Origin of the sequence: Frigoribacterium sp. VKM Ac-1396, assembly GCF_015350895.1 — a bacterium.
GTDB lineage: Bacteria > Actinomycetota > Actinomycetes > Actinomycetales > Microbacteriaceae > Frigoribacterium.
The window spans coordinates 1,015,142-1,072,098 of record NZ_JADKSD010000001.1 but is presented as its reverse complement, the minus strand read 5'-3'; the positions used below and the strand labels follow the sequence as shown (position 1 = coordinate 1,072,098).

Here is a 56,957-nt window from a genome sequence, read left to right as displayed (position 1 = left end):
GAGCTGAAGAAGGGGTCGATGGGCAAGTTCTCCGTCGACGTCGAGAACGGCTTCGAGCCCTACTACGTCGTCTCGGACGCCAAGAAGAAGACCGTCTCCGACCTCAAGCGCGCGCTCAAGAACGCCGACGAGCTCTACCTCGCGACAGATGAGGACCGCGAGGGCGAGGCCATCGCGTGGCACCTCCTGCAAGAGCTGAAGCCCAAGGTCCCCGTGAAGCGCATGGTGTTCCACGAGATCACCAAGGACGCCATCCAGAAGGCACAAGAGAACACGCGCGAGCTCGACACCGCCCTCGTCGACGCCCAAGAGACCCGACGCATCCTCGACCGTCTCTACGGTTACGAGGTCTCGCCCGTCCTGTGGCGCAAGGTCGGCCCCGGGCTGTCGGCGGGCCGGGTCCAGTCCGCCGCGACCCGCCTCGTCGTCGATCGCGAGCGCGAACGTCTGGCCTTCGTCTCGGCGTCCTACTGGGACCTCACCGCCACCTTCGAGCCCGTCGCGGCCGAGGGCGACGCGAAGGTCGCCTTCGGGTCACGCCTCGTCCGCGTCAACGGCGGGCGCGTGGCCGCCGGTCGCGACTTCGACGACCGAGGCCGCCTGAAGGGTGAGGCCGTGGCGCTCGACGAGTCGTCCGCCCGGGCGCTCGCCGAGGCCCTGGGCTCGCCCGACGTCGACGTCGTGGTCGGCTCGGTCGACTCGAAGCCCTACACCCGCCGCCCCGCGGCCCCCTTCACGACGTCGACCCTGCAGCAGGAGGCCGCGCGCAAGCTGCGCTTCTCCGCCCGTCAGACCATGAGCGTGGCCCAGTCGCTCTACGAGAACGGCCACATCACCTACATGCGAACCGACTCGCCGGCGCTCTCGCAGCAGGCGATCGGTGCGGCACGCAGCCAGGCGGCCAAGCTCTACGGGGCCGAGACGGTCCCCGACAAGCCGCGCCTCTACACGGGCAAGAGCAAGAACGCCCAAGAGGCCCACGAGGCCATCCGCCCCTCGGGCGACACGTTCAAGACGCCGTCCGAGATGCAGGCCGTCCTGCGTGGCAACGACTGGAAGCTCTACGACCTCATCTGGAAGCGCACGGTCGCCTCGCAGATGGCCGACGCCAAGGGCTCGACAGCTTCGGTCGTCGTGTCGGCGACCACCCCCGGGGCGGTCGAGGGCATCACGGCCCGCGCCGCGTCGGGCACCCTCGCCGAGTTCGCGGCGTCCGGCACCGTCATCACCTTCCGGGGCTTCCTCAACGCCTACGAAGAAGGACGCGACGAAGACCGGCACGGTGCCGCCGAGCCCGCCGAGTCCAAGCTGCCGCCGCTGACCGTGGGCCAGGCCCTGGGCCTCGACGAGGTCGAGGCCAAGGGCCACGACACGTCCGCGCCGCCGCGGTACACCGAGGCGAGCCTGGTGAAGACGCTCGAAGAGCTCGGCATCGGGCGCCCCTCGACGTACGCCGCCATCATGTCGACCATCGTCGACCGCGGCTACGTGACCCCGCGGGGCACGGCCCTCGTGCCGAACTGGATCGCGTTCTCGGTCGTCCGCCTGCTCGAGGACTACTTCGCCGACCTCGTCGAGTACGACTTCACGGCCAGCATGGAGGACGACCTCGACCTCATCGCCGGCGGCGACGCCGACCGCGTCGACTGGTTGAACGGCTTCTACTTCGGCAACGAGTCGCACCGGGGCCTGCGCAAGGTCATCGACAACCTGGGCGAGATCGACGCCCGCGACATCAACTCCATCGTCCTCTCCGAGGGCGTCACGCTGCGCATCGGTCGCTACGGTCCCTACCTCGAGGCGCCGGGCGACGACCCCGAGACGCCCCGCCGGGTGAACGTGCCCGAAGACCTCGCTCCCGACGAGCTGACCGCCGAGAAGGCGCGCGAGCTGATCGACGCCCCCGTCGTCGGCGACCGGGTGCTGGGCGTCAACCCCGATTCCGGCAAAGAGGTCGTCGCGAAGGACGGCCGCTTCGGCCCGTACGTCACCGAGCGGACTCCCGAGACGGCGTCCGACGAGGCGGCCGGCGAGATCGCGGCCGACCCCGTGACCGGCGAGGTGACCGAACCCGCGGCCGCCGCGACGACGACCGCTGCGAAGAAGGCGCCGGCCAAGAAGGCTCCCGCGAAGAAGGCCGCCGCCCCGAAAGAGCGCACGGCCTCCCTCTTCAAGAGCATGAGCGTCGACACGGTCGACCTCGCGACGGCCCTGCGGCTGCTCGACCTCCCTCGCACCGTCGGCACCGACCCCGACACCGGCGACGAGATCCAGGCGCAGAACGGGCGCTACGGCCCCTACCTGAAGAAGGGGACCGACACCCGGTCGCTGACGAGCGAGGACGCGATCTTCGACATCGACCTGCCCGGCGCCCTCGAGCTCTACGCGCAGCCGAAGTACGGCGCCCGCAAGGCCAGCAGCGCCCTGAAGGAGTTCGAGGCCGATCCGGTCAGCGGCAAGCCGATCAAGGTGAAGGACGGCCGGTTCGGCCCGTACGTCACCGACGGCGAGACCAACGCGACCATCCCGCGCGGCGAGACGGTCGACGAGGTCGACTTCGACCGGGCCGTCCAACTGCTCGCCGACAAGCGGGCCAAGGGGCCGGCCAAGCCGAAGACCGTGGCGAAGAAGGCGCCCGCCAAGAAGGCACCGGCCAAGAAGGCACCGGCCAAGAAGGCGCCGGCCGCGAAGACCGGTGCGGCGAAGACGACCGCGGCGAAGACGACCGCAGCCAAGGCCCCCGCGAAGAAGGCTCCCGTGACGAAGGCGACGACGGCGAAGGCCGCGACGTCCGAGGCCACGGCCGAGTGATCGGCGCGGTCGGGGCGCGAGCCGAGAGCGCACGCTGACCATGCCCCTCTGGGAACACCTCACGGGTCAGCCCGACGCCATCGAGGCGTTGACCGCGGCGGCGTCGACGCAGCCCGGCAACGCCTCGATGACCCACTCGTGGCTGATCACCGGTCCGCCCGGCTCCGGTCGGTCGAACCTGGCGTACGCGTTCGCGGCCGCCCTGCTCTCGCGGACCCCCGCCGACGAAGAGGCCACGCTGCGTCAGGTCGCCGCGCGGTCGCACCCCGACCTCGCCGTCCTCAGCACCGAGCGCATCATCATCACGATCGACGAGGTCCGGTCGCTCGTCGCGGCCAGCCAGTTCTCGCCGTCGGTCGGTCGCTACCGGGTGGTCGTGATCGAGGACGCCGACCGCATGACCGAGCGCACCTCGAACCTGTTGCTGAAGGCCCTCGAAGAGCCGCCGCCGCGCACCGTCTGGTTGCTGTGCGCCCCGAGCGAGGCCGACCTCATCCCGACGATCCGCTCCCGGGTGCGCAGCGTGCGCCTCCGGATGCCCGCCGTGGCCGACGTGGCCGCGTTGCTCGAGCGCCGCGACGGCGTCGATCCCGAGATCGCCCTCGTGGCGGCCCGCGAGGCCCAGAGCCACATCGGCATGGCACGCCGCCTCGCGCTCGACACCTCGGCCAGGTCACGGCGGCGGCAGACGCTCGAGGCCGCACTGGGCATCCGCAGCGTCTCGGACGCGGTGATCGCCGCGGCCACCCTGCTCGCCGTCGCCGGCGACGACGCCAAGGCGATCACCGAAGAACGCGACGCCGAAGAGCGCGCGAGTGCGCTGCGCTCGTTGGGCGTCGAGCCGGGCGGCACCGTCCCCCCGGCCCTCCGCAGCCAGTTGCGCGCACTCGAGGACGACCAGAAGCGCCGGGCCACCCGCAGCCTGCGTGACGGCATCGACCGCATCATGGTCGACCTCCTCTCGCTCTACCGCGACGTCCTGCTGTTGCAGCTCGGCGTCGACGAGCAGCCCATCAACGACAGCATCAGGGCCCAGCTCGACTCGGCGGCGGCCGCGTCGACGCCGGCTGCCACCCTCGCCGTGCTGGACGCGATCGCGGTGGCTCGTCGACGCATCGAGGCGAACGTGTCGCCGGCCATGGCGCTCGAGGCCATGCTCGTCGTCGTCAGCCGGCACGCCACCCGCTGACCTGTCCGTCGACGACCCGCTGCCCGTCGGTGGCGTGGCGGCGGCGTCGTGGCCGCGGCGGCGTGACGGACCCGCCGTGACGGCCACGGTGGCAGTGCCCGTCCACCGGATTCCCGGACGCATGCGCGATGATGGCCCGATGAGCGACCCGAACGCCGCCCCCGGTCTGCGCGAGCGCAAACGTCTGGCCACCCGTCGAGCGATCCAGGTCGCCGTCCTCGACCTCATCGTCGAGCACGGCCTCGACGCCGTGACCGTCGACATGGTGAGCCGGCAGGCGGACGTCTCGCCGCGTACCTTCTTCAACTACTTCACGTCCAAAGAAGAGGCCGTCGTCGGCGACCCGCCCGCCCTGCCCGACGGTGGCGACCTCGAGCGCTTCGTGGCCGAGCGCGACGAGCCCGTCCTGTCGAGCCTCATCAAGCTGCTGACGACCTCGGTCGAGTCGGCGACGGTCGACCGCGAGCTCGTCGTGCTGCGTCGTCGCGTGCTGCGCGCGCACCCCGACCTGCTGGCCCGTCGCATCGCCTCGACGCGCGTCTTCGAGGAGCGACTGACCACCGTCGTGGCCCAGCGCATGGCGGCCGACGAGGGCGTCGCGGGCGATGCCGTCGACGCGTCGCTGGTCAGCCGGGCGCACCTCGTGTCGCTCGTCAGCATCGCCACCCTGCGCCACGCTTGGGCCGAGTGGATCGACGACGACGACGTCGACCACCTCAGCGACATGCGCTACAGCCTGCGTGCCCGCATGGAGGCCAGCTTCGACGAGCTCGGCCGCCTCGTGACGCGTGAGGTCCGCTGATCCTGTACAGTGTCTAATCGTGCCGCGAGGCACGGGCAGCCGGCCCAGGCCGGTCCCGCCGCTTTAGCTCAGTCGGTAGAGCGTCTCACTCGTAATGAGAAGGTCATCAGTTCGATTCTGATAAGCGGCTCCACCACAGCCCCGGGTCACCTCGACCCGGGGCTGTTCTCGTCCTCCCGCTCGTCCCCCGCTCGTCTCTGCGCTCGACTCGCGGGCGGTCGTGCTCGAGCGACCCGGGGTCGGCCCCGTCCGGCCTGCCGCCCCCAGTAGTGGTGAGCGCGTGGCCGAGGTGTACCCCGAACGGCACGCCGACCCCCGGCCGTCGCCGTACGGTCGGACGACGACGCCCGTGACCGACGGAAGGAGGCGCCCGCATGCCCCTCCGGCTGATCTGCACCGCGTTGCTCGCCGCCGTCCTCGCGGGAGTGCTCCTCGTCGTCTGGGCGGGGGGTGACAGCTCGGCCCTCGCCACGGCGGGCGTCGCCGACGGGCGGGCGACGGTCCTCGCCGCAGCCGGCGACCCCGCGGGCGAGGCCGCGGGCCCAGGAGGCGCGCGATGCGTCGCCGACGCCACCGGCGCCTCCTCGTCCTCGCCCACGCAACCCGTGGCCGACGCGATCGCCGCGCCCACCGGTGCCACCGACGTCGCCAGCGGGGCGACGGGCACGACGACGGCCGACCTCGACGCGTTCCGCGCGGCGTACCAGGAGCAGCGACGACAGGGCTGCCTCGGGCTGCTGCCGGCCGACAACGTGCGGTACGACGCATGCCTCGAGCGGTACCTGCTCTGGATCGCGGGTGACCCCAGCCCCGACCCGCTGAGCGCCTGGGGGCACAAGGGCGAGGTCGTCCGCAGCGACGGCGAGCCCCCGGCGGGCTGCGACGGCAACCTCGCGGGTGGGACCGGCACGACCGGAGCCGTGGCCGCGGCGAAGTGGTGGGCCTCGAGTCCGCACCGGGACGCCGTCTACCGACCGGACTTCCGGGGCGACCTCGCGCACGCCTGCCTCGGGTTCGCGTCGGTGCACGGGGGAGCGCCCGGCGACAGCCCGGACTTCGTCCGGTCGGCCAGTCGCTGGTACGCCTGCTGACCGGCGTCGTCGGCGGTGGCTGGTAGACAGTCCGCATGACACTTCGATGGGGAATCCTCGGCGCCGGCGGCATCGCCTCGACCTTCACCTCCGACCTGCAGGGCGCGGGCCTGACCGTCTCGGCCGTCGGGTCGCGCGACCTCGCCAAGGCGCGCGAGTTCGCCGACCGGGCCGGGGTGCCCGGTGCCCACGGCAGCTACGACGACCTCGTGGCCGACCCCGAGGTCGACGTGGTCTACGTGGCCACGCCGCACCCGTTCCACGCCGAGAACGCGCTGCTCGCGATCGCGGCGGGCAAGCACGTCCTCGTCGAGAAGGCGTTCACGGTGAACGCGACCGAGGCCGAGACCGTCTACGCGGCGGCACGTCGGGCCGGCGTCGTCGCGCTCGAGGCCATGTGGACGCGCTACACGCCGCAGAGTGCGCGACTGCGCGCGGTCGTGCGCTCCGGCGTGATCGGCGAGGTGCGCCTCCTGACCGCCGTGCACGTCCAGTCGCTGCCCACCGACCCCCGGCACCGCCTCAACGACCCGGCCCTGGGGGGCGGCGCCCTGCTCGACCTGGGGGTCTACCCGGTGTCGTTCGCCCACGACCTCCTGGGGGCGCCCGAGAGCGTCACGGCCACGGCGACCCTGAGCGACCAGGGCGTCGACGCCCGCGTCGGCATCCAGCTCGGCCACGGGTCGGGCGCGACGTCGCAGCTCTACGCGGCCCTCGACGCGTCCGGCCGCAACACCGCGTCGCTGCTCGGCACCGAGGGGCGCATCGACGTCGACGACACGTTCTACGCACCGGGCGGCTTCACCGTGCGCGACTCCGACGACGCCGTCGTCGAGCGGTACGACGCCGACGAGGGTGGTCTCCGGGGCATGCAGCACCAAGCGCTCGAGCTCGAACGGGTCGTCGCGGCGGGCGAACGCGAGAGCCCCCTGTTGACCGTGGCCGACGGCGTCGACGTGATGCGGACCATGGACGCGGTGCGGCAGCAGATCGGCGTGCGGTACCCGTCCGAGAGGTGACGTCGCGTCGTCGCTCCGTATGATGTCCTCGATGAGCGATCAGGGTGAGCCACGTCACGACCGAAGCGAACCGGGCCGAGATGCCGGGGGCGCCGCGGGCGATGGGGGCGCCGGTGGCGACAGGGGCGCCGGTCCCACCGACACGACCTCGACCGGGTCGCCGTCCTCCGCGTGGCGCTGGGTCTCGACCCGGCCGCGCGCCGTCCTCGTGACGGCCGGGGTGCTCGTCCTCGCCCTGCTCGGCGGTGGAGCCGTCGCGGCCGGTGCGGCCACCGCCCCCGGGGCCCCGACGGCCCGCGGCGGTTCGGCGACGCCCCAGCCCGACGTGACGGTCACGCCCAGCGCGACGCCCACGGTCGACCCCGAGCGGGCGGTGCCCGACGTGCTGCCCGGCGCCACGCGCCTCCGCACCTGCTCGGTCGCCGGTGCCGCCTCCGACCCGCGGCTCGCCCAGTTCGAGGGCAGCGTGGTCAACGCCGCGACGGGCGAGGTGCTCTTCGACCGCAACGGCTCGACCGCCGCCCGCACCGGCAGCGTGCTCAAGACCCTGACGAGCGCCGTCGCGCTGTCGGTCCTCGGCCCCGACGCGCGCCTCACGACGCGGGTCACCGGCGATGCCGGCACCGGGGCCGTGGCGTTGGTGGGCGGCGGCGACGCCACGCTGAGCGCCACGGGGTCGAGCGTGTACGCCGGGGCACCCACCGTCGCCGACCTCGCGACCCAGGTCAAGACGTCGCTCGGCGACCAACCCCTCACGCAGATCACGCTCGACGCCACGTACTGGAACCCCGCCGACAAGTGGGACCCGTCGTGGAAGCGCACCGAGCAGACGATCGGGTACCACTCCGAGGTGACCGCGCTGATGGTCGACGGCGACCGGGCGAACCCGGCGGCGCAGACGAGCCCCCGCAGCACCGACCCCGTCGCCCGGGCCGGCGACGCCTTCCGGTCGGCGCTCGTCGCGGCGGGCGTGGTCGGCGCCGACACGGCCACGATGACCCAGGGCAGCGCCACGAGCGGGACGGTGATCGCCCAGGTGTCGTCGCAGCCGGTCGCCACCCTCGTCTCGCAGCTGCTTCCGACCTCCGACAACACCCTCGCCGAGATGCTCGCGCGGGTCTCGTCGAAGGTCTCCGGCGCCGACGGCTCGGCTGCGTCGCTCACGGCCCTCTACAAGGGCGTGCTGTCGTCGACCTACGGGCTCGACACGTCGTCGCTCACCATCATCGACGGCTCGGGCCTGAGCGAGAACGACGCCGTGCCGTCGACCTTCGTCGCGCGACTGATGGTCCAGGTGCTGAACCGCGAGCACGGTCTCGGAGTCGTGTACGACGCCCTGCCCGTGTCGGGCAAGACCGGCACCCTGGCCTCACGGTTCACCGGATCGAACGCCGTCGCCCGGGGGGCCGTGCACGCGAAGACCGGGTGGATCGACACGGCCTACACGCTGGCCGGCACGATCGACGCGGCCGACGGCACGAAGCTCACCTTCGCCTTCTACGCGATCGGCTCGGTGCAGGACAACGCACGGGCCGCCCTCGACACGGTGACGACGGCGGTCTACAGCTGCGGCGACAACCTGGCCAACAGCTGACGACGCGGGTGTCGGTGCGGCGCGCGAGAATGGTCGCATGACCAGAGCACTCGTCGTCGTCGACGTCCAGAACGACTTCACCGAAGGAGGCGCGCTCGGCGTGACCGGCGGCGCCCACGTCGCGCAGGCGGTCACCGAGCACCTGCGCGCCCACCCCGATCGCTACGACCTCGTCGTCGCCAGCCGCGACTGGCACTCGCCCGACGGTGACAACGGTGGCCACTTCAGCACCGCGCCCGACTTCGTCGACTCGTGGCCGTCGCACTGCGTCCAGGGCTCGCCCGGGGCCGAGTACCACCCCGACCTCGACACCTCGGCCGTCGACCTCCACGTGCTCAAGGGCGACGGGCGCCCCGCGTACTCGTTGTTCGACGGCGTCGTCGAGGGGGGCCGGCCGTTCGGCCAGGTCCTCGCCGAGCGGGGCGTGGACGAGGTCGAGGTCGTGGGTCTCGCGACCGACCACTGCGTCCGCGCCTCGGCCCTCGACGCCGTGGCGGCAGGGCTCCGCGTGACCGTGTTGACCGATCTGGTCGCCGGCGTGGCTCCGGGCCCGAGCGAGGCCGCCCTGACCGAGCTGCGGGCGGCCGGCGTGACCTGCGCTCGGTCGGCCGAGGTCGTCGACGGGTCGACCGGGGCCACGGCGTGAGCGCCCGGGGCGTGACGGCGGCCGATCGCCGCCGGGTGCTCGAGGCGGTGCCGACCGGCCTGTTCGTCGGTGGCTCCTGGGGGCCGTCGTCCACCGGCGACTCCGTCGACGTCGTCGATCCCGCCACGGGCGAGGTCCTCGTCGCCGTGGCCGACGCCTCCCCGGCGGACGGCCTCCGCGCGCTCGACGCGGCGGTCGACGCGCAAGACGGCTGGGCCGCGACGTCGCCTCGGCACCGCAGCGAGGTCCTGCGCCGCGCCTTCGACCTGCTGATGGAGCGGCGCGACGACTTCGCCCTGTTGATGACGCTCGAGATGGGCAAGCCCCTGGCCGAATCGCTCGGCGAGGTCACCTACGGCGGCGAGTTCCTCCGGTGGTTCTCCGAAGAGGCCGTCCGCGTCTCGGGCCGCTACGGCACCAACCCCGAGGGCACCGGTCGCACGACGGTCCTGCACCGCCCGGTGGGCCCGTGCCTGCTCATCACCCCCTGGAACTTCCCCCTGGCGATGGCCACCCGCAAGATCGCTCCCGCCCTGGCCGCCGGTTGCACCGTGGTGATCAAGCCCGCCGAGCTGACCCCTCTGACGACGCTCGCCTTCGTGGCCCTGCTCGTCGAGGCCGGCGTGCCCGACGGGGTGGTCAACGTCGTGACCACCCTGTCGGCGAACGACGTGTGCGAGCCCTTGATCCGCGACCCGCGCCTCCGGAAGCTCAGCTTCACGGGGTCGACCCCGGTCGGCTCGACGTTGCTGACCCAGGCGGCCGAGCAGGTGCTGCGCACCTCGATGGAGCTCGGCGGCAACGCCCCCTTCGTGGTCTTCGACGACGCCGACCTCGACGCGGCGGTCGAGGGGGCGATGCAGGCGAAGTTCCGCAACGTCGGGCAGGCCTGCACCGCCGCCAACCGGTTCATCGTTCACGAGTCGGTCGTGGCCGAGTTCACCTCGCGGGTGGTCGAGCGCGTCCGTGGCCTGCAGGTCGGAGCGGGCACCGACGACGGGGTCACCGTCGGGCCGTTGATCGACGGGCGGGCGGTCGACAAGGCCGACCGTCTCGTGCGCGACGCGGTCGACCGGGGCGCCGTCGTCGAGACCGGTGGGGGCGTGGTCGCCGGGCCCGGCACGTTCTTCGAGCCGACCGTGCTGTCGGGCGTCGTCCCGGGCAGCGAGATCCTCACCACCGAGATCTTCGGGCCCGTGCTCGCGGTCTCGACGTTCCGCGACGAGGCCGAGGGCGTCCGCCTCGCCAACGACACCGAGTTCGGGCTCGTCGCCTACGCGTTCACCCGCGACCTCGCGAGGGGGCAGCGCCTGGCCGAGCGCCTGCAGACCGGAATGCTCGGGCTCAACGTGGGCGTCGTGTCCAACGCGTCGGCCCCCTTCGGCGGCGTCAAGTCGTCCGGCCTCGGTCGCGAGGGCGGGGTCGAAGGCATCCACGAGTACCTCGAGACCGTGTACGTGCTGACCCCCGACCCCTTCGCCGCATGAGCGCCGCACAGCCGTTGCGCGTGGGCATCGTGGGCTACGGGCTCGCCGGTCGGGTCTTCCACGGGGCCCTCCTGGCCGCCGACCCGGCCTGGCAGGTCGACGCCGTCGTGACCCGCGACCCCGACCGGTCGACGCAGGTCGCCGAGGCTCACCCGGGGGCCGACGTGGTGGCGAGCGTCGACGAGCTCTGGGGCCGCGACCTCGACCTCGTGGTCGTGGCCACGCCGAACGACACCCACGTCGAGACCGCGACCCGGGCGCTCCGGGCCGGCGTCGCCGTGGTCGTCGACAAGCCGCTGGCGACCTCGTCGGCCGACGCCCGGGCGCTGGTCGAACTCGCCGAGTCGCTCGGTCGGCCGCTGACCGTCTACCAGAACCGCCGGTGGGACGGTGACTTCCTGACCGCGTCACGGCTGGCGGCCTCGGGCGACCTGGGCGAGGTCCACACGGTCGAGTCGCGGTTCGAGCCCTGGAAGCTCGAGAACCGCGCCGGCTGGAAGCGCCGGGCGACCGCGGCGGACGGCGGCGGCATCCTGTTCGACCTGGGGCCGCACCTCGTCGACCAGGCGTCGGCGCTGCTGGGCCCCGTCCTGACGGTCCACGCCGAGATCGCGACCCGGCGCCCGGGCGGTTCGGCCGACGACGACGTGTTCGTGTCGCTCGAGCACGAGGGCGGCCGACGGTCGCGGCTGACGATGAGCCACGTCGCGGCGGTGCCGGGTCCGAGGTTCCGGGTGCTCGGGTCGTCGGGGGCGTACGAGGTGCACGGTCTCGACCCGCAAGAGGCCCAGCTGGCCTCGGGCGTCGCGCCGACCGACCCGGCGTACGGCGTCGACGAGACCTCTCGTCGTGGTGTCGTGGTCACCGACGGCTCCCGACGTGACCAACCCACCGACCCCGGACGCTATCCGGACTTCTACTCGCAGCTCGCTCGGGCCCTGCGCGGCGACGGCGAACGTCCCGTCGACCCGTGGGACGCCGTCCGCGGGCTCGAGGTGATCGAGGCCGCTCGCCGCTCGGTCGACGAGGGACGCGTCGTCCGCCCCTGACCGGTGGCCGCGGGCAGGTGACGCAGGTCGGCCGGGGGGCGAGGCTCCCGGTGGCCCGGGGCGCGCCTCCCGCGTGCTCCGTGGTCAAAGTCTCGTCGTCCAGTCGACCGTCGCCAGGGTCGACGGCACGTCGACCTCGTCCAGCGTCGCCGGCGACCAGCGGGGCCGGCGGTCCTTGTCGACCACGCGGGCACGGATGCCCTCGACGAGGTCCGGTGAGGCGGCGAGCGAGGTGACGATCCCGAGCTCTTGCCCCAGCACGGCCTCGAGGTCGGGCAGCCGGTCAGCCCGGCGCCGGGCTTCGAGTGTCAGGACGACCGACGTCGGCGAGGCGGCCTCGAGGTCGTCGGCCACGGCTCCCGCCGCGTCGAGGCCCGACGACGCGAGGTCGCGCAGCCGACGGACGATGGCGCGCGCGTCGTCGCCGCGGTAGGCCTCGTCGATCCAGTCGCCGGCAGCGGCGAGCTCGGACGGCCCCGCTGCGACGCCGAGCGCCCGCACGGCCTCCACGCCGCCCTCGGCCAGGGCCGGCAGCACGCGCACGAGCTCGGGCGAGGGGACGAGGACGTCGGCGAAACCCGTGTGCAGTGCGTCCGCCGCCGACATCGCGCGGCCCGTCAGGGCCAGGTGGGTGCCGAGCTCGCCCGGTGCCCGAGAGAGCAAGAAGCTGCCGCCGGCGTCGGGGGAGAGGCCGATGCGGGTCTCAGGCATCCCGAGCGAGCTGCGCTCGGTGACGACGCGCAGCGTGACGTGACCGCCCAGCCCGATGCCGGCACCCATCGCGATGCCGTCCAGCAGCGAGACGATCGGCTTCGACCACCGCGACAGCCGCAGCGTGCCCCGGTACTCTCGCCGCCACATGTCGACGCTGCGTCGGGGGTCGTCCGTCGCGTTGGCGTAGATCCAGGCGATGTCGCCTCCGGCGCAGAAGCCCCGTGGGCCGGCTCCCCGCAGCAGCACGGCGGTCACGGTGGAGTCGACCTCCCAGGCGTCGAGTGCCCGTTCGACGAGGCCGAGCATCTCGACCGTCACCGCGTTGATCTTCTGCGGACGGTTGAGGGTGATGACGCCCACCCCGCGGTCGACGTGGGTCAGGACGGTGGGGGCGACGTCGCTCATCGGGCTATCGTCGCACGTCACCGCCCGGGGCTCGGTCGTCTGGCGACCCGGCGACCTGGCGACCCGGCGACCGGGCGACCCGGCGACCGGGCGACCCGGCGATCGGGCGACCCGGAGACCCGGTCGGCGTCAGACGAGCAGCTGGTGCTTCGCGAGGTCGCGGTAGAGCGGTGTGGTCTGCACGAGCTCGGAGTGGGTGCCGACCCCGACGACGCGCCCCGCCTCGACGACGACGATCTGGTCGGAGTCGACCACGGTCGAGAGCCGGTGGGCGATGACGATGAGCGTGCGGTTCTCGGCCACGGCGTCGATGGCCTCGCGCAGGCGCTGCTCGTTCAGGCCGTCGAGGCTCGAGGTCGACTCGTCGAGCAGCAGGATGGGCGGCGCGTTCAGCAGCGTGCGGGCGATGGCGAGTCGTTGCCGTTCGCCACCCGAGAGCATCACGCCGTCTTCGCCGACCTGGGCGTCGAGACCCTGTTCGCCTCGCTCGAGCACGGCCGTGAGGTTGACGGCCTCGAGCACCCGGCGGCAGTCGTCGTCGGTGGCGTCGGGCGACCCCAGGGTCAGGTTGTCGCGGATGGTGCCGGCGAGCACCGGGGCGTCCTGCTCGACGTAGCCGATGCGCGACCGCAGCTCGTGACGGTCGAGGGTGCGGACGTCGGCCCCGCCCACGACGACGGCACCCGAGGTCGCGTCGTAGAAGCGCTCGATGAGCGAGAGGATCGTGCTCTTGCCGGCGCCCGACGGCCCGACGAGGGCCGTGCGTCGCCCGACGGGCACGGTGAAGCTCACGCCCCGCAGCACCGTCAGGTCGTCGTCGTCCGGGCCGCCCTGGCGGCGGAGGCGTTCGTCGTCCGTCGTGTCGACGGGAGCGCCCGGGTGGTCGGCGGCGGGGGCGCCCGCCACGGGCGAGCCGGGGTAGCGGAAGTGCACGTCGTCGAAGCGGACGGCGACGTCGTTCGCCGAGCCCGCTCGCGCGCCGGCGGTGGCACCGATCGTGGCAGCAGCCGCGGCGACCTCGACCGCGAGACGCTCGTCGCCGTCGGTCTCGCTCGGCAGGTCGAGGATCTCTTGGATGCGGCCGAGCGCCCCGAGCGCCTGGTTCACGCTGAGCACGGCGCCGAGGGCCTGGCCGAGCGGCATGATCATGAGAAAGAGGAAGAGCACGAACGACACGAGCGACGCGATCTCGATGGCGCCGCTGGCCACGCGGTAGCCGCCGACGCCGAGCACGACCAGGAACGACGCCTGCAGCGCCACCGACGAGATCGGCACGACGAGGGCCGAGATGCGCGCCACCTGCAGACCCCGCTGGTAGGCGCCCTCGGCGTCGCGTTCGACGCCGGCGATCTCACGCTCGGTGGCACCCGACGCGCGGATCGTGCGGACCGAGCTGATCGCGCGTTCGACGGCGGCGGTGAGGTCGCCCACCTTCTCTTGCGCCTGGCGGCTCGCGACGCGGATGCGGCCGGACAGCAGCACGACGATCACGACCGAGACGGCCACCACGAGCACGGTCAGACCGAGCAGCACGGGGTCGATCAAGAACATGCCGACCAGGGCGCCGACGAAGGTCAGGCTGCCGCCGATGGCCTCGACGAGCCCCTGGGTGAGCACCGCGCGCAACAGGGTGGTGTCGGAGCCGACGCGCGACACGAGGTCGCCGGTGCGGCGGGTGTCGAACTGGCTGATCGGCAGGCGGAGCATGCGTCCGACCAGCCGACGACGGCTCGAGAGGACGACGCCCTCGCCGGTGCGCTGCAGCAGGTAGTGCTGGAACCCGCTGATCAGCCCGGCCGCGACGACCAGGGCGACGAGGGCCCAGACGAGGGGCCCGAGCGTCACGCCCTGCTGCACGGCTGAGATCACCCGTTGCACCAACAACGGCTGCCCGAGCGACGCCGCGGCGCCGAGCACGCTGAGCACGATGATGAAGGCCATGACCTTCTTGTGCTCGAACAGGTAGGGCAGCAGCTGACGGAAGGTGGCACGCGGCCCCTCGGGCTGCGGACGGCGACCCCAGCGCGACCGGGGCGCGGTGACCTGGTCGACCCGCGCCTCCTGACCGGTGGACGTCGTCGTGCGCGCGCGCGTGTCGGAGCTCATGATGCCTCTCGTGCCGGTGACCGGCGTCGCGGTCTGCGGCGGTCGGATGTCGCGGGCGGTGCCACCGCCGACTACGACCGTACTTCGTCCCGGTGACATCCACCTGCGTCACGACGACGGCCCGCGCCCCCGGTCAGGAGGCGCGGGCCGGCCGGTGGGGCGGCGTGCGTCCGGTCAGCCGGCCGCCTCGTAGTCGACGTCGCGGGTCTCGCGGCTGAGCACGAGCGCCACGAGCGTCAGGAGCGCCATGGACGACAGGTAGAGGCCGACGAGCCAGGTGCTGCCGCCCGCCGCCGTCCAGAGCGCGACCGCGATGAACGGGGCGACGGCCGCGCCGAGGATGCTGGCCACGTTGTAGCTGATGGCCGAGCCGGTGTACCGCACGCTGGTCGGGAACAGCTCGGGCAGCACGGCCCCCATGGGCCCGAAGGTCAGCCCCATCAGCACGAAGCCGATGATCAGCAGAGCCTGCGCGCCCAGCTCGCCGGCCGCGAACAGCGGGGCGAAGGTGAAGCCGAAGACGAGGATGCCCGCGGTGACGCAGATGAGCATGGCGCGGCGGCCGTACTTCTCGGCGAGCGGCCCCGAGACGAGGGTGAAGATGCCGAAGAACACGACGCCGAGGATGAGCATCCACAAGAACTGCGTCCGGGCGATGCCGAGGCCGGCGGGGTCGCCCGCGGCGTCCGCCGTGCCGTAGGTGAGCGTGAACGTCGTCATCAGGTAGAACAGCGTGTACGTGGCCAGCATGATGAACGTGCCGAGCAGCAGCGGGCGCCAGCTCGTGCGGAACACCCGGGCGAGCGGCAGGGACGCGACGTTGCCCGAGTCGACCACCTTCTGGAACGCCGGGGTCTCGATCAGCTTGAAGCGCACGTACAGCCCGATGATGACGAGCACCGCGCTCGCCAGGAACGGCAGGCGCCAGCCCCAGCTCATGAACTGCTCCTCGGTGAGGGTCGTGTTCAGCAGCACGAAGAGCAGGTTGGCGATGATGAAGCCGATCGGGGCACCCAGCTGGGGGAACGTGCCGTAGATCGCCCGACGGTTCGCCGGGGCGTTCTCGGTCGCGAGCAGCGCGGCACCGCTCCACTCGCCGCCGAGGCCGAGACCCTGGCAGAAGCGCAGGACCACGAGGCAGGCGGGGCCGGCGACCGCCCACCCGGGCGTGGTGCCCGCCGGGATGCAGCCGATCAGGACGGTCGCGATGCCCATCGTCAAGAGGGACGCCACGAGCGTGCCCTTGCGCCCGATGCGGTCGCCGAAGTGGCCGAAGACGACCGAGCCGACGGGTCGGGCGACGAAGGCGACGCCGAAGACCGCGAACGAGGCGAGGCGCGCGACGGCCGGGTCGTCGTTGGCGAAGAAGATCGTCGGGAAGACGAGCACCGCGGCAGTCGCGTAGACGTAGAAGTCGTAGAACTCGATCGAGGTGCCGATGAGGCTGGCGACGATGACGCGCGAGCGTTTGTTGGTGGCGGGGGCGGACGACGTCGACGGATCGACGGTGGGGGCAGACACGGGGGCACTCCGAAGCGGGGGTCGAGGGCCCGGCGGACGTCGACGACCGGGCGCGTGATGCGGCGCAGCGGGTCGGACGGAGGCGCGGTGCAGGGATCTGCTGATCGCTCGGCCGGGTGAGACGGTGGCCGCTCGTGACAGCCGTCGCCCATCTTACCCCGGCTGTACCCCGAGTCGTCCCCCGGCGGGGCGGGCCACGCGGCCCGGCCGGAGCCGGGGTCAGCCCTCGGCGCCGAGGTGGCCGGGCAGCTCGTGCCCCATGCGGTCGCGCTTGGTGTCGAGGTAGCCCTCGTTGAAGGCCCCGACCCCGACGACGAGCGGCACGAGCTCGGTCACGTCGATGCCGTGCTCGCCGAGCTGGCGACGCTTCTCGGGGTTGTTGCTGAGCAGCCGCACGCGGGTGAGTCCGAGGTCGCGCAGCACGTCGGCGGCCGCCCCGTAGTCGCGAGCGTCGGCGGGCAGGCCGAGGGCGAGGTTGGCGTCGAGCGTGTCGAGGCCGTCTTCTTGCAGTCGGTAGGCGCGCAGCTTGTTGACCAGGCCGATGCCGCGGCCCTCGTGCCCTCGCAGGTAGACCACGACGCCGCCGTGGTCGCGGATGGTGTCGAGCGCGGCGTCCAGCTGCGGGCCGCACTCGCACTTCAGCGAGCCGAAGGCCTCGCCGGTCAGGCACTCGGAGTGCACGCGGACCAGGGCGCCGTCCGCCGGGGGGAGGCCCGTCGGGTCGGTCGCGATGACCGCCACGTGGTCGGCCCCCGTGACGGTGTCGCGGTAGGCGCGCATGCGGAACGTGCCGTGGCGGGTGGGGACCGTGGTCTCGACCTCGAACGACACCTGGGACGATGCGGCGGGGGTGGTGGTCATGCGTGCCTCCTGGAGGTGTCGCGGGCGACGACCACGAGGTCGTCGCCGAGGGTGCGCGCGTCCGTGACGCGCAGTCGTCGTTGCTCGTGGATGTGGTCGACGCCGAGGTCGTCGAGGGCGGTGCGCGGCCCGCCGAGCAGGGTCGGCGCGAGGTAGACGAGGTAGTCGTCGACGAGTCCCCGTCGCACGAAGGCGCTCGCCACCGTCGGCCCGCCCTCGACGAACAGGCTGCGGACCCCGCGGCGCCCCAGGTCGTCGAGCACGGCCTCGAGGTCGCGGGTGCCGGTCTCGACGAGGCCTCGCGGGTGCCGACGCAGGGCCGCGTCGGCCGGGACGGCCCGGGTGCCGACGACGACGGGCAGGGGCTGCTCGGCCATCAGCTCGCCGGTGTCGTGCCGGGCGGTCAGGCCGGGGTCGTCGGCCAGCACCGTGCCCGTCCCGACGAGGATCGCGTCGTGAGCCGCCCGTTGCTCGTGGACGTGCCGGCGAGCGGCCGGGCCGGTGATCCACCGGCTGCTGCCGTCGGCTGCCGCCGCTCGCCCGTCGAGGCTGGACGCCCACTTCACCGTCACGAAGGGACGCCCCGTCCGTGCCGTCGCGAGCCAGCGCCGCGCCATCTCTTCGGCCTCGTCGGCGAGCACGCCGCCGATCACGTCCACGCCCGCCCGGCGCAGTCGCTCGGCACCGCCGCCGGACGACGCGCCAGGGTCGCCGACGGCGTGGACGACGCGGGCGACGCCTGCCTCGATCAGCGCGACGCTGCACGGGCCGGTGCGTCCGACGTGGTCGCAGGGCTCGAGCGAGACGACTGCCGTGAGGCCGCGGGCGTCACCCGGGGCCAGGTGGGACAGGGCGTCGACCTCGGCGTGCGGCGTGCCCGCACCGCGGTGCCACCCCTCGGCCGCCGTGCTGCCGTCGGGGCGCAGCAGGACGCACCCCACCTGCGGGTTCACGCCGCGGGCGGGCCCGCGGCGCGCGAGGGCGACGGCTCGACGCATGGTGCTCTCGAGCAGTTCGCGATCGATCGCGTCGGTGCTCACGGGGCCTCCGGGAGGGAACGGTCGCGCGCGAGGGCGTGCGGGGAGGGGGACGGTCGCCCGTCGCCTTCGACGGCGCCGGTGACGGAGTCAACGCCAACCGTGCCGCGGTATTCCACCGGCCCGTTCGCCTCGGCGCCCGGACCGCCCAGAGCAGGCCAGCCCGGCCGGGTCGACCGCTCGTCACCCGGCCGGAGCCGGGCCTTCCAGCAGAGGGGATGACCGCCGTCGCGACCGGGGTGCAGACCCGGGCCGACCCCCTGGTAGGTGAATCCGACGTGGCGGGCCACGGCGGCCGAGGCGTCGTTGCCGACGTAGCCCTCCCAGAAGAGCTCTCGCAGCCCTCCGCCCTCGAAGGCCCAGTCGGCCACCAGGCCGAGGGCCTCGGTCATCAGGCCCTGCCCCCGCGAGGCGGGAGCCGTCCAGAAACCCACGTCGGACGATCGCAACCGCACGCTGATGACTCCTTCGAGCAGGCCCGACCCCGGGCGGCGCAGCCCCCAGGTGAACTCTCGGCCGGTGGCCCAGCCGTCGTCGACGATCCGGCGGAGGAAGAAGTCGGCGTCCGACCGGTCGTACGGCACGGGCACCGTCGTGAACCGGCGGAGGGTCTCGTCGCGGCAGGCGTCGACGATGGCGGGCACGTCGGCCGCGCTCGGCGCCAGCAACTCGAGGGTCGGTGACGCGAGCACGAACGGCAGCACGGTCAGGCCTTGCGGACGAAGCCGATGCGGTCGTACACGGTGTCGATCGTGACCTGGGCGATCTCGTTCGCCCGGTCGGCGTTGACCGCGAGGATGCGGTCGAGCTCGGCCGGGTCGTCGAGCAGTTCGAGGGCTCGGGCGCGGACGGGTGAGAAGGTCTCGACGACGGCCTCGGCGGTGTCTTTCTTGAGGTCGCCGTAGCCACGACCGGCGTAGCGCTCTTCGAGGTCGGCCACGCTGTCGCCCGAGAACGACGACAGGATGGTGAGCAGGTTCGAGACGCCGGCCTTGGCGCCGCGGTCGAAGCGGATCTCGCGCTCGGCGTCGGTGACGGCCGACTTGATCTTCTTGGCGGTGCGGCTCGGCTCGTCGAGCATCCACACGACGCCCGAGTCGGACGTCGCCGACTTGCTCATCTTCGACTCGGGGGACTGGAGGTCGTAGATGCGCGCCGATTCTTTCTGGATGGTCGCCTCGGGCACGACGAACGTCTCGCCGAAGCGCGAGTTGAACCGGGTGGCGAGGTCGCGGGTCAGCTCGACGTGCTGGCGCTGGTCGTCGCCGACCGGCACCGTCTCGGCCTGGTAGAGCAAGATGTCGGCGGCCATCAGCGTGGGGTAGGCGAACAGGCCGAGCGAGGCCGCGTCGGACCCCTGCTTGGCCGCCTTGTCTTTGAACTGGGTCATGCGGCTGGCCTCGCCGAAGCCGGTCAGCGTGTTGAGCACCCAGGCCAGCTGGGTGTGGGCCGGCACGTGCGACTGGATGAACAGGGTCGACTGCGACGGGTCGATGCCCGCCGCGATGTACTGCGCGGCCGTCCCGCGAATCTGTGCCTGGAGGGCTGCCGGGTCTTGCGGGACGGTGATGGCGTGCAGGTCGACGACGCAGAAGAGGGCGTCGTGCGTCGTCTGGAGGGACTTCCATTGCTGGAGGGCTCCGATGTAGTTGCCGACGTGGAGGGAGTCGGCGGACGGCTGCATTCCGGAGAAGAGGCGGGGCTTGGTCATGTGGTCCTCGGTGGGGTGGTGCGAGACAGGTGGTGCGAGACGGGAGGCGGCGGCGCTTCGCCGGTCAGAGGCGGTAGTCGACCACGACGGGCGCGTGGTCGGACCACCGCTGGTCGTAGGCGGCGGCACGGTCGACGACGTAGTGCTCGACGGTGTCGGCGAGCGCAGGGGTCGCCAGCTGGTAGTCGATGCGCCAGCCGGTGTCGTTGTCGAAGGCCTGGCCGCGCCAGGACCACCACGAGTAGGGCCCCTCGACCTCGCCGGCGGAGCGTCGGCCGACGTCGACCCAGCCGAGCCCCTCGCCACCGGTGCCGTCGACCGTCTCGACCTGCTCGCCCGCCGGCCCGAGGAGCCGGTCGAAGTACGACCGCTCGCGGGGCAGGAACCCGGCGCGCTTCACGTTGCCCTTCCAGTTCTTGATGTCGAGCTCGCGGTGCCCGACGTTGAGGTCGCCGGTGACCACCGAGAGCTCGTTGTGCGCCGCGAGCTCGGGCAGCCTCGCCGACATGGCGTCGAGGAACTTCCATTTCTCGTCTTGCTTGGGGGTGTCGACCTCGCCCGAGTGGACGTAGGTGCTGACCACGGTCACGACGGTGCCGTCGATCTCGTAGTCGGCCTCGAGCCAGCGACCGGCGCTGTCGAAGTCGTCGGGGCCGAGCTCGACCCGGTGCACGTGGGCGGCGCCCCGGCTGGCGATGGCGACGCCGGCCCGGCCCTTGGCCGTCGCCGGGTCGTGCACGACGTTCCACTCGGGGCCGAGCAGGCCCTCGAGGTCGTCGGTCGACGCCCGCACCTCTTGCAGCGTGAGGATGTCGACGTCGCGTGTCGAGAGCCAGTCGCCCATGCCCTTGCGGAACGCGGCGCGGACGCCGTTGACGTTGACGGTGGCGAGACGGAGGCGCGTGGACATGAGCTCCAGACTAGCGGCGGGCACCGTCACCGGGGCCGACCGGGGGGCCGGTGGGCGGGACGTCGGGCGGGTCTCCCGGGCGGACCGCCCGCAGCGACCGCGCGAGCAGGCCGCGGGCGCCGGTGACGAGACGGCCTCGACGTGACCGGCCCCGCGCCTCCTCGGCCAGGCGGTCCTCTTCGAGGCGGCGCAGGCGCTCGGCCTCTTGATGCGGGTCGGCGTGCACGCCGAGGTCGTCCATGCCGACGGCGATCCAGCCGGCACTGAGCAACAGCACCTGGCAGAGCAGGTTGATCACGATCAGCAGTCCGACGATCGCCGCGAAGGAGGCCACCAGGGGGTTCGAGCCCGTGGCGCGCAGCACGACGCCACCGACGAGCGTCAGTGAGACGAAGCCGGCCGCCCCGATGACGGCCCCCGAGAGGAGGCGCCGGAAGGGGATGTGCAGCCCGGCCAGCACGCGGAAGAGCACGGCCAGCACCGCCGTCTCGAAGACGAAGACGAGCAGCACCCCGACCACGCGCTGGGTCGTCTCGCCGAGGACCGACCGGACCGGGACGCCGGCGCCGGCCAGCAGGCCCGAGACCGCCGAGGTGCTCAGCAGCGAGAGCGTCGCCGAGACCACGACGGCCGCACCGAAGGCGAGCCCGAGTCCGAGGTCGCGCACGATCAGCCGGCCCAGGGGCGTGACCGGCTGCGGCGCACGGAACACGATGCGCACGCAGTCGCGCATGCTGCCGAGCAAGGTGACCGACGACGCGAGCAGGCCGACGAGGGCCACGGCGCCGGTCCAGCCGAACACCGAGGCGTCGAGCAGCAGCTCGGGGTCGACGACGCCCGTGCCGTCGGCGTCCTGGATCAGGCCCGGCACGGCCGACCGGATGAAGACGATCAGCTCGTCGCGCAGCAGCTCGTCGCCCGAGACGACGAAGCCCGCGACCGAGAAGCCGACCCAGAGCGCCGCGAAGAGGGCGAAGAGCGCCTGGTAGGTCAGGCCCGCCGCCAGCAGGGGCCCCTTCGACGTCAGGTGCCGGGCCAGCACCCGGGTCGGTCGCGACCCGACGACGCGCGACCCGGCCTGCCGGGCGCGCCCGGACGGGCCGACGGCCGAGGAGGCGCGGGTCGCCCCGCCCGGGTCGGGCGTCGGCTCTCGGGTCCACGGCGCGCGCATGGGTCCAGGGTACGGGGGCGCGAGCCCCGGTCCGGGGTGCCCGGACCGAGGCCGCGGACACCCCCGTGACGCACACCGACCGGACGCCCGGGCGTTCCGTCTACGATGGACCGACCGTGAGCGTGCCCGGCGTCCTGCCGCACGTCTCCACCATCGAGACTCGAAGAGGTTCACCGTGGCACTACAGGGCGTTGGCGTCGGACGTGGAGTGGCCGTCGGCCCCGTCAAGAAGATGCCCGATCCGCTGCCCGAGCCGGGCACCGAGCCCCGGACGACCGACGCCGCCCTCGAGTACGACGGCGTGCTCAAGGCCCTGTCGGCCGTCGCGGCCGACCTCACCGCACGCGGCGAGAAGGCCGGCGGCGAGGCGAAGGAGGTCCTCGACGCGCAGTCGCTGATGGCCCAGGACCCCACGCTCACCGACGACGTGAAGGCCCGCATCGACGACGGCCGCACGGGCGAGCGCGCGGTGCACGAGGCGTTCGCCGCCTTCCAGGACCTCCTGATCGGCATGGGCGGTTACATGGCCGAGCGCGCGACCGACCTCGGTGACGTCGCCCAGCGCGTCATCGCCTCGCTGCGCGGCGTCCCCGCACCGGGCGTGCCCGAGAGCGACACCCCCTTCGTGCTCGTCGCCCCCGACCTCGCGCCGGCCGACACCGCCCTGCTCGACCTCGACAAGGTGCTCGCCCTCGTCACCCGAGACGGCGGCCCGACCTCGCACACGGCCATCCTCGCCCGGTCGAAGTCCATCCCCGCGATCGTCGGCGTGACCGGTGCCCTCGACCTCGTCGACGGCACGGTCGTCGTCGCGGACGCGGCGAGCGGCGTGGTCACGGTCGACCCGTCGTCCGACGAGGTCGCCGAGGCGGAGAAGCGCATCGCCGACCGTGCGGCCGCGGCCGCGGCGCCCCTGACCGAGGGTGCCCTCGCCGACGGCCACGCCGTCCCGCTGCTCGCCAACCTGGGCGCGCCGGCCGAGGCCGCGGGCGCGATCGAGCTCGGTGCCGAGGGCGTCGGCCTGTTCCGCACCGAGTTCCTCTTCCTCGGCAACTCGTCCGCCCCGACCGTCGAGAGCCAGACCAGCAGCTACACCGCCCTGCTCGAGGCGTTCCCCGGCAAGAAGGTCGTCGTGCGCGCCCTCGACGCCGGCGCCGACAAGCCGCTCAGCTTCTTGAACGACGCCCACGAGGAGAACCCCGCCCTCGGCCTGCGCGGCCTGCGGGCGCTCCGGGTCAAAGAAGACATCCTGCGCGACCAGTTGACCGCCCTGGCGGCGGCGCAGGCCGCGACGACCGCCGATCTCTGGGTCATGGCCCCCATGGTCAGCGACGCCGAAGAGACCGAGTACTTCGTCACGCTCGGCCGCGAGCTCGGGCTGAAGACCGTCGGCGTGATGGCCGAGGTGCCGTCGCTCGCCGTGCTGGCCGACCAGATCTTCGCCAGTGCCGACTTCGTCAGCGTCGGCACGAACGACCTCACCCAGTACACGATGGCGGCCGACCGCATGCTCGGCTCGGTGGCGTCGTACCAGGACCCGTGGCACCCGGCCGTGCTGCGCCTGGTCAAGTCGCTGGGCGACGCCGGAGCAGCGGCGGGCAAGCCCGTCGGCATCTGCGGTGAGGCCGCGGCCGACCCGCTGTTGGCCGTCGTGCTCGTCGGCCTCGGGGCGACGACCCTCTCGATGACGCCGGCCGCGCTCGCCGACGTCCGACTCGAGCTGTCGCGCTACACGCTCGAGCAGGCACGCGAACTCGCGACCGCCGCCGTGGCGGCGACCACCGCCGCCGGGGCTCGCGCAGCGGCCGAGGCCGTCACCGTCTGAGTCCGGGCGGCCCCGCCGAGGGGCCGCCTCGATCCGCTCGCGGGCTGATAAGCGGGTGCCGATCAGCGGGCGCCGATCTCCGCTCGACGATCGTCCAGGTGGTCGGCGAGCTCGCCCCAGGCCACGACCGCGTCGCGGATCGCGGCGGCCGCGTCGTCGTCGAGCACGGACACGAGACCCCGCGGGTCGTCGACCAGCACGAGCGCGCTCGACCGCGACAACACGGCGTACGACGACGACCGGTCACCGACCGGGGCGTTCGTCCCCCGCAGCTCGAGGTGCAGCCGTCCCGACGACCGCGTCAGGCGCGCCCGCACCGGGTCGCCGTCCGACGCGAAGAACTCGGCCAGCGCCTCCCGGTCGTCCGAGAGGACGTCGCGCTCCCAGCCGGTCTCGGCGAGCCGGGAGTCGGCGCCGGCGACGGACTGCCACAGCACGACCGACCGCTCGGTCGGCGAGGCTCCGGGGCGGAGGCCGAACCGCGCCTCCAGGTTGTCGGCGACGGCGGCCGCGACCGCGGCACGGTCGACCGACGGTGGCGGGTCGAGCCTCTCGACGACCACCGAGACGACGGCGTCCAGCTCGCGGGGCCAGGTCGAGACGCGCGTCTCGTCGAGCAGCCGGTCGTGCTCGCCCGAGGTCAGGGCCTTCTCGACGAGTTCGTCGAGTCGGGCCAGGGCTCGACCCATCTCGCGCTCGGCGGACGGACGGACGGGCGGCCGCGTGCGGAGGGCGGCGGCGAAGGCACGACGGCGTTCTCGCTGGTCGTCGGGCCGCTCGCCGTTGCGGTACGGGCGCCGTCTCACGAGATCGGACGGGGGACGGCCGCGGGGAGCCGTCGGTCGAGACGTCGGACGTCGTCCATGGCGGGCCTCTCGGGGTCGGTGGCGATGACGGTGACCCAGCCTAGGCCGCGCGGGCTGCGCCGGGCCGCGCAGGTCCGAGTCGGCCGTGCATCCGGTCACCGCGGCCCGCCACGGAGCAGACTCTACGGGTGGGCACCCCTATCCGACACCCGTTGGTCGACGCGATCTCGTCGCGAGCGGTCCGTGTCGACAGCAGGGCCCGCGTCGTCCGACTCAGCCGTCCGCTCGCCGACCTCCTCGGTCGGCCCGCGTCGGGGCGCCGGGTGGTGCTCGTCACCAACGAGCGGTCGCGGCTCACCGTCGGCCTGCGGGCCGCCCTGGTCGCCGCCGGGGGAGTCTGGGCGGTCCACGACGACGCCGACCGGCTCCGCGACGGGCTCACGGGCGTGCCCTACGACGACGTCGACGCGGCGGCCACCGAGGTCGACGCGTCGGTCGTCGACGTGCCCGCCGCCGAGCGGCTGCCGGTCATCGCGGACGCCGTCGACACCACCTGCCAGCTGAGCGTCGACCTCACCGTGCTACATCGTGCCTCGCACGACACGAGCCTGGGAGGCGCGCTCGAGACCCTGGCGGCGGCCGCCTCGGGCTCCGTCCCGACCCGGTGGGGAGCGACCGAGCCGCTCGCCCACGCCTGGGACCGCTGGGTCCTCACCCAGCACGCCCGTCATCAGGCCCCCGAGACGGTCCGGGTCGTCGTCGAGGGTCCGCACCTGTCGGCGACCGTCACGGCCCGGGTCACCGACCACGGCATCGAAGAGACCACGGCCGTGACGATCGACGTGACCGACGGGTCGCTCGACGAGGCGATCGCCCGACTGACCGACGCCCTCGCCGAGATCGCCCGCTCGTCGCTGCCCACCTTCGCGCTGGTCATCGCCCGCGAGGGCGAGTCCGACCGGTGCGTCCGAGCCGTCACGTACCCGCCGCCCAACCCGGTCGCACTGCTGATCGGGGCCCCGTCGGTGCGACGCCTCGGCCTCGAGCGCTCGACGTTGGACGCCGAACGCCCCGTCGTCGTCGTCGGGCGTCCGAAGCTCCCGGCGTACGTCGTCCCCCTGGGGGACGCCGGCACCTCCGGCTGGAACGCCCTGCACCGCACCCTCGAGGCCGTGGGGCCCGAGCGGCTCGCGCAACTCGTCGCCAGCCCGTTGCTGCAGGCGTGGGAAGAAGACCTGCACGAACTCGACCTGCTGCACGAGAGTTCGCTCGAGGGCGACGGCCCCGTCGAGGACGAGGACTGATGCCCCGCGACATCACCATCTTGAGTCCGCACGTCTACGACCAGCTCGACCTCGTCAGCGCGGCCCGTGCCGTCGACGACTCGCTGGGCGTCCGCGAGATCGACGGGGGTGACGCCCTCCAGGTGTTCGCGGCGGGTGGGGTGCCCCTGCTGACGGTCTACCAGGCCGCCGAGCTGACCGAGGCGGGCGAGATCGACCGATTGCTTCCCGACCCGCCCACGGTGCGCCTCCCGGTCTTCTGGATCGACGCCGTCGCCCCGATGGGCGACGAGGGGGAGGCCGGTGTCTCGGTCGCCCTGCGTCTGGCACTGGCCCTCGAGGCCGCGTGCATCGTCGAGGACGACTGACTCGACGAGGACGACCGATTCGACGAGGACGAACGACGAGGGCCCGACCACCAGGTGGTCGGGCCCTCGTCCGTGGTCGGCAGGGTGGTCAGGCGCGTCCGCGCAGCACGGCCTGCTTGACCTCGGCGATGGCCTGGGTCACCTGGATGCCGCGAGGGCACGCCTCGGTGCAGTTGAAGGTGGTGCGGCAGCGCCAGACGCCCTCTTTGTCGTTGAGGATGTCGAGGCGTACCTGGGCACCCTCGTCACGCGAGTCGAAGATGAAGCGGTGGGCGTTGACGATCGCCGCGGGCCCGAAGTACTGGCCGTCGGTCCAGAAGACCGGGCAGCTCGAGGTGCACGCGGCGCAGAGGATGCACTTCGTGGTGTCGTCGAAGCGCTCGCGCTGGGTGGCGCTCTGCAGACGCTCCTTCTCTGGCTTCGACGATGCCATCAAGAACGGCTGGATCTCGCGGTACGACTGGAAGAAGGGCTCCATGTCGACGACGAGGTCCTTCTCCAGGGGCAGGCCCTTGATGGCCTCGACGTAGATCGGCTGCGAGATGTCGAGGTCCTTGATGAGGGTCTTGCAGGCCAACCGGTTGCGGCCGTTGATGCGCATGGCGTCGGAACCGCAGACGCCGTGGGCGCACGAGCGACGGAAGGTCAACGAACCGTCTTGCTCCCACTTGATCTGGTGCAGGGCGTCGAGCACGCGGTCGGTCGGCAGCACCTGGACGTCGAAGTCCTGCCAGCGGGGCTCGTCGTCGACCTCCGGGTCGAATCGCCGGATGATGAGGGTGGCCGTGAACGTCGGGACGGCGTCGGAGCCCTGGGGCTTGTTCTCGAGGACAGCGGTGCTCATGTCAGTACTTCCGTTCCATCGGCTGGTAGTTCGTGATCACGACGGGCTTGGTGTCGAGGCGGATGTGGTCGCCCGCCAGGGACGAGTGCGCGTCGCCGGTCAGGTACGCCATCGTGTGGACGAGCCAGTTCTCGTCGTCGCGGGTGGGGTAGTCCTCTCGGAAGTGCCCGCCGCGGCTCTCTTGGCGCGACCTCGCCGAGTACACGACGACCTCGGCCAGGTCGAGCAGGAACCCCAGCTCGATCGCCTCGAGCAGGTCGGTGTTGAACCGCTTGCCCTTGTCTTGCACCGAGATGTTCTTGAACCGCTCACGCAGGTCGGCGATCACGTGGGTGACCTCGTCGAGGGTCTCTTCGGTGCGGAACACCTGGGCGTTGCGGTCCATGCTGTCTTGCAGCTCTTTGCGCAGCGTGGCGATGCGCTCGGTGCCGGTCGCGGCGCGGACGTCTTCGACGAGGCCGCGGACGAAGGCGGCCGGGTCGTCGGGCAACGGCACGAAGGGGGCGTCCTTGACGAATTCGACGGCGTTGTTGCCGGCGCGCTTGCCGAAGACGTTGATGTCGAGCAGCGAGTTCGTGCCGAGACGGTTCGAGCCGTGCACGCTGACGCACGCGCACTCGCCGGCGGCGTAGAGGCCCGGCACGACGGTGGTGTTGTCGCGGAGCACCTCGGCCTTGACGTTGGTCGGGATGCCACCCATGGCGTAGTGCGCCGTGGGCAGCACGGGCACGGGCTCGGTGTAGGGCTCGACGCCGAGGTAGGTGCGGGCGAACTCGGTGATGTCGGGCAGCTTGGCGTCGATCACCGCCGGGTCGAGGTGCGTGATGTCGAGGTAGACGTAGTCCTTGTGCGGGCCGGCCCCGCGGCCCTCTCGGATCTCGGTCGCCATGCAGCGGGCGACGATGTCGCGCGGCGCCAGGTCTTTGATGGTGGGGGCGTAGCGCTCCATGAAGCGTTCGCCCTCGCTGTTGCGGAGGATGGCGCCCTCACCGCGGGCCGCCTCGCTCAGCAGGATGCCGAGGCCGGCCAGGCCGGTCGGGTGGAACTGGAAGAACTCCATGTCTTCGAGGGGCAGGCCCTTGCGCCAGATGATGCCCACGCCGTCACCCGTCAGGGTGTGCGCGTTGGACGTCGTCTTGTAGATCTTGCCGAAGCCACCCGTGGCGAAGATGACGGCCTTGCCCTGGAAGACGTGCAGGTCGCCGGTCGAGAGCTCGTAGGCGATGACGCCTGCGGGGCGTTCTTCTCCGTCGATCTCGCCCATGATCAGGTCGAGGACGTAGAACTCGTTGAAGAAGTTGATGCCGTGCTTGACGCAGTTCTGGTACAGCGTCTGCAAGATCATGTGACCGGTGCGGTCGGCGGCGTAGCAGGCCCGTCGGACGGGGTTCTTGCCGTGCTCGGCCGTGTGCCCGCCGAAGCGGCGCTGGTCGATCTTGCCCTCGGGCGTGCGGTTGAACGGCAGGCCCATGTTCTCGAGGTCGAGGACGGCGTCGATGGCCTCTTTCGCGAGGATCTCGGCCGCGTCCTGGTCGACGAGGTAGTCGCCGCCCTTGACGGTGTCGAAGGTGTGCCACTCCCAGTTGTCGTCCTCGACGTTCGCGAGGGCAGCCGCCATGCCGCCCTGGGCGGCGCCGGTGTGCGAACGCGTCGGGTAGAGCTTCGAGATGACCGCCGTGCTGGCGTTCGGGCCGGCCTCGATGGCCGCTCGCATGCCCGCACCCCCGGCCCCGACGATCACGATGTCGTGCTGGTGGTAGTGGACGCCGTCGACGACGGTGCTGGCGGAGGCGGGGGAGGGTGTGGTCACGGTTCTTTCCGGTGGGGGACGTGCGGCCGGGGGCCGGAGCGGGCGGTGGGCCGGGAGGTCAGCCGGCGGTGCAGAACGACGGCAGCAGGTCGGCCGGGGCGTTCGCGGGGCACGGGTCGAAGGTGTAGATCACGAGGGTGCCGAGCACGAGCAGGACGGCCGTCGACACGAGCAGCGTGACGAGCAGCACCTTGCGGACGGTCGGCTTCGAGACGTAGTCGTTCACGATCGTCCGCATGCCGTTGGTGCCGTGGATCAGTGCGAGCCAGAGCAGCAGGGTGTCGTACACCTGCCAGAAGGGGCTGGCCCATTTGCCCGCGACGAAGGCGAAGTCGATGGCCTTGACGCCGCCCTCGCTCGCCAGCAGGTTGATGAAGAGGTGGCCGAACACGAGCACGACGAGCAGCAGGCCGCTGGCGCGCATGTAGATCCAGCCCCACTTCTCGTAGTTGGTGGAGCGCTGGGCCGTGCGGGCCGAGCGCGGGGCTTCGACGGTCTGGGTGGTCATGGCTCTACTCCGAGAAGACGTTCATCAGGTGGCGCGGCGCGAAACCGGCGAACAGGACCACGGCGAGGCCGATGACGATCCAGAACATGACGCGCTGGTACTTGGTGCCCGGGCCCCAGAAGTCGATCAGGATGATCCGCAGGCCGTTCAGGGCGTGGAACAGGATCGCGGCCACGAGACCGGTCTCGCCGAGCCCCATGATCGGGTTCTTGTACGTGCCGATCACCGCGTTGTACGCCTCGGGGCTGATGCGCACGAGGGCGGTGTCGAGGATGTGCACGAGCAGGAAGAAGTAGATGCTCACGCCGGTGATGCGGTGCAGCACCCACGACCACATGCCCTCACGACCGCGGTACAGGGTGCCCGCGATCTTGCCGGGCGCCTTGGGCGCGCTGATCTTCGGTGCACCCGGTCTGCCTGCCGGTGATGCGACCGTTCCCGTCGACTGCTCGGCCATGAGCACTTCTCCTCGCGGATGGGGCGGATGCGCTCTCACTCGGTCGGTACGAGGGACAGCCGTGTCCGCTGGTGGCGTTCTCAGAACCCGTCCAGTCTACGTTCCCGGCGAGACGGGCCGCGGCCCCGCCCCGCCGAAGTCGTTCGACGTCGAGACAAGAGGGGCCATCGGGCCCGCGGGTCAGCGGACGGAGGCGCGCTCGGCACCGTCGCGGACGCTCGCCGTCGCCCGTCGGTAGTGCTCGACCAGCTCGTCGCCGAGGGCCTCCCACGTGCGTCCGACGACCGCGCGCCTCCCGGCCTCGCCGAACCGGGCCCGCAGCTCGTCCGACTCGACCAGGGTGCGCACGGCGCGCCTCAGCGAGTGGTCGTGACGTGGGTCGAAGAACAAGCCGTCGACGCCGTGGCGCACCAGGTCGAGGGGGCCGCCGGCGGCCGGGGCGACGACGGGCAGCCCGCTGGCGTGTGCCTCCTGCACGGTCTGCCCGAAGGTCTCGGTCGTCCCGGTGTGCACGAAGACGTCGAGGGCCGCGTACGCGTCGGCGAGCTGGTCACCGTGCAGGGGGCCCGTGAAGACCGGGTCGAGGTGTCGCAGGCGTCGGCGGAGGGCGGGCAGCGACGGCCCGCCGCCGACGACGACGAGCCGGGCCGCGCGCACCGGTCGCAGGGCGGCGAGCCGTTCGACCTGCTTCTCGGGTGCCAGGCGGCCCACGTAGCCCACGAGCACCTGGTCGGGTGCTCCCCACCACCCGCGGAGCGCGCGGACGGCCTCGCCGGCCTTCCGGTTGGGGTGGAACAGGGTCGAGTCGACACCGCGACCCCACGTCTCGAGTCGGCGGACGCCCGCCGTCTCGAGGTCGTGCAAGGAGGCGCGCGACGGGACCAGCGTCGTCGTCGCCTGGTCGTGGATGCGGCGGACGAGCCGCCAGGCGACGGCCGAGCCGAGCCCGAGGCCGTTGGCCCCCGCGTACCGGGCGACGTCGGTCTGGAACACCGCGACCGAGGGCACGCCGAGGCGGGCGGCGGCGGCGATGGCCTGGGCCCCGAGCAGGAACGGCGACGCGACGTGGACCACGTCCGGCCGGAAGCCGGCGATGGCGGCCGCGACCTGCGGGTTCGGCAACCCCACGGGGAACTGGCGGTAGGCCACCGAGGGCACCCGGTGCACGGGGAAGCCCGCGTAGCTCGTCGTGCCCCGTCCGGCCGGCGCGATGACGAGGGCCTCGTGCCCTCGTCGGGCCAGGTGGTCGAGCACGCGCAACACGCTGGTGGTGACCCCGTTGACGGTGGGCAGGAAGCTCTCGGTCACGATCACGACTCGCATCGGTCCTCCTCGGACTGCTCGTGCTGCGAGCATCACCGGCGACGGTGGCGCGAGGGGATCGGCGGAATGGAGGAGGGGCGTCGATAAGGTGAACGCATGACGATCCAGGAAAGCCTCGACCGGTTCTACAGCATCATCCCCGCCGGTGGCATCGGGTCGCGTCTCTGGCCGCTCAGCCGTGCCGACGCGCCCAAGTTCTTGCACGACCTGACCGGCAGCGGCTCGACGCTGCTCCGAGGCACGTGGGACCGCCTGGCGCCGCTGAACGGCGACCAGCGCATCATGGTCGTCACCGGTCGTGCGCACCGGGCCGCGGTCGAGTCGCAGCTGCCGGGCCTCGCCGACCACAACGTGGTCCTCGAGAGCGAGCCGAAGGACAGCACCGCCGCGATCGGCCTCGCGGCGGCCGTCCTCCGCCGTCGCGAGCCGGACGTCATCATCGGGTCGTTCGCGGCCGACCACGTCATCGCCGACACCCGGGGCTTCACCCGTGCCGTCCGCGAGGCCATCGTCGCGGCCGACGAGGGCTACATCGCGACCATCGGCATCACCCCCACCGAACCCGCCATCGGGTTCGGCTACATCCACGTCGGTTCGCCGCTGCACATCGAGGGCGCGCCCAGCGCTCGGACGGTCGAGTCGTTCGTCGAGAAGCCCGACCTCGAGACGGCCGAGCGGTACGTCTCGGGCGGCGACTACCTCTGGAACGGCGGCATGTTCATCGCGCGCGCCGACCGGCTGCTCGAGCAGCTCGGCGAGACCAGCCCCGAGCTCCTCGCCGGCATCGAAGAACTGGCCGAGGCCTGGGACACCCCGCGCCGTGGTGCCGTGGTCGACAGGGTCTGGCCGGGCCTGCAGAAGATCGCCATCGACTACACGGTGGCCGAGCCGGCCGCGGCCTCCGGCCGCCTGGCCGTCGTGCCGGGCGACTTCGACTGGGACGACGTCGGCGACTTCGCCTCGATCGCCAAGCTCCACGCCGGCGGCCGCAAGAGCGACCTGGCGATCCTCGGCGAGAACGCCCGGGTGCTGGCCGACAGCTCGAGCGGCATCGTCGTGGCGAACAGCGGACGCCTCATCTCGTTGATCGGGGTCAACGACATCATCGTCGTCGACACCCCCGACGCCCTGCTCGTCACCACGACGGCCAACGCCCAGCGGGTGAAGGGCGTCGTCGACGCCCTGAAGCTCAGCGGCCGCAGCGACGTCCTCTGACCGCTCGGCTCCGGCCGCCGACGGGCAGCCGACGGGCAGCCGACGGGCCGCCGACGGGCCCCCGAGGTTTCGCGTTCGTTACGTCGTGGTCGCGACTGTGTAACGCCTCGGCATCACTAGCACCCGACGGTCATCGGCGCTCGTCACAGTAGGTAACCTGTCAGCCATACCCACCCGGCGCGCCTCGTGCCGGGCTGCACCCTGGAGGACAACTTGACTACAACTGCGCGCAAGGCCGTGCTCAGCGGCCTCGCCCTGGCGAGCACCGCCGTCATCCTGGCCGGCTGTGCCTCGGCCCCCGAGAGCGGCTCTGGTTCGACCAGCGGCGCCTCGAGCGACTTCGTCCCTTGCATGGTCTCCGACGCCGGCGGCTTCGACGACAAGTCGTTCAACCAGCTCGGCTACGAAGGTCTCAACGAGGCGGCCGACACCATCGGTGCGACGCCGAAGACCGTCGAGTCGGCCGACGAGACCGTCTACGACGCCAACCTGTCCAACCTCGCCGACCAGGGCTGCAACCTGATCGTCACGGTCGGCTTCGCGCTGGCCGACGCCACGAAGGCGGCCGCCGAGGCGAACCCGAACATCAACTACGCCACCATCGACGACGCGTCGATCACCGCCGACAACGTGCAGCCGATCACGTTCAACACCTCCGAGGCCGCGTTCCTCGCGGGCTACGCGGCCGCCAGCTACTCGAAGACCGGCGTCGTCGGCACCTTCGGCGGCATGCAGTTCCCGACCGTCACGATCTTCATGGACGGCTTCGCGGACGGCGTGAAGTACTACAACGAGCAGAAGAGCGAAGACGTGAAGGTCGTCGGCTGGGACGTCGACTCGCAGAACGGCACCTTCACCGGTGGCTTCGAGGCGGGCACCACGGCCAAGCAGAGCGCCCAGACGCTCATCGACCAGAACGCCGACGTGATCCTGCCGGTCGGCGGTCCGATCTACCAGAGCGCCGCCGAGGCGATCCGCGACTCCGGCAAGGACGTCGTCCTGGTCGGCGCCGACAGCGACACCTACGAGACCGACACGGCCAACGCCGACCTGTTCCTCACCTCGGTGCTCAAGGGCATCAAGCAGGCGACCGACGCGGTCGTCACGCAGGCCAGCGAGGACCAGTTCTCGAGCACCCCGTACGTGGGCACCCTCGAGAACGACGGCGTCGGCATCGCGCCGTTCCACGACTACGCCGACAAGGTCGACGGTGGCCTGCAGGACGAGCTCGACACGATCAAGGCCGGCATCATCGACGGTTCGATCACGGTCGAGTCGCCCTCTGCCCTGACGAGCTGACGAGCGCACCTCCCGTCATCGATTAGCATCGACTGACCCAGGGCCGGGAGCGACGGTCACCCCGTCGCTCCCGGCCCTCTCAACGCCCGTGGGCGGGCCGCCGACCCGGCGCCGCCCGACCCCACCCGAATGCCTAGACCCGAGGTAGCCACCTGAGATGAAGCTCGAACTGCGGGGCATCACCAAGCGATTCGGCGCACTGACCGCCAACGACCACATCAGCCTGACCGTCGAACCGGGCGAGATCCACTGCCTCCTCGGTGAGAACGGCGCCGGCAAGTCCACGCTGATGAACGTGCTCTACGGCCTGTACCAGGCCGACGAGGGCGACATCCTGCTCGACGACGCCGTCCAGCACTTCTCCGGCCCGGGCGACGCGATGGGCGCCGGCATCGGCATGGTGCACCAGCACTTCATGCTCGTCCCCGTCTTCACCGTCGCCGAGAACGTCATGCTCGGTCACGAAGAGACCAAGGCCGGTGGTCGCCTCGACCTCGCCGCGGCCCGCGCGAAGGTGCGCGAGATCAGCGGTCGGTTCGGTTTCGACATCGACCCCGACGCCCTCGTCGAAGAGCTGCCCGTCGGCGTCCAGCAGCGCGTCGAGATCATCAAGGCCCTCTCGCGTGACGCGAAGGTGCTCGTGTTCGACGAGCCCACGGCCGTCCTCACCCCGCAAGAGACCGACGAGCTGATGGTCATCATGCGTCAGCTGCGTGACGCGGGCACCGCGATCGTCTTCATCACCCACAAGCTCCGCGAGGTCCGCGAGGTCGCGACGCGCATCACCGTCATCCGCCTCGGCAAGGTCGTCGGCGAGGCCGAGCCGAGTGCCTCGAACGCCGAGCTCGCCTCGCTCATGGTCGGCCGCGCCGTCGAGCTGACCGTCCAGAAGGCGCCGGCCGAGGCCGGTGGTCCCGCCCTCGTCGTCGAGAACCTGCGGGTCGTCGACCCCATCGGGCAGGTCGTCGTCGACGACGTCTCGTTCGAGGTCCGTCGAGGCGAGATCCTCGCCATCGCGGGGGTCCAGGGCAACGGCCAGACCGAGCTGACCGAGGCCATCCTCGGCCTCCAGCCCCGGGTCGAGGGCCGGGTGTCGCTCGACGGACGCGACATCACGGGCCGAAGCGTCCGCCAGGTGCTCGACGCCGGCGTCGGCTTCGTCCCCGAGGACCGCAACCAGGACGGCCTCGTCGGCGAGTTCACCGTCGCCGAGAACCTCATGCTCGACCGGTCGCAGTCCGGTCCGTTCGTGAAGCGCGGGTCGCTCAGGCTGTCCGAGCTCGCGGCGTTCGCGGTCGCCAAGGTGAAGGAGTTCGACATCCGGACCCAGGGCATCACCACACCGGCCGGCCGTCTCTCGGGGGGCAACCAGCAGAAGGTCGTCCTGGCGCGTGAGCTCAGCCGCGACCTCCGGCTCTTCGTCGCGGCCCAGCCCACCCGCGGCATCGACGTGGGCTCGATCGAGTTCGTGCACAAGCGCATCGTCGAGACCCGCGACCAGGGCGTCCCCGTCATCGTCGTCTCGACCGAGCTCGACGAGGTCGCCGCCCTGGCCGACCGCATCGCCGTGATGTACCGCGGCACCATCGTCGGCATCGTGCCGGCGGACACCCCCCGCGACGTGCTGGGGCTCATGATGGCCGGCGAGATGCCGCACGGAACGGAGCAGGCAGCGTGACCGACGCCACGACCACCACGCAGGGGCCGGGCACCCCACCCGCCCCGTCGGCACCGGAGTCGACCGAGGGACGCGGCTCGCGCCTCCTGAGGGAGATCACGACCGGCAACGCCGCCATCTCGGTGCTCGCCGTCGTGCTCGCGCTCGTCGTGTCCGGCCTGCTGATCGGCTTCACCGACACGACCGTCCAGGGCACCCTGGGCTACTTCTTCTCGCGGCCGGCCGACTTCTTCCAGGCGTTCTGGGCGTCGGTCGGCGGGTCGTACTCGTCGCTCTTCCAGGGCGCGGTCTACAACTTCCGGGTCGACGGCTTCGCGGCGGGCATCCGCCCCCTGACCGAGACGCTCAACTACGCCGTGCCCCTCATCGCCGCCGGTCTCGGCGTCGCCGTGGCGTTCCGCGTCGGCCTGTTCAACATCGGTGCCCGCGGTCAGATGCTGATGGCGGCGGCGGCCGCCGGCTGGGTGGGCTTCTCGTTCCACCTGCCGCTGGCGCTCCACCTGCCGCTCGCCCTCGCGGCCGGCATCGCCGTGGGTGCGCTCTGGGGTGGCATCGTCGGTCTGCTCAAGGCCCGCACCGGTGCCCACGAGGTGATCCTCACGATCATGCTCAACTACATCGCCTTCTACCTGCTGGCCTTCATGCTGCGGACGCAGGGCCTGTTGCAGGCGCCCGGCAGCGCGAACCCGAAGTCGCCGGCGACGCTCGACACGGCGATCCTGCCCGACCTGTTCGGCTCGCGGTACAACCTCAACTGGGGCTTCGTGCTCGTCATCGTGATCACGGCGGTCGTCTGGTGGCTGATCAACCGGTCGACGCTGGGCTTCCGGTTCCGGGCCGTGGGCGAGAACCCGCACGCCGCACGCACGGCGGGCATGAACGTCAAGAACATCTACCTCTACGCGATGCTCATCTCGGGTGCCCTCGCGGGCGTCGCGGGGTCGACCCAGGTGCTCGGCACGCTGACCAGCGGCTTCACCTCGGGCATCGACGCGGGCATCGGCTTCGACGCCATCACCGTGGCGCTGCTCGGTCGGTCCCGGCCGTGGGGCGTGTTCGGCGCCGGCGTCCTGTTCGGCGCGCTCAAGGCCGGCGGCTACTCGATGCAGGCGGCGAACGGCGTCCCGATCGACATCGTGCTCGTCGTGCAGTCCCTCATCGTGTTGTTCGTGGCCGCGCCCCCGCTGGTCCGAGCGATCTTCCGTCTGCCGGCCCCGGGCCTCCGCCCGGTGCGCAAGGCCTCGAACAAGGAGGCGGTGGTCACCAAGTGAGCACGCTCACCCCCGACGCCGCGGTCCCCGCCGCACCGTCGCCCGACCTGGCCCGGGCCTCGACCCGCAGCCTCAAGGCCCCGATCGCCTTCGCGATCTTCACGCTCATCGCGGCGGTGCTGTTCATCGGCCTGGCCCGTGAGGGCGAGAGCACGTTCCGGCTCTCGACCGCGACGGACTTCTTCGCCCTGCCCGACGCCGTCCTCCCGTCGACCGTCACCGGCGTCGTGCTGACGGTGCTGCTCGCCGTGGTCACCGTCGTCGCGGTCCTCCGCGCGGTGCGCTTCGAGAAGGTGCCGATCTGGTTGGTCGCCGTCTTCGGCGTGCTCTTCCTGCTGGGCTTCCTCACCTGGGCGAGCGCCGGCCAGACGATCCCGGTGCCAGGTCTGCTGCTCGGTGCTCTCGCGCTCAGCACGCCGCTGATCTTCGGCGCGCTGGGCGGCGTGATCAGCGAGCGCGTGGGCGTCGTCAACGTCGCGATCGAGGGGCAGCTGCTGGCCGGCGCCTTCGTCTCGGCGATGATCGCCTCGGCGACCGGATCGGCCTACGTCGGCCTGATCGGCGCGATGATCGCCGGCGTGCTGGTCTCGATGGTGCTCGCGGTCTTCAGCATCCGCTACATCGTCGACCAGGTCATCGTCGGCGTCGTGCTCAACGTGCTGGTGACCGGCCTGACGAGCTTCTTGTACTCGCAGGTGCTCTCGAAGTCCGAGTCGCTGAACCGCGGCGTGCGCTTCCCGCAGCTCGACGTCCCGGTCCTCAGCCAGATCCCGATCGTCGGGCCGGTCTTCTTCCGGCAGACGATCATCGTGTACCTCATGTACGTCGCGATCGCGGTCGTCTTCTACGGGTTGTTCCGCACCCGGTGGGGGCTGCGCCTCCGCTCGGTCGGCGAGCACCCGCAGGCGGCCGACACCGTGGGCATCAAGGTCAACGCCACCCGCTTCTGGAACGTCTCGCTCGCGGGGGCCATCGCCGGTCTCGGCGGTGCGTACTTCACCCTCGGCTCGCTCGGCAACTTCCAGAAAGAGATGACGGCAGGCGCGGGCTTCATCGCCCTGGCGGCGGTCATCTTCGGCCGCTGGGACCCCATCCGGGCCACGCTCGCCGCGCTGCTGTTCGGCTTCGCGAGCAACCTGCAGAACGTGCTCGGGGCCATCGGCTCGCCGGTGCCCAGCGAGTTCATGCTCATGCTGCCGTACGTCGTGACGATCTTCGCGGTCGCCGGCCTGGTCGGGCAGTCCCGGGGCCCCGCGGCCTCCGGCAAGCCGTACATCAAGTCGTGACGGGCCGCAGCAGCGCGTCGGTCGTCGCCGAGACCGACTGGGACGCCCTCCGCGAGGCCGCGAGGGCCGCCATGCGCAAGGCATACGTGCCCTACTCGAAGTTCCCCGTGGGGGCTGCGGCCGTCACCGACGACGGCCGCGTCGTCTCGGGCTGCAACGTCGAGAACGCCTCGTACGGCATCACCCTCTGCGCCGAGTGCTCACTGGTGTCCGACCTCGTCATGTCGGGTGGCGGCCGCCTGGTCGCCTTCGCCTGCGTCGACGGCAACGGCGGGGTGCTGATGCCCTGCGGTCGCTGCCGGCAGCTGCTCTACGAACACTCCGACGAGGCCATGGTGCTCGACACCGTCTCGGGCTTCAAGACCATCGACGAGGTCATCCCCGACGCGTTCGGGCCGCGGCAGCTCGAGGCGTACCGCGCCTCGCAGGGCTGACCCGCGCCTCCTCGTCCGTCCCGGTCGCGACCCCGTGGTCGCGCCGTCGCACCACCCATCGCACCACCGCTAGGAGCCCCACCGTGACCCAGAACGCCGTCGAACCCTTCGACACCGTCGACCTCATCCGCGTCAAGCGGGGCGGGGACGCCCTCAGCACCGAGCAGATCGACTGGCTGATCGACGCGTACACCCGGGGCTACGTCGCCGACGAGCAGATGTCGGCGCTGACCATGGCGATCTTCTTGAACGGCATGGAGCGCCGCGAGATCCGCGACATGACGATGGCGATGATCCGATCGGGCGAGACGATGGACTTCGCCGGGCTCGGCAAGACGACCGTCGACAAGCACTCCACGGGTGGGGTCGGCGACAAGATCACCCTGCCGCTCGCCCCCCTGGTGGCCTCGTTCGGCGTCGCCGTGCCGCAGCTCTCGGGTCGTGGCCTCGGCCACACCGGCGGCACGCTCGACAAGCTCGAGTCGATCCCGGGGTGGCAGGCGTCGATCTCGAACGAGCGCATGCGCGAGATCATGGCCGACAGCGGGGCCGTGGTCTGCGCCGCGGGTTCGGGCCTCGCCCCCGCCGACGGCAAGCTGTACGCCCTGCGCGACATCACGGGCACGGTCGAGGCCATCCCGTTGATCGCGTCGTCGATCATGAGCAAGAAGATCGCCGAGGGCACGGCGGCCCTCGTGCTCGACGTCAAGTTCGGCTCGGGCGCCTTCATCCAGGACATCGAGCGCTCGCGTGAGCTGGCCCGCACCATGGTCGACCTCGGCACCGACGCCGGCGTCGCGACCACGGCGCTGCTCACCGACATGAACGTGCCGCTCGGCCTGACCATCGGCAACGCCCTCGAGGTCCGCGAGTCGGTCGAGACCCTCGCCGGCGGCGGTCCCGCCGACATCCGCGAGCTGACGGTCGCCCTCGCCCGCGAGATGCTGACCCTCGCGGGCCGGCCCGACGCCGACGTCGAGGCCGCCCTCGACGACGGTCGTGCGATGGACGCCTGGAAGCGCATGATCCGTGCCCAGGGCGGCGACCCCGACGCGGCGCTGCCCACGGCCCGCGAGACGCACGTGGTGACGGCCGCGAGCAGCGGCTACCTGACCGAGCAGCACGCGCTGCCGTTCGGCATCGGTGCCTGGCGCCTCGGTGCCGGTCGCGCCCGCAAGCAGGACCCGGTGCAGGCCGCCGCCGGCATCGAGCTGCACGCCAAGCCCGGCGACCGCGTCACCGAGGGGCAGCCGCTCTTCACGCTGCACACCGACGAGCCCGGCCGCTTCGAGCGTGCGCTCGAGGCCGTCGACGGCGCCTGGACGATCGGCGACGAGGCCCCTGCGGCGCGCACCATCGTCGCCGAGCGCGTCGGCTGACCCCGCCGCGCCCGAGGCCCCGAGCCGGCACCCCGCCTCCGCCCAGGAGGCGCGGTGCCGGTTCGCGACGCCCGCGCACCCGTCTCGTGGCGCGCGTCCAGAGTCGTCGCCCGGACCGCTAGTAGATTGGGGGCATGAGCGCTCCCGACAAGGACTACCGACTGCCGAACGGGGGCCCGCGCCTCGCGGCCCTGCCCAAGGTGTCGTTGCACGACCACCTCGACGGGGGCCTCCGACCCGAGACGATCGTCGAGCTGGCCCGCGAGGCCGGCGTCGAGCTGCCCGCCTCCGAGCCCGAGGCGCTGCGCCGCTGGTTCGTCGAGGCCGCCGACTCCGGCAACCTGGTCGACTACCTGGCGACCTTCGAACTGACCGTCGCCGTCATGCAGACCGCCGACCAGCTCACCCGCGTCGCCCACGAGTTCGTCCTCGACCTGGCCGCCGACGGGGTCGTCCACGCCGAGGTCCGCTGGGCCCCCGAGCAACACCAGCGTCAGGGGCTCACGCTCGACCAGGCCGTCGAGGCGGTGCAGGCGGGCTTCACGTCGGCGGTGGCCTCGCTGGCGGCCGACGGCTACGAGATCTCGGTCGGCCAGATCCTCAGCGCCCTGCGTCACGAGGGTCGCTCGCTCGAGATCGCTCAGCTCGCCGTCCGCCACCGCGAGACGGGCGTGCTGGCCTTCGACATCGCCGGGCCCGAGGCCGGGTACCCGGCCGCCGACCACCGGGTCGCCTTCGACCTGCTGGCCCGCGAGTTCATGCCGGTCACCGTGCACGCGGGCGAGGCCGACGGTCTCGACAGCATCCGCGGCGCCCTCATCGACGGGCGGGCCCTGCGCCTCGGTCACGGCGTCCGCATCGCCGAAGACATCCGCGTGGTCGCGAGCAAGGGCGCGGCGACCACGGTCGAGATCGGGCCGGTCGCGTCGTGGGTGCGCGACCGCGAGATCCCGCTCGAGCTGTCGCCCCAGTCGAACCTGCAGACCGGAGCGATCGCGGCCTGGGGCACCGACCTCGACGACCACCCGTTCGACCTGCTCTACCAGCTCGGCTACGGCGTGACGGTGAACACCGACAACCGCCTGATGAGCGACACGAGCCTGTGCAAAGAGCTCGCCCTGCTCAGCCAGGCGTTCGACTACGACCTCGACGACCACGAGACGTTCCAGCTCAACGCCGCCGCGTCGTGCTTCCTGCCCCTCGAAGAGCGCGAGGCGCTGGCCGACCGCATCACGGCCGGCTTCGAGGGGGCCTGACCATGTCGCTCCCTCCGCTGCCCGACGAAGCCGTCGTGATCGGTGCCCGCGTCGCCGACTGGCGTGAGGCCGTGCACGTCGCCGGTCGGGCCCTGGTCGACTCGGGCGCGGCCCACGAGGGCTACGGCGACGAGATGGTCCGCATGATCGACGAGCACGGCCCCTACGTCGTCATCGCCCCGGGGCTGGTGCTCGCGCACGCCCGCCCCGGTGACGCCGTCGTGCGTGACGGGCTGGCGGTCGTCACCCTGGCCGAACCGGTGCCGTTCGGGCACCCGCACAACGACCCGGTCAGCGTCGTGCTCGGCCTCGCGATCGTCACCGTCGGCGGTCACCTCGAGTCGATCGCCGACCTCGCGAACGTCTTCAACGAGGCCTCCGTCATCCCCGCCCTCGCGGCCGCCACCTCGGTCGACGAGGTGCGTCGGCTGATGGGCGTCCCCGCCTGATCCGCCCTCGACAGATCGAGACCCCCATGAAGATCGTCACCATCTGCGGCGCCGGCATCGGCAGCAGCGGAATCCTCAAGGTCAACGCCGAGCGCGTCCTGGCCAAGCTCGACATCGAGGCCGACGTGGTCGCGGCCGACATCGGCTCGATCGCGTCCGTCGGCGACGACGCCCAGGTCATCCTCACCTCGGCCGAGTTCGTCGAGGCCATCGGGTCGACCTTCGCCGACGTCATCGTCATCCAGAACCACTTCGACCAGGCCGAGCTCACCGAGAAGCTGCAGAAGTCGCTCGGCTGAGTCGCCGACGTGAGAGACCCCGGAGGCGCGACCTGCGCCTCCGGGGTCTCTCACGTCGTCGGGGCGGTCGCCGCCCCCGGCGTCAGGCCAGCAGCTCGCGCATGCCGGCGTCGAGGTCGGCCACGGCGGCCTCGGCCGCCGCCCGGCGGGCCACGGCGTCGCCCTCGGTGCTCGACGCGTCGATGTAGACCTTGAGCTTGGGCTCGGTGCCGCTCGGGCGGACGATGACCCGCGAGCCGTCGGTCAGCCAGTACCGCAGCACGTCGCCCGCGGGGAACGACCCGAACCCGTCACGGAAGTCGTCGACGTGGTCGACCCGGTGCGAGCCGATGGTCGACGGGGGCTGCTGTCGGAGACGCGCCGTGAGGGCCGTGATCGTGGCGAGGTCGTCCACGCGGATCGAGATCTGCGACGACGCGTACGCCCCGAAGCGCTCGTCGAAGGCGACGAGGTGCTCGGCGAGGTTCGACCCGGCGGTGTGCAGCTCGGTCGCGAGGGCGAGCAGGTCGACGGCCGCCGAGATGCCGTCCTTGTCGCGGACGACGTCGGGGTCGACGAGGTAGCCGAGCGCCTCTTCGTAGCCGTAGATCAGGCCACCCACGCGCGACACCCACTTGAATCCCGTCAGGGTGTCGACGTAGTCGAGCCCGTGCACCCGGGCGATCTCGCGCAGGGCGGGCGACGAGACGATGCTCGCGGCCAGCGTGCCGTCACGGTCGTCGCGGCGGGCGCGTTCGGCGGCACGCCAGCCGAGCAGCGAGCCGACCTCGTTGCCGCTGAGGCGCCGCCAGCCGCCCTCGACGGGGATCGCCACGGCGAGCCGGTCGGCGTCGGGGTCGTTCGCGATGACGAGGTCGGCCTCGACGCGGTCGGCGGTCGCGAACGAGAGGTCCATGGCGCCGGGTTCTTCGGGGTTCGGGAAGGCCACGGTCGGGAAGGCCGGGTCGGGGGCGCTCTGCTCGCTGACCGGGATCGGCTCGGCGAAGCCCGCGGTGGCGAAGACCCGGCGCGCGACCTCCCACCCGACCCCGTGCATCGCGGTGTAGACGACGCGGGGCTGGCGGCCGCTCGAGGCGGTGCCGGCGACGGCGGCCGTCCGGCGGACGTACTCCATGACGAGGTCGTCGCCGGCCTCACGGTAGTCGTCCGACCGGGGCAGGTCGGTGACGGGGGACTGGGCGGCCCGCTCGATCTCGGCCGCGATCTCGCCGTCGACGGGCGACACGATCTGCGACCCGGCGTCGACGCCGCCGAGGTAGACCTTGTAGCCGTTGTCCTGCGGGGGGTTGTGGCTGGCGGTGACCATGACGCCGGCGCTGACGTCGAGGTGGCGGACGGCGAAGGCGAGCACCGGGGTCGGCAGGGCGCGGGGCAGGATCGTCGCGGCCACCCCGGCGGCGGCCATGATCTCGGCGGTGTCACGGGCGAACACGTCGGAGTTCTTGCGGCCGTCGTAACCGATGACGATCGAGGGGTGCGACTCGCGACCGAGCAGGAAAGCGGCGAAGCCGGCGGCGGCCTGCGCGACGAGCACCCGGTTCATGCGGTTCGAGCCCGAGCCGAGGGCGCCACGGAGGCCGGCGGTGCCGAACTGCAGGCGGCCCGCGAAGCGGTCGGCGAGCTCGGCGACGGCGACGGCGGTGGCGTCGGCGTCGGCGTCGGCGCGGTCGTCGGACGAGGTCGCCCGGGTCAGCAAGCGGTCGAGTTCGTCGCGGGTCTCGTCGTCCGGGTCCTGGTCGCGCCAGGCCGTGGCCGTCGCGATCAACCCGTCGAGGTCGCCGCCCAGCGGGCCGCTCACAGGGCCGCCACGATCCGGGCGAGGAGGTCGCTGATCTTGGCCTCGGCGTCGCGGCCGGCCTCGAGCACCTCGGCGTGGCTGAGGGGGGTCTTCTGGATGCCCGCGGCCAGGTTCGTGATCAGCGACATGCCGAGCACCTCCATGCCGGCCTGGCGGGCGGCGATCGCCTCGAGCGCCGTCGACATGCCGACGATGTGGCCGCCGATCGCCTTGGCCATCTGCACCTCGGCCGGCGTCTCGTAGTGCGGTCCGCGGAACTGCGTGTAGACGCCCTCGTCGAGGTCGGGGTCGATGCCGCGGGCGACGTCGCGCAGCCGCGACGAGTACAGGTCGGTCAGGTCGATGAACGTCGCGCCCTCGAGCGGCGAGTCGGCCGTGAGGTTGATGTGGTCGCTGATGAGCACGGGGGTGCCCGGCTTCCACGTCTCCCTGATGCCGCCGGCCCCGTTCGTCAGGATCATCGTGGTGGCGCCGGTCGCGGCGGCGGTGCGGACGCCGTGCACGACGCGACGGACGCCGTGCCCCTCGTAGTAGTGCGTGCGGGCACCCATGACGAGGGCGTGCTTGCCCGAGGGCAGGGCGATGCTGCGGATCGAGCTCGTGTGGCCCACGACGGCCGACGCGGCGAAGCCGGTGATCTCGGTCGCCGGGATCTCGGCGACGGTCTCGCCGATCAGGTCGGCGGCCTTGGCCCAACCGCTGCCCAGGGTCAGGGCGACGTCGTGCCGGGCGACGCCGGTCTTCTCGGCGATCTCGGCGGCGGCGGTGCGGGCGACCTCGAAGGGGTCGGCGGCGCGGTCGTCGAGCGGGTGCATGGTGGTCTCAGACATGGCGTCCACTCTAGGGTCTGCCGACCCGGCACCCCGGTCGGGCCGGGGCCCGTCGCACGCCTCAGTCGATGCTGAGCAGGACGTGCCCCGACGAGACGGTCTCGCCGACGACGGCCGAGATGCCCGAGACGGTGCCGTCGCGGTGCGCGGCGACGGGCTGCTCCATCTTCATGGCCTCGAGCACGAGCACGAGGTCGCCCTTGACGACCTGCTGGCCCGCCTCGACGGCGAGCTTGACGACGGTGGCCTGCATGGGAGCCTTGACCTCGGCGCCCGTGGCGGTGACGACGGTCGAGCGGGACGCGCCGCGGCGCTTCGGGGCCACCGCAGGAGGCGCGGTGCGCGACCCGAGATCGGCCGGCAACGAGACCTCGAGTCGCTTGCCGGCGACCTCGACCACGACGGTGTCGCGTTCGTCGGCCGGGCGCGGGGCCTCGGCCTCGCCGCTCCACGCGGGGATGGTGTTGTCGAACTCGGTCTCGATCCACCGGGTGTAGATCGAGAACGGCCGACCGTCCGCGGGGGCGAACGCCGGGTCGTCGACGATCGCGCGGTGGAAGGGCAGGACGGTCGGCAGGCCGGCCACCTCGAACTCGGCGAGGGCCCGGCGCGAGCGCTCGAGCGCGTCCTCGCGCGACGACCCGGTGACGATCAGCTTCGCGAGCAACGAGTCGAACGACCCGCTGATCTCGTCGCCCGCCTGGACGCCGCTGTCGACGCGGACGCCGGGGCCGCCCGGTGCCTTGAAGACGTGGATCGGGCCCGGGGCGGGCATGAAGCCGCGGCCGGCGTCCTCGCCGTTGATGCGGAACTCGAACGAGTGGCCGCGCGCCTCGGGGTCGTCGTAGTCGAGCACGCCGCCCTCGGCGAGCCGGAACTGCTCGCGGACGAGGTCGATGCCCGTGACCTCTTCGGACACGGGGTGCTCGACCTGCAGGCGCGTGTTCACCTCGAGGAACGACACGGTGCCGTCCTTGCCGATCAAGAACTCGCAGGTGCCGGCGCCGACGTAGCCGACCTCGCGGAGGATGGCCTTCGACGCCTCGTACAGCTGCGTGGTCTGCTCGTCGGTCAAGAACGGGGCGGGGGCCTCTTCGACGAGCTTCTGGTGGCGGCGCTGCAGCGAGCAGTCGCGGGTCGAGACGACCACGACGTTGCCGTGGGCGTCGGCGAGGCACTGGGTCTCGACGTGGCGGGGCTGGTCGAGGTACTTCTCGACGAAGCACTCGCCGCGGCCGAAGGCGGCGACGGCCTCACGGGTGGCCGAGTCGAAGAGCTCGGGCACCCCGTCGCGGGTGCGGGCGACCTTGAGGCCGCGCCCGCCTCCGCCGAAGGCCGCCTTGATGGCGACGGGCAGGCCGTGCTGGTCGACGAAGTCGAGCACCTCGTCGGCGCCCGAGACGGGGTTCAGGGTGCCGGGGGCGAGGGGAGCCCCGACGCGCTCGGCGATGTGGCGGGCTGAGACCTTGTCGCCGAGCTGCTCGATGGCCTCGGGGGAGGGGCCGATCCAGACCAGGCCGGCCGCCTCGACGGCGCGGGCGAAGTCGGCGTTCTCGGCGAGGAACCCGTAGCCGGGGTGGACGGCGTCGGCCCCCGAGCGGCGGGCGACCGACAGGATCTTGTCGATGACGAGGTACGTCTCGGCGCTCGTGGTGCCGCCCAGGGCGTAGGCCTCGTCGGCGAGGCGGGCGTGCTGGGCGTCGCGGTCCTGGTCGGCGTAGACCGCCACGGAGCCGATGCCGGCGTCACGTGCGGCGCGGATCACGCGGACGGCGATCTCTCCACGGTTGGCGATGAGGACCTTGCTGATACGCGGCATAGTTCCCCACCCTATTGCGCCCTCCGCACCTGCCTTTGGCTGACGTGCACAAAAAGGACGAGGAGGCGCGGGGCAGAACCTACAAGGAGCCTGCGGTCGGCGAGGTCCACAGCTCGTGCCACGGCACGCCGAAGCCCCGGACGAGCGACCGCAGCACCGGCACCGAGAGGCCGACCACGGCGCTCGGCGTGCCCTCGATGTGCGTGATGAACGCCGAGGCCCGGCCGTCGATCGTGAAGGCGCCGGCCACCTCGAGCGGCTCGCCGGTCTCGACGTAGGCGGCGAGCTCGCGCGGGTCGAGGTCGTCGGCGAAGGTGAGGGACGCGCTCGCGACCCGGCCCGCGCCTCCTGAGGGGTGCTCGTCGCCGGTGCGTGGCGCGCCGCCGCGGTGGTCGACCAGCCAGTGGCCCGACCAGAGGGTGCCGTGGCCGACCGCGGCCATCCGGCGCCAGCGGTCGAGTGCCAGGGCGGGCTCGTGCGGCTTGCCGTGCACCTCGCCGTCGAACTCGAAGGCGCTGTCGCCGCCGAGCACCAACCCGTCGAGGGGGCGGCCGTCGATCGTCACGTCGAGCACCGCCTCGGCCTTGAGCCGCGCCAGGTGCTGCACGGTCTCGGCCGCCGTGAGCGGCCGGCCGAGCCGGCCGGCCTCGACGTCGACCGCGGCCTCTTCGTCCACGCCGGGGCTGATCAGCACCGGCTCGACGCCGGCGGCGCGCAGCAGGGCGAGGCGGGCAGGGGAGGTGCTGGCCAGGTAGAGCGGGACGGTCATGCCGCCCAGCCTGTCAGACTCGACGCATGGGAGACATGCTGGGCCGTGAGGTCGAACTGGACGTGACGGGCATCGCACACGGGGGCATCTCGGTGGCGCGCCTCGACGGGCGGGTGGTGTTCGTCACCGACACGCTGCCCGGCGAGAGGGTCGTCGCGCGCATCGCCGACGACCGCAAGAAGTCGTTCTGGCGGGCCGACACCGTGCGCGTCCTCGAGGCCAGCGAACACCGACGCCCGCACGTCTGGGGTGCGGCCGCCCTCGAGGTCGATCCCGCCGACCGTGCCGGCGGCGCCGAGTTCGGCCACGTCGAGCTCTCGCACCAGCGCGAACTGAAGCGGCAGGTCGTCGTCGACGCGCTCTCGCGGATGGGCGGCGTCGCCGACGCCGACGGGCGCGTCACGGTCGAGGCGTTGCCCGGCGACGACGAGCGACGAGGCACGGGGTGGCGCACGCGCCTCCGGCTGCACCTCGACGCCGACGGCCGCCCGGGCCAGTACGCCGCCCGGTCGCACCGGGTCGTCCCCGTGCCCGACCTGCCCCTCGCCTCGCCCGAGGTCGCCGAGGTGGCTCCGCTCGGCGACGCCTTCCCCGGCGAGGAGCACGTCGACGTCGTCGCCCCGAGCGTGGGCGGCGCCCGCCTGATCATCGGTCGTCAGGCCCGCTCGACCATCACCGAGGTCGTCGGCGAGCGCGAGTTCCGCCTCGACGACGGCGGGTTCTGGCAGGTGCACCGCGAGGCCGCGGCCACGCTCACCACCGCCGTGCAGACGATGATCGACCCCGACCGCTTCGACCCGAAGGCCGCCAACCTCGACCTCTACGGCGGGGTCGGGCTGCTGGCCGCGGCCGTCGGGGACCGCTTCGGCGCGGGCACGCGCATCACCAGCGTCGAGAGCGACGAGCGCGCCACCGAGCACGCCGCCGAGAACCTGGCCGAGTGGATCGGTGCGGCGGCCGTGACCGGACGCGTCGAGCGGTGGCTGCGTCAGACGGCGTCCCAGGCCGGCGGCGCCGAGCGCGAGCGCCTCGCGCACGCGACGATCGTGCTCGACCCGCCCCGGTCGGGCGCCGGGCGTGACGTGGTCACCGAGATCGCGGCCCTCGGGCCCGCCCAGGTGGTGTACGTCGCCTGCGACCCCGTCGCCCTCGCCCGCGACGTCGCCCTCTTCGCCGAGCGGGGCTACCGGCTGGACGCCCTGCAGGCCTACGACCTCTTCCCGAACACGCACCACGTCGAGACGGTGGTGCGCCTGCTGCCTGCCTGAGCACCGATCCCGGTACGATGTACCCCGTGCACGCCTGGGGTTCAGGGCCAGACGCACGCCGAACGAAGGACCACCGTGTCAGACCTCTCGACCGAGACCCCCACCGCGCCCCGCCCGACCGCTCCCGTCCGGGTCGCCATCGTCGACGACCACGAGTCGGTGCGGCTCGGCATCCAGGCCGCCTGCCAGAACGAGGGCTTCGACGTCGTCCTGACGGCCGCCGGCGTGCAGGAGTTCGTCGAGAACCTCGCCGGGCGCGAGGTCGACGTGGTCGTGCTCGACCTGTCCCTCGGCGACGGGTCGACCGTCACCGAGAACGTCAAGCGGGTGCAGGCCACCGGGTCGGCCGTCCTCGTCCACAGCATCGCCGACCGCGTGGCCTCGGTCCGCGAGGCGCTCGCCGCCGGTGCGGCCGGGGTGATCCCGAAGTCGTCCGCGACCAAGACGGTCATGGCCGCCGTCGCGACCGTCGCGCGGGGCGACGTCCTCAACAACCTCGAGTGGGCCAGCGCCATCGACGCCGACCGCGACTTCGCGAAGGCGCAGCTCGGGCGCCGCGAACGCGAGATCCTGCACCTCTACGCCTCGGGCCTGCCGCTCAAGCTCGCCGCCCAGCAGCTCGGCATCGGCTACTCCACGGCCCGCGAGTACCTCGACCGCATCCGCGTCAAGTACGTCGAGGTCGGTCGCCCGGCACCGACCAAGGTCGACCTGCTGCGCCGTGCGGTCGAGGACGGCATCCTGCCGGGTCTCGACGCGGACGGCGGCGATGGCCGCTGAGGGCCGACTGAGCGCCCCGATCCCGCTCGGGGCCCTGCGGCCCCCGCGCAACCCCATCAGCCGCGCCCTCCTCGACAAGGTGCTGGGGCGGATCATCGCCGCGGCCGGTCTCGTGTTCGGCCTGCAGGCCCTGCCCGACATGTTCGGTCAGGTCGACGACATGCAGCTCGCCTGGGCCTGGGTCATCGGCCTGGCGATGTTCGGCGGGTTCCTGGCCCTCGTGGTCGCCAGCCTCGTCCAACGCGGCGTCACCACGGTCGAGGCCTTCGTCGCCGTCGCGTACCTGATCGCACTCGTGACCTGGCCGCTGGCCGTCGACGATCCCAGTCGCATCCAGTCGGGCGTGCCGTGGCTCTGGTACCTCTGCACGGTCGCCACGGCGTCGGCGGCGTCCGCGTTCTCGACCTGGATCGCCAGCGGCTACCTCTTCGCCGCCCCCGCGGTCTACGGGTTCATCCGCCTGACGCCCTCGGGCGGTGCGGTGTCCCCGCAGCGGGCGACCCTCGACTCCGTGTACGCCATCCTGCTCGGCGGTGCCGTGCTCATCCTCGTGGTGATCCTGCGGCAGGCGGCGGCGAACGTCGACCAGGCCCAGGCGACCGCTGTCGCCCGCTACTCCGAGGCCATCCGCGAGCACGCGACCGAACTCGAACGGGTCGAGGTCGACGCCATCGTGCACGACAGCGTCCTCACGACCTTCATCCAGGCGGCCAGGGCGTGGTCGCCCGACGAGCGGGACCTGTCGACGAACATGGCCCGCAACGCGATGTCCCACCTGTCGGCGGCGGCGAGCACGACCCCGTTCGACGAGTCCGACACGTCGCTGGCGAGCATGGCCGACCGGGTCGAGGCCGCCATCGCCGACCTCGGGGTCCCGGTCGAGGTGCGCCGCAGTCGGCTCGGCGACGAGGGCATCCCGTCCACGGCCGCCGAGGCGCTCTACTCCGCCGCGATGCAGGCCCTCGTGAACAGCTCGCAGCACGCGGGTGAAGGGCCCGGCGTGGACCGCTGGGTCGAGGTCCGACACGACGGCGACGGGCTCACCACCGTCGAGGTGGGCGACACGGGCCGGGGCTTCGAGCCGGCCTCGGTGCCGACGGAACGCCTCGGGGTGCGCGTGTCGATCCACGAGCGGCTGAACAACGCCGGCGGGCTCGCCACGATCGACTCGTCGCCGGGGCGCGGCACCGTCGTCAGCCTGCGCTGGCCCGTCGAGCAGGCACCCGCATGAGGGTCTCGGTGCCCCGCTGGCTGATCGTCTCGCTGGCCGCCGTCTTCTCCGCCTACCACCTCGTGCTCGCCGCGGCGTCCGTCGACCGCGTCGCCGACCCGCTGCCGGTGCTGGCGTGCATGGCCCTGTACGCGGCCGCCACCGTGGCGGTCCTGTGGCCGACCAAGCACATGATCATGCCCGTCTGGATGGCCTCGTTCTGCCTGGCCGTCAGCATCGTCCTGCCCCTGGTGGTGACGTCGCAGCTCGACAGCTCGGTGAAGAACGGGTACGCCACCTGGTACGTCGCCGCCGTGGGCACTCTCATGGTGATCGTCTCGACCCGTCGTCGACAGGGCTTCGCCTGGTTCGGAGTCGGCTTCATGGCCGTGCACGGCGTGCTCTGGGCCGGGGTCCAGCAGATCGCCGAGCTCGGCATCGTGGGCAGCGTCGTCTGGGTGGCCTTCAGCCACGCCATGTCGAGCACGCTGACCCGGGCTGGGCGCGAGACGCGAGAGTTCATCCTCGCCGAACACGAGGCGGCCGACTGGCAGGCCGCGCAAGAGGCGCATGTCAACGAACGCCAGTACCGGCTGCTGCAGACGGGCCGCACCGCCCGCCCCATGCTGCAGACGATCGTGCGTCGGCACGGCGACCTCACCCCCGACGAACGCCAGGAGTGCCTGAACCTCGAAGGCGCGATCCGCGACGAGATCCGGGGGCGGCGGCTGCTGGACGACGACGTGCGGCGCGAGGTCATGGCGGCCCGTCGCCGTGGCGCCGTCGTCAGCCTCCTCGACGAGGGCGGCATCGACGACCTCGGCCCGGCCGACCTCCGTCGCGTCCACGGCGTGCTCGCCGAGGCCCTTCGCGAGTCGGCCGCCGACCGCATCGTCGTGCGGACCGTCCAGGGCGGCGGGGACGACGCCGTCACGGTCGTGGGCCTCGGGTCGGCGGACCTCTCGTCGAGTGCCCTGGGTCGAGGCGTCTCCGCCGACGCCGAAGAGGACGACGACGGCGACGAGGTGCAGCTCTGGCTGCAGATCCCTCGTTCGGCCCCCTGACCGACGCCCGACGAAAGACCACCGGAGCACGGCCCGGAGCACGGCAACCCCAGCCGGAACGGGAGAAGGGCCGGACGATCGTCCGGCCCTTCCGAGACCCTGAGTCAGGGCGGCAACCCGAATGTCGCCCTGACTCCCCCCGGCAGGAACCCGCTTACCCTAGTCGGCTCCTGCTCGGTGGTGTGACTCTGAGAGAGACACCTAGCAGAAGCAACTATGACCCCTCGCGACGCGGACTACAGTCGTCATTTAGGGGGACAGCCGGGGGAGGATGACCCCGTCTACCCCTCTTCAGGGCACGTCAGCCCGAGAATCCACGCCAACGGCCCTCGCCGGCCGTGATCGTGGGGCGCGGGGCCCTGGCCGACCTGGTCCAGGCCGAGGCGGACGACCGCAGGGGTGCGGCCTCGGGCGACGACGCCGTGCGGCCGGCGGCGACGGCCGCGAGCAGCGCCGTGATCGCGGCGAGCTCGTCGGGCGTCGGGTCACCGGCGACGACCCGCAGCACGGATGCCGGCGCGGTCTCGACGGGCTGGTCGGCGGCCCCGGCCGCGTGTCGACCGCTCACAGGGGGATGTTCCCGTGCTTCTTGGGCGGCAACGTGGCGCGCTTCGTCTTCAGGGCCCGGAGGGCCTTCACCACGGCGACCCGCGTCGCAGCCGGTTCGACGACCCCGTCGAGCTCGCCGCGCTCTGCGGCCAGGAACGGGCTCGCGACGTTGTACGTGTACTCGTTGGCGAGACGCGTGCGGACGGCCGCGACGTCCTCGCCGGCCTCGGCGGCGGCCTTGATCTCGTTGCGGTAGAGGATGTTGACGGCACCCTGCCCGCCCATCACGGCGATCTCGGCCGTGGGCCAGGCGAGGTTGATGTCGGCGCCGAGCTGCTTCGACCCCATGACGATGTAGGCGCCGCCGTAGGCCTTGCGCGTGATCACGGTGACGAGCGGCACGGTGGCCTCGGCGTAGGCGTACAGCAGCTTGGCGCCACGACGGATGACGCCGGTCCACTCCTGGTCGGTGCCCGGCAGATAGCCGGGCACGTCGACGAGGGTGAGGATCGGGATGTTGAACGCGTCGCAGAAGCGGACGAACCGGCTCGCCTTCTCGCCCGCCTCGATGTTGAGGGTGCCGGCCATGGCCGATGGCTGGTTGGCGATGACGCCCACCGGGCGGCCCTCGACGCGGCCGAAGCCGACGACGATGTTCGGCGCGAACAGCGGCTGCACCTCGAGGAACTCACCGTCGTCGACGACGTGCTCGATGACGGTCATCACGTCGTAGGGCTGGTTCGGGCTGTCGGGGATCAGCGTGTTCAGCTGGCGGTCGAAGTCGGTCGTCTCGAGCTCGACGGGCACGTCGAAGACGTGCGGGTCGGCCAGGTTGTTGTCGGGCAGGTACGACAGCAGCGAGCGCGCGTAGTCGAGGGCGTCGTCCTCGTCGCTCGCCAGGTAGTGCGAGACGCCCGAGACCTTGTTGTGGGTGAGGGCCCCGCCGAGCTCCTCGAACCCGACGTCCTCGCCGGTGACGGTCTTGATGACGTCGGGCCCGGTGACGAACATGTGGCTCGTCTTGTCGACCATGATCACGAAGTCGGTCAGCGCGGGGGAGTACACCGCGCCTCCTGCCGCCGGGCCCATGATCAACGAGATCTGCGGGATGACCCCCGACGCGGCGGTGTTCAGGCGGAAGATCTCGCCGTACTTGCCGAGCGCCACGACCCCCTCTTGGATGCGGGCTCCGCCCGAGTCGAGGATGCCGATGATCGGCACGCCCGTCTTGAGGGCCAGCTGCATGACCTTGATGATCTTCTCGCCGGCGACCTCGCCGAGCGACCCGCCGAAGATCGTGAAGTCCTGCGAGTAGACCGCCACCTGACGACCGTGGATCGTGCCCGTGCCCGTCACCACGGCGTCGCCGTAGGGGCGCTTGGCCTCCATGCCGAAGGCGTGGGTGCGGTGTCGGACGAACTCGTCGAGCTCGACGAACGAGCCCGGGTCGAGCAGCTCGTCGATGCGCTCGCGGGCCGTCTTCTTGCCCTTCGCGTGCTGCTTCGCTATGGCGGCCTCGCCGCTGGCCGTCACGGCCTCGTGGTAGCGGGCCTTGAGGTCGGCGAGCTTGCCCGCGGTGGTGTGCAGGTCGGGCGCGGCGTCGGTGAGGGGCGCGGAGTCAGGAGTCACGCGCTTCACTCTACTGACCGGCCCTCGGCCCACCGTTGGAGGTTTCCACGCGTGGACGACCCCGGACGTCGTAGGAGTCCTCAACCACCGCCCCTAGGCTGAGCCGATGGACTTCCCCCTGACCTCGGCCGTCAGCCCCCGCCTCGTGGTGCTCGAGTCGACGGGATCGACCAACGCCGACCTGCTCGCCGCCGTCGACGAGCCCCACCTGGCGACCTGGGCGACCCTCGACCAGTCCGCCGGTCGGGGTCGGCTCGACCGGCGCTGGGTCACCGCGCCCGGGCGGTCCCTCGCGGCCAGCGTGCTGCTGCACCGCGGCGACCTGCCGACGGAGGCGCTCGGCTGGGTGCCGCTGCTCGCGGGCGTCGCGATGCGCGCCTCCGTCCGTCGGGTGGTCGACGGCGCGGACGTCACGCTGAAGTGGCCCAACGACGTCCAGGTCGGCGGCGACAAGGTCTGCGGCCTGCTGGCGGAACTCCGCCCCGACGCGAGCGCCGTGGTCGTCGGGGCCGGTGTCAACCTCACGGTGCCCGCGGACGAGCTGCCGACGCCGACCGCGACCTCGCTCGGGCTGCACGGAGCGTCGGGGTCGGCGCTCGACCTGGCCGACGCCGTGCTCTCGTCATGGGTCGCCGACCTCGGGCGCCTCGTCGGCGACCTCGCGGCGGCCGGGGGCGATGCCGTCGCGAGCGGCGCCCTCGACGCGGTGCGCGAGGCCTGCGCGACCCTGGGTCGTCAGGTGCGCGTCGAACTGCCGGGAGGTGCGGTACTGGTCGGTGAGGCGGTGGACGTCGACGAGGTCGGCCGCCTGGTCGTCCGGTCGGTGACGACCGGCGGGACGACGGCCGTGGCTTCGGGCGACGTCACGCATCTGCGGTATGAATGAGCCTGTGAGCACCGACGGACCGCAGCCGACCGAGTACGTCGTCGCGCGCCTCCGGCCCCACGCCCGCGTCCTGTTCTGGCCCTCGCTCGCCCTCGTCGGCATCTGCGCCGCGACCGGGTACTTCGGCGGTCGCTTCGACGTCGAGTGGCAGAACTACGTCGTCCTGGGGGCTGCCCTCGCCCTGATCGTCCTGCTGTGGCTCGTGCCGGTGCTGCTCTGGCTCGGCCGTCGCTACGTCATCACCTCGCGCCGCCTCGTGGTGCGGCGGGGGCTCTTCGTCCGCACCCGGCAAGAACTGCTGCACAGCCGGGGGTACGACCTGACCGTCCGCAAGAACTCGGTGCAGAGCGCGTTCCGCAGCGGCGACGTGCTGATCAACACCGGGCTGGACCGGCCGCTCGTGCTGTGGGACGTCCCGTCGGCCGACCTCGTCCAGTCGGCCCTGCACGACCTGATGGAGGCGAACCAGAACAGCGTCGCCCAGCGTCGTCAGCACGAGCAGTCCGTCGGGCACGACGAGACCACCTCGTGGGGCGGCGAGCGGCCGTTCGGTCGCTGAGCCCTCGGGTCGGGCCGGGCTCCGGCCTGCCCTAGGGTTGACGGCATGCGGATGTCAGTCATCGGATGCGGTTACCTCGGCGCCGTGCACGCAGCGTGCATGGCCGATCTCGGGCACGAGGTGGTCGGCATCGACGTCGACCCGGGCAAGGTCGAGATGCTCGCGTCGGGGCACGCCCCCTTCTTCGAGCCGGGCCTGCCCGAGGCCCTGCGCCGGGCGCTCGACTCGGGGCGCCTGCGCTTCTCGACGGACCCGGCCGACGCCGCGGGTGCCCAGGTGCACTTCGTCGCCGTCGGCACCCCGCAGACGGCCGGCAGCGACGCGGCCGACCTGACCTACGTCGACGCCGCGGTCCAGGGCCTCCTGCCGCACCTCGCCGACGGCGACCTCGTGGTCGGCAAGTCCACCGTGCCGGTCGGCACGGCGAGCCGCCTCGCCGACGTGGTGCGCGCCTCCTCGGGGGCCGACCTCGCCTGGAACCCCGAGTTCTTGCGTGAGGGCTTCGCCGTGGCCGACACCGTCTCGCCCGACCGCTTCGTCTACGGCGTCCCGTCCGGCACCGCCGGCGAGCGGGCCACCGCGGTGCTCGACGAGGTCTACGCGACGGCGCTGGCCACGGGCACGCCCCGGCTCGTGACCGACTACGCGACGGCCGAGCTCGTCAAGGTGTCGGCGAACGCGTTCCTCGCGACGAAGATCTCGTTCATCAACGCCATGGCCGAGATCGCCGAGGCGACCGGCGCCGACGTGACGCAGCTCGCCGACGCGATCGGGCACGACGCCCGCATCGGTCGGCGGTTCCTCAACGCCGGCCTGGGCTTCGGCGGCGGCTGCCTGCCGAAGGACATCCGGGCGTTCCAGGCCCGGTCGCGCGAGCTGGGCCTCGAGTCCCTCGACTTCCTGGCCGACGTCGACGCCGTCAACCTGCGTCGCCGCGACCGCGTGGTCGCGTTGGCCGACGAGCTGCTCGGCGGTGTCGTCGCGGGCACCCGCGTCGCCGTCCTCGGCGTGGCCTTCAAGCCCGACAGCGACGACGTCCGCGACTCCCCGGCGCTCGACGTCGCCCGGCGCCTGCACGCGGCGGGCGCCGAGGTCGTCGTGTTCGACCCCGAGGCCAACCACACGGCGGGCCGCATCGCACCCGACCTGACCTACGTCGACGACGCGACGACCGCCCTCACCGGGGCCGACCTCGTGCTCGTCCTGACCGAGTGGAAGCAGTTCAAGGCCCTCCGCCCGGCCGACGTGCTCCCGCTCGTCGCACACGCACGGCTCGTCGACGCCCGCAACGTCTTCGAGCCGGCCGAGTGGCGCGACGCGGGCTTCGAGTACCGGGCGCTCGGCCGGCCGTAGCGGTCAGACGCGACCGGCGCGGGTCGCGGCCTCGAGCCGCGGGTCGTCGTCCGGCGACGCGTCGAGGGGCGTCGTCGCCGGCCGCGTGCGAGACGGGTGGAACACCCAGAGCCGGTAGAGCGTGAACCGGAACACCGTGCCGAGGGCGAGCCCCACGACGTTGGACGCCACGTTGTCGGCGAGGGCGGACCGGTACCCGAGCACGTAGTGCGACACCCACAGGCAGGCCAGCCCGATCACCATGCCGCCGAGGGCGACGGCGAAGAACTCGACGGCCTCGCGCGCGGCTCGGTCGCGGCGGGTGTCGCCGAAGGTCCAGTACCGGTTGCCCAACCAGACGACCACGATCGAGACGACGCTCGACGCGACCTTCGCGAGGACCGGCCCGCCGGCCGTGACCTCGGGATCGAACACCGTCAGGCGCAGGGCGTTGAACACGCCGAGGTCGACGACGAGCCCGCACAGGCCGATCAGCCCGTACCGGACGAGCTGTCGGGCGAGGCGCAGCATGCAACTCCTTCGAGGATCG

50 protein-coding genes, 1 tRNA gene and 1 pseudogene (1 of these 52 cut by a window edge) are annotated in these 56,957 nt (G+C 72.2%); 30 read left to right on the top strand and 22 right to left on the bottom strand.

Going from position 1 to position 56,957, the window contains the following annotated elements; translation table 11 throughout:
• The 10 genes from topA to ITJ55_RS04895 all read left to right on the top strand — a co-directional run.
• Positions 1 to 2,811: the 3' portion of a type I DNA topoisomerase gene (gene topA / locus ITJ55_RS04940; RefSeq protein ID WP_194594328.1), read on the top strand. Its footprint begins 141 nt before the window's first position; 2,811 of the gene's 2,952 nt are visible here — the last part of the coding sequence; its start codon lies off the left edge, out of view; the stop codon is at positions 2,809 to 2,811.
• 40 nt (positions 2,812 to 2,851) lie between these two features.
• Positions 2,852 to 4,000, top strand: coding sequence for a DNA polymerase III subunit delta' (locus ITJ55_RS04935; protein ID WP_194594327.1), 1,149 nt, complete (start codon positions 2,852 to 2,854; stop codon positions 3,998 to 4,000).
• A 139-nt stretch (positions 4,001 to 4,139) separates the two neighbouring features.
• Positions 4,140 to 4,802, top strand: coding sequence for a TetR/AcrR family transcriptional regulator (locus ITJ55_RS04930; RefSeq protein WP_194594326.1), 663 nt, complete (start codon positions 4,140 to 4,142; stop codon positions 4,800 to 4,802).
• Between the two features lie 57 nt (positions 4,803 to 4,859).
• Positions 4,860 to 4,935: transfer RNA gene (locus tag ITJ55_RS04925), tRNA-Thr, on the top strand.
• A 241-nt stretch (positions 4,936 to 5,176) separates the two neighbouring features.
• Entirely contained in the window at positions 5,177 to 5,893 is a 717-nt protein-coding gene (locus ITJ55_RS04920; RefSeq protein ID WP_194594325.1) for a hypothetical protein, read from the top strand.
• Between the two features lie 35 nt (positions 5,894 to 5,928).
• Positions 5,929 to 6,912 carry a Gfo/Idh/MocA family protein gene (locus tag ITJ55_RS04915; protein ID WP_194594324.1) on the top strand — a complete coding sequence of 328 codons (984 nt, stop codon included), beginning with the start codon at positions 5,929 to 5,931 and terminating at the stop codon, positions 6,910 to 6,912.
• A 31-nt stretch (positions 6,913 to 6,943) separates the two neighbouring features.
• Complete coding sequence (locus ITJ55_RS04910) at positions 6,944 to 8,506, top strand: D-alanyl-D-alanine carboxypeptidase/D-alanyl-D-alanine-endopeptidase (RefSeq protein ID WP_194594323.1); 1,563 nt, start codon at positions 6,944 to 6,946, stop codon at positions 8,504 to 8,506.
• A 37-nt stretch (positions 8,507 to 8,543) separates the two neighbouring features.
• Positions 8,544 to 9,152 carry an isochorismatase family protein gene (locus ITJ55_RS04905; protein ID WP_194594322.1) on the top strand — a complete coding sequence of 203 codons (609 nt, stop codon included), beginning with the start codon at positions 8,544 to 8,546 and terminating at the stop codon, positions 9,150 to 9,152.
• Between the two features lie 11 nt (positions 9,153 to 9,163).
• Positions 9,164 to 10,639 carry an NAD-dependent succinate-semialdehyde dehydrogenase gene (locus ITJ55_RS04900; protein ID WP_194594746.1) on the top strand — a complete coding sequence of 492 codons (1,476 nt, stop codon included), beginning with the start codon at positions 9,164 to 9,166 and terminating at the stop codon, positions 10,637 to 10,639.
• Positions 10,636 to 11,688 carry a Gfo/Idh/MocA family oxidoreductase gene (locus ITJ55_RS04895; RefSeq protein ID WP_194594321.1) on the top strand — a complete coding sequence of 351 codons (1,053 nt, stop codon included), beginning with the start codon at positions 10,636 to 10,638 and terminating at the stop codon, positions 11,686 to 11,688. Before ITJ55_RS04900 ends, ITJ55_RS04895 begins: the two co-directional genes overlap by 4 nt.
• A gap of 84 nt (positions 11,689 to 11,772) precedes the next feature.
• On the opposite strand, the gene ITJ55_RS04890 is transcribed toward ITJ55_RS04895, so the two are convergent.
• From ITJ55_RS04890 to ITJ55_RS04850, 9 genes and pseudogenes are all read right to left on the bottom strand, one after another.
• Complete coding sequence (locus ITJ55_RS04890; RefSeq protein ID WP_194594320.1) at positions 11,773 to 12,807, bottom strand: enoyl-CoA hydratase/isomerase family protein; 1,035 nt, start codon at positions 12,805 to 12,807, stop codon at positions 11,773 to 11,775.
• 129 nt (positions 12,808 to 12,936) lie between these two features.
• The gene (locus ITJ55_RS04885; protein ID WP_194594319.1) at positions 12,937 to 14,913 is read right to left on the bottom strand and encodes an ABC transporter ATP-binding protein; all 1,977 of its coding nucleotides are present in this window, start codon (positions 14,911 to 14,913) and stop codon (positions 12,937 to 12,939) included.
• A gap of 174 nt (positions 14,914 to 15,087) precedes the next feature.
• Positions 15,088 to 16,434 carry an MFS transporter gene (locus ITJ55_RS04880; RefSeq protein WP_194594318.1) on the bottom strand — a complete coding sequence of 449 codons (1,347 nt, stop codon included), beginning with the start codon at positions 16,432 to 16,434 and terminating at the stop codon, positions 15,088 to 15,090.
• 219 nt (positions 16,435 to 16,653) lie between these two features.
• Positions 16,654 to 17,274, bottom strand: a pseudogene (gene ribA / locus ITJ55_RS04875) (GTP cyclohydrolase II); the annotation flags it as partial.
• 17 nt (positions 17,275 to 17,291) lie between these two features.
• On the bottom strand, positions 17,292 to 18,293 hold the full coding sequence (ribD, locus tag ITJ55_RS04870; RefSeq protein WP_194594745.1) for a bifunctional diaminohydroxyphosphoribosylaminopyrimidine deaminase/5-amino-6-(5-phosphoribosylamino)uracil reductase RibD: 1,002 nt from the start codon (positions 18,291 to 18,293) through the stop codon (positions 17,292 to 17,294).
• Positions 18,294 to 18,331: 38 nt separating this feature from the next.
• Positions 18,332 to 19,036 (bottom strand): GNAT family N-acetyltransferase, encoded by a 705-nt coding sequence (locus ITJ55_RS04865; protein ID WP_194594316.1) that lies wholly within the window; start codon positions 19,034 to 19,036, stop codon positions 18,332 to 18,334.
• 2 nt (positions 19,037 to 19,038) lie between these two features.
• Complete coding sequence (gene trpS / locus ITJ55_RS04860; protein WP_194594315.1) at positions 19,039 to 20,043, bottom strand: tryptophan--tRNA ligase; 1,005 nt, start codon at positions 20,041 to 20,043, stop codon at positions 19,039 to 19,041.
• Positions 20,044 to 20,107: 64 nt separating this feature from the next.
• A complete protein-coding gene (locus ITJ55_RS04855) occupies positions 20,108 to 20,953 on the bottom strand; it encodes an exodeoxyribonuclease III (RefSeq protein WP_194594314.1) in 846 nt (281 codons plus the stop codon).
• A gap of 10 nt (positions 20,954 to 20,963) precedes the next feature.
• Positions 20,964 to 22,124, bottom strand: coding sequence for a YihY/virulence factor BrkB family protein (locus ITJ55_RS04850; RefSeq protein WP_194594313.1), 1,161 nt, complete (start codon positions 22,122 to 22,124; stop codon positions 20,964 to 20,966).
• 175 nt (positions 22,125 to 22,299) lie between these two features.
• Here ITJ55_RS04850 and ptsP point away from each other — a divergent pair, with 175 nt between their 5' ends.
• Positions 22,300 to 23,949 (top strand): phosphoenolpyruvate--protein phosphotransferase, encoded by a 1,650-nt coding sequence (gene ptsP, locus ITJ55_RS04845; protein WP_370544017.1) that lies wholly within the window; start codon positions 22,300 to 22,302, stop codon positions 23,947 to 23,949.
• A gap of 62 nt (positions 23,950 to 24,011) precedes the next feature.
• Here ptsP and ITJ55_RS04840 read toward each other — a convergent pair whose 3' ends face one another.
• Positions 24,012 to 24,755, bottom strand: a complete 744-nt coding sequence (locus ITJ55_RS04840; protein WP_194594311.1) for a hypothetical protein — start codon at positions 24,753 to 24,755, stop codon at positions 24,012 to 24,014.
• A 188-nt stretch (positions 24,756 to 24,943) separates the two neighbouring features.
• On the opposite strand from ITJ55_RS04840, the gene ITJ55_RS04835 reads away from it, so the two are divergent.
• Together ITJ55_RS04835 and ITJ55_RS04830 are read left to right on the top strand one after the other, a co-directional pair.
• The gene (locus ITJ55_RS04835; RefSeq protein ID WP_194594310.1) at positions 24,944 to 26,059 is read left to right on the top strand and encodes a DUF6177 family protein; all 1,116 of its coding nucleotides are present in this window, start codon (positions 24,944 to 24,946) and stop codon (positions 26,057 to 26,059) included.
• Positions 26,059 to 26,406: a hypothetical protein gene (locus ITJ55_RS04830; RefSeq protein WP_194594309.1), complete on the top strand. Its 348-nt coding sequence runs from the start codon at positions 26,059 to 26,061 to the stop codon at positions 26,404 to 26,406. Before ITJ55_RS04835 ends, ITJ55_RS04830 begins: the two co-directional genes overlap by 1 nt.
• Positions 26,407 to 26,494: 88 nt before the next feature.
• Here the strand turns inward: ITJ55_RS04830 and ITJ55_RS04825 are convergent, their stop codons facing one another.
• The 5 genes from ITJ55_RS04825 to ITJ55_RS04805 all read right to left on the bottom strand — a co-directional run bounded on the left by ITJ55_RS04825 (position 26,495) and on the right by ITJ55_RS04805 (position 31,348).
• The gene (locus ITJ55_RS04825) at positions 26,495 to 27,250 is read right to left on the bottom strand and encodes a succinate dehydrogenase iron-sulfur subunit (protein ID WP_043594421.1); all 756 of its coding nucleotides are present in this window, start codon (positions 27,248 to 27,250) and stop codon (positions 26,495 to 26,497) included.
• Between the two features lies 1 nt (position 27,251).
• A complete protein-coding gene (gene sdhA / locus ITJ55_RS04820) occupies positions 27,252 to 29,060 on the bottom strand; it encodes a succinate dehydrogenase flavoprotein subunit (RefSeq protein ID WP_056257602.1) in 1,809 nt (602 codons plus the stop codon).
• 58 nt (positions 29,061 to 29,118) lie between these two features.
• The gene (gene sdhD, locus ITJ55_RS04815) at positions 29,119 to 29,568 is read right to left on the bottom strand and encodes a succinate dehydrogenase, hydrophobic membrane anchor protein (protein ID WP_056257598.1); all 450 of its coding nucleotides are present in this window, start codon (positions 29,566 to 29,568) and stop codon (positions 29,119 to 29,121) included.
• A gap of 4 nt (positions 29,569 to 29,572) precedes the next feature.
• On the bottom strand, positions 29,573 to 30,025 hold the full coding sequence (gene sdhC, locus ITJ55_RS04810; RefSeq protein ID WP_082059901.1) for a succinate dehydrogenase, cytochrome b556 subunit: 453 nt from the start codon (positions 30,023 to 30,025) through the stop codon (positions 29,573 to 29,575).
• Positions 30,026 to 30,205: 180 nt separating this feature from the next.
• Positions 30,206 to 31,348: a glycosyltransferase family 1 protein gene (locus ITJ55_RS04805; RefSeq protein ID WP_194594308.1), complete on the bottom strand. Its 1,143-nt coding sequence runs from the start codon at positions 31,346 to 31,348 to the stop codon at positions 30,206 to 30,208.
• Positions 31,349 to 31,444: 96 nt separating this feature from the next.
• Here ITJ55_RS04805 and ITJ55_RS04800 point away from each other — a divergent pair, with 96 nt between their 5' ends.
• The 10 genes from ITJ55_RS04800 (at position 31,445) to ITJ55_RS04755 (ending at position 41,914) form a co-directional block, all read left to right on the top strand.
• The gene (locus ITJ55_RS04800) at positions 31,445 to 32,563 is read left to right on the top strand and encodes a mannose-1-phosphate guanylyltransferase (protein WP_194594307.1); all 1,119 of its coding nucleotides are present in this window, start codon (positions 31,445 to 31,447) and stop codon (positions 32,561 to 32,563) included.
• A 213-nt stretch (positions 32,564 to 32,776) separates the two neighbouring features.
• On the top strand, positions 32,777 to 33,862 hold the full coding sequence (locus ITJ55_RS04795) for a BMP family protein (RefSeq protein ID WP_194594306.1): 1,086 nt from the start codon (positions 32,777 to 32,779) through the stop codon (positions 33,860 to 33,862).
• Between the two features lie 157 nt (positions 33,863 to 34,019).
• Positions 34,020 to 35,540 carry an ABC transporter ATP-binding protein gene (locus tag ITJ55_RS04790; RefSeq protein WP_194594305.1) on the top strand — a complete coding sequence of 507 codons (1,521 nt, stop codon included), beginning with the start codon at positions 34,020 to 34,022 and terminating at the stop codon, positions 35,538 to 35,540.
• On the top strand, positions 35,537 to 36,811 hold the full coding sequence (locus ITJ55_RS04785; protein ID WP_194594304.1) for an ABC transporter permease: 1,275 nt from the start codon (positions 35,537 to 35,539) through the stop codon (positions 36,809 to 36,811). The genes ITJ55_RS04790 and ITJ55_RS04785 overlap by 4 nt, the downstream gene beginning before the upstream one ends.
• Positions 36,808 to 38,097 carry an ABC transporter permease gene (locus ITJ55_RS04780; protein ID WP_194594303.1) on the top strand — a complete coding sequence of 430 codons (1,290 nt, stop codon included), beginning with the start codon at positions 36,808 to 36,810 and terminating at the stop codon, positions 38,095 to 38,097. Before ITJ55_RS04785 ends, ITJ55_RS04780 begins: the two co-directional genes overlap by 4 nt.
• Entirely contained in the window at positions 38,094 to 38,531 is a 438-nt protein-coding gene (locus tag ITJ55_RS04775) for a cytidine deaminase (protein ID WP_194594302.1), read from the top strand. The genes ITJ55_RS04780 and ITJ55_RS04775 overlap by 4 nt, the downstream gene beginning before the upstream one ends.
• A gap of 83 nt (positions 38,532 to 38,614) precedes the next feature.
• Positions 38,615 to 39,910, top strand: a complete 1,296-nt coding sequence (locus ITJ55_RS04770; RefSeq protein WP_194594301.1) for a thymidine phosphorylase — start codon at positions 38,615 to 38,617, stop codon at positions 39,908 to 39,910.
• Positions 39,911 to 40,044: 134 nt separating this feature from the next.
• Positions 40,045 to 41,166, top strand: a complete 1,122-nt coding sequence (locus tag ITJ55_RS04765) for an adenosine deaminase (protein WP_194594300.1) — start codon at positions 40,045 to 40,047, stop codon at positions 41,164 to 41,166.
• Positions 41,167 to 41,168: 2 nt separating this feature from the next.
• Entirely contained in the window at positions 41,169 to 41,615 is a 447-nt protein-coding gene (locus tag ITJ55_RS04760) for a PTS sugar transporter subunit IIA (protein ID WP_194594299.1), read from the top strand.
• 26 nt (positions 41,616 to 41,641) lie between these two features.
• Positions 41,642 to 41,914 (top strand): PTS sugar transporter subunit IIB, encoded by a 273-nt coding sequence (locus ITJ55_RS04755; RefSeq protein WP_043594402.1) that lies wholly within the window; start codon positions 41,642 to 41,644, stop codon positions 41,912 to 41,914.
• Between the two features lie 82 nt (positions 41,915 to 41,996).
• Here ITJ55_RS04755 and ITJ55_RS04750 read toward each other — a convergent pair whose 3' ends face one another.
• The 4 genes from ITJ55_RS04750 to ITJ55_RS04735 form a co-directional block, all read right to left on the bottom strand.
• Positions 41,997 to 43,712 carry a phospho-sugar mutase gene (locus ITJ55_RS04750; RefSeq protein ID WP_370544016.1) on the bottom strand — a complete coding sequence of 572 codons (1,716 nt, stop codon included), beginning with the start codon at positions 43,710 to 43,712 and terminating at the stop codon, positions 41,997 to 41,999.
• A complete protein-coding gene (locus ITJ55_RS04745) occupies positions 43,709 to 44,542 on the bottom strand; it encodes a purine-nucleoside phosphorylase (protein WP_194594298.1) in 834 nt (277 codons plus the stop codon). Before ITJ55_RS04745 ends, ITJ55_RS04750 begins: the two co-directional genes overlap by 4 nt.
• A gap of 61 nt (positions 44,543 to 44,603) precedes the next feature.
• The gene (locus ITJ55_RS04740; protein ID WP_194594297.1) at positions 44,604 to 46,361 is read right to left on the bottom strand and encodes a biotin carboxylase N-terminal domain-containing protein; all 1,758 of its coding nucleotides are present in this window, start codon (positions 46,359 to 46,361) and stop codon (positions 44,604 to 44,606) included.
• Positions 46,362 to 46,440: 79 nt separating this feature from the next.
• Positions 46,441 to 47,130: a nucleoside triphosphate pyrophosphatase gene (locus tag ITJ55_RS04735; protein WP_194594296.1), complete on the bottom strand. Its 690-nt coding sequence runs from the start codon at positions 47,128 to 47,130 to the stop codon at positions 46,441 to 46,443.
• A 26-nt stretch (positions 47,131 to 47,156) separates the two neighbouring features.
• Here ITJ55_RS04735 and ITJ55_RS04730 point away from each other — a divergent pair, with 26 nt between their 5' ends.
• From ITJ55_RS04730 to ITJ55_RS04715, 4 genes are all read left to right on the top strand, one after another.
• Positions 47,157 to 48,398: a class I SAM-dependent RNA methyltransferase gene (locus ITJ55_RS04730; protein WP_194594295.1), complete on the top strand. Its 1,242-nt coding sequence runs from the start codon at positions 47,157 to 47,159 to the stop codon at positions 48,396 to 48,398.
• A gap of 75 nt (positions 48,399 to 48,473) precedes the next feature.
• Positions 48,474 to 49,178, top strand: coding sequence for a response regulator transcription factor (locus ITJ55_RS04725; protein ID WP_194594294.1), 705 nt, complete (start codon positions 48,474 to 48,476; stop codon positions 49,176 to 49,178).
• On the top strand, positions 49,168 to 50,409 hold the full coding sequence (locus tag ITJ55_RS04720; protein ID WP_194594293.1) for a sensor histidine kinase: 1,242 nt from the start codon (positions 49,168 to 49,170) through the stop codon (positions 50,407 to 50,409). Before ITJ55_RS04725 ends, ITJ55_RS04720 begins: the two co-directional genes overlap by 11 nt.
• The gene (locus ITJ55_RS04715) at positions 50,406 to 51,452 is read left to right on the top strand and encodes a hypothetical protein (protein ID WP_194594292.1); all 1,047 of its coding nucleotides are present in this window, start codon (positions 50,406 to 50,408) and stop codon (positions 51,450 to 51,452) included. Before ITJ55_RS04720 ends, ITJ55_RS04715 begins: the two co-directional genes overlap by 4 nt.
• Before the next feature lie 301 nt (positions 51,453 to 51,753).
• Here the strand turns inward: ITJ55_RS04715 and ITJ55_RS04710 are convergent, their stop codons facing one another.
• A complete protein-coding gene (locus ITJ55_RS04710) occupies positions 51,754 to 52,020 on the bottom strand; it encodes an acyl-CoA carboxylase epsilon subunit (protein ID WP_194594291.1) in 267 nt (88 codons plus the stop codon).
• Positions 52,017 to 53,630, bottom strand: coding sequence for an acyl-CoA carboxylase subunit beta (locus tag ITJ55_RS04705; protein ID WP_194594290.1), 1,614 nt, complete (start codon positions 53,628 to 53,630; stop codon positions 52,017 to 52,019). Before ITJ55_RS04705 ends, ITJ55_RS04710 begins: the two co-directional genes overlap by 4 nt.
• Positions 53,631 to 53,736: 106 nt before the next feature.
• Between ITJ55_RS04705 and ITJ55_RS04700 the strand changes: the two genes are divergently transcribed.
• From ITJ55_RS04700 to ITJ55_RS04690, 3 genes are read left to right on the top strand one after another with little or no spacing between them, the layout of a single operon-like run.
• Positions 53,737 to 54,516: a biotin--[acetyl-CoA-carboxylase] ligase gene (locus tag ITJ55_RS04700; protein ID WP_194594289.1), complete on the top strand. Its 780-nt coding sequence runs from the start codon at positions 53,737 to 53,739 to the stop codon at positions 54,514 to 54,516.
• Positions 54,517 to 54,520: 4 nt separating this feature from the next.
• Positions 54,521 to 55,075 carry a PH domain-containing protein gene (locus ITJ55_RS04695; protein WP_370544015.1) on the top strand — a complete coding sequence of 185 codons (555 nt, stop codon included), beginning with the start codon at positions 54,521 to 54,523 and terminating at the stop codon, positions 55,073 to 55,075.
• A gap of 45 nt (positions 55,076 to 55,120) precedes the next feature.
• Positions 55,121 to 56,428, top strand: coding sequence for a UDP-glucose/GDP-mannose dehydrogenase family protein (locus tag ITJ55_RS04690; RefSeq protein ID WP_194594287.1), 1,308 nt, complete (start codon positions 55,121 to 55,123; stop codon positions 56,426 to 56,428).
• A gap of 3 nt (positions 56,429 to 56,431) precedes the next feature.
• Here ITJ55_RS04690 and ITJ55_RS04685 read toward each other — a convergent pair whose 3' ends face one another.
• Complete coding sequence (locus tag ITJ55_RS04685) at positions 56,432 to 56,938, bottom strand: GtrA family protein (RefSeq protein ID WP_194594286.1); 507 nt, start codon at positions 56,936 to 56,938, stop codon at positions 56,432 to 56,434.
• Positions 56,939 to 56,957 lie beyond the last annotated feature (19 nt).

Coding starts and splice junctions, on each gene's coding strand:
- ITJ55_RS04730 (WP_194594295.1), top strand. CDS start 47,157: ATGGGAGACATGCTGGGCCGTGAGGTCGAACTGGACGTGACGGGCATC.
- ITJ55_RS04765 (WP_194594300.1), top strand. CDS start 40,045: ATGAGCGCTCCCGACAAGGACTACCGACTGCCGAACGGGGGCCCGCGC.
- ITJ55_RS04720 (WP_194594293.1), top strand. CDS start 49,168: ATGGCCGCTGAGGGCCGACTGAGCGCCCCGATCCCGCTCGGGGCCCTG.
- ITJ55_RS04850 (WP_194594313.1), bottom strand. CDS start 22,124: ATGCGCGCGCCGTGGACCCGAGAGCCGACGCCCGACCCGGGCGGGGCG.
- ITJ55_RS04825 (WP_043594421.1), bottom strand. CDS start 27,250: ATGAGCACCGCTGTCCTCGAGAACAAGCCCCAGGGCTCCGACGCCGTC.
- ITJ55_RS04740 (WP_194594297.1), bottom strand. CDS start 46,361: ATGCCGCGTATCAGCAAGGTCCTCATCGCCAACCGTGGAGAGATCGCC.
- ITJ55_RS04915 (WP_194594324.1), top strand. CDS start 5,929: ATGACACTTCGATGGGGAATCCTCGGCGCCGGCGGCATCGCCTCGACC.
- ITJ55_RS04885 (WP_194594319.1), bottom strand. CDS start 14,913: ATGAGCTCCGACACGCGCGCGCGCACGACGACGTCCACCGGTCAGGAG.
- ITJ55_RS04760 (WP_194594299.1), top strand. CDS start 41,169: ATGTCGCTCCCTCCGCTGCCCGACGAAGCCGTCGTGATCGGTGCCCGC.
- ITJ55_RS04715 (WP_194594292.1), top strand. CDS start 50,406: ATGAGGGTCTCGGTGCCCCGCTGGCTGATCGTCTCGCTGGCCGCCGTC.
- ribD (WP_194594745.1), bottom strand. CDS start 18,293: ATGCGTCGAGCCGTCGCCCTCGCGCGCCGCGGGCCCGCCCGCGGCGTG.
- ITJ55_RS04735 (WP_194594296.1), bottom strand. CDS start 47,130: ATGACCGTCCCGCTCTACCTGGCCAGCACCTCCCCTGCCCGCCTCGCC.
- ITJ55_RS04700 (WP_194594289.1), top strand. CDS start 53,737: ATGGACTTCCCCCTGACCTCGGCCGTCAGCCCCCGCCTCGTGGTGCTC.
- ITJ55_RS04830 (WP_194594309.1), top strand. CDS start 26,059: ATGCCCCGCGACATCACCATCTTGAGTCCGCACGTCTACGACCAGCTC.
- ITJ55_RS04935 (WP_194594327.1), top strand. CDS start 2,852: ATGCCCCTCTGGGAACACCTCACGGGTCAGCCCGACGCCATCGAGGCG.
- ITJ55_RS04890 (WP_194594320.1), bottom strand. CDS start 12,807: ATGAGCGACGTCGCCCCCACCGTCCTGACCCACGTCGACCGCGGGGTG.
- ITJ55_RS04755 (WP_043594402.1), top strand. CDS start 41,642: ATGAAGATCGTCACCATCTGCGGCGCCGGCATCGGCAGCAGCGGAATC.
- trpS (WP_194594315.1), bottom strand. CDS start 20,043: ATGACCAAGCCCCGCCTCTTCTCCGGAATGCAGCCGTCCGCCGACTCC.
- ITJ55_RS04790 (WP_194594305.1), top strand. CDS start 34,020: ATGAAGCTCGAACTGCGGGGCATCACCAAGCGATTCGGCGCACTGACC.
- ITJ55_RS04895 (WP_194594321.1), top strand. CDS start 10,636: ATGAGCGCCGCACAGCCGTTGCGCGTGGGCATCGTGGGCTACGGGCTC.
- ITJ55_RS04745 (WP_194594298.1), bottom strand. CDS start 44,542: ATGTCTGAGACCACCATGCACCCGCTCGACGACCGCGCCGCCGACCCC.
- ITJ55_RS04920 (WP_194594325.1), top strand. CDS start 5,177: ATGCCCCTCCGGCTGATCTGCACCGCGTTGCTCGCCGCCGTCCTCGCG.
- sdhD (WP_056257598.1), bottom strand. CDS start 29,568: ATGACCACCCAGACCGTCGAAGCCCCGCGCTCGGCCCGCACGGCCCAG.
- ITJ55_RS04910 (WP_194594323.1), top strand. CDS start 6,944: ATGAGCGATCAGGGTGAGCCACGTCACGACCGAAGCGAACCGGGCCGA.
- ITJ55_RS04855 (WP_194594314.1), bottom strand. CDS start 20,953: ATGTCCACGCGCCTCCGTCTCGCCACCGTCAACGTCAACGGCGTCCGC.
- ITJ55_RS04800 (WP_194594307.1), top strand. CDS start 31,445: ATGACGATCCAGGAAAGCCTCGACCGGTTCTACAGCATCATCCCCGCC.
- ITJ55_RS04905 (WP_194594322.1), top strand. CDS start 8,544: ATGACCAGAGCACTCGTCGTCGTCGACGTCCAGAACGACTTCACCGAA.
- ITJ55_RS04930 (WP_194594326.1), top strand. CDS start 4,140: ATGAGCGACCCGAACGCCGCCCCCGGTCTGCGCGAGCGCAAACGTCTG.
- ITJ55_RS04685 (WP_194594286.1), bottom strand. CDS start 56,938: ATGCTGCGCCTCGCCCGACAGCTCGTCCGGTACGGGCTGATCGGCCTG.
- ITJ55_RS04805 (WP_194594308.1), bottom strand. CDS start 31,348: ATGCGAGTCGTGATCGTGACCGAGAGCTTCCTGCCCACCGTCAACGGG.
- sdhC (WP_082059901.1), bottom strand. CDS start 30,025: ATGGCCGAGCAGTCGACGGGAACGGTCGCATCACCGGCAGGCAGACCG.
- ITJ55_RS04690 (WP_194594287.1), top strand. CDS start 55,121: ATGCGGATGTCAGTCATCGGATGCGGTTACCTCGGCGCCGTGCACGCA.